Source organism: Acidimicrobiales bacterium, from assembly GCA_035536915.1.
In the GTDB taxonomy this organism is placed as follows: domain Bacteria; phylum Actinomycetota; class Acidimicrobiia; order Acidimicrobiales; family JAHWLA01; genus JAHWLA01.
The window spans coordinates 56,025-112,632 of the sequence record DATLNE010000009.1; the positions used below are offsets into that span (position 1 = coordinate 56,025).

At 70.3% G+C, this 56,608-nt stretch carries 49 protein-coding genes (1 of these 49 running past the window's edge); 25 read left to right on the top strand and 24 right to left on the bottom strand.

What is annotated here, in order from left to right; genetic code table 11:
• From VM938_02400 to VM938_02480, 17 genes are all read right to left on the bottom strand, one after another.
• Nucleotides 1-2,784, bottom strand: the 5' portion of a protein-coding gene (locus tag VM938_02400; protein HVF73875.1) for an ATP-binding cassette domain-containing protein. The gene continues 108 nt to the left of window position 1, outside the view; 2,784 of the gene's 2,892 nt are visible here — the first part of the coding sequence; it begins with the start codon at nucleotides 2,782-2,784; its stop codon lies beyond the left edge, outside the window.
• A complete protein-coding gene (locus VM938_02405; protein HVF73876.1) occupies nucleotides 2,781-4,988 on the bottom strand; it encodes an ATP-binding protein in 2,208 nt (735 codons plus the stop codon). Before VM938_02405 ends, VM938_02400 begins: the two co-directional genes overlap by 4 nt.
• Complete coding sequence (locus tag VM938_02410) at nucleotides 4,988-6,499, bottom strand: ABC transporter substrate-binding protein (GenBank protein ID HVF73877.1); 1,512 nt, start codon at nucleotides 6,497-6,499, stop codon at nucleotides 4,988-4,990. The genes VM938_02405 and VM938_02410 overlap by 1 nt, the downstream gene beginning before the upstream one ends.
• Nucleotides 6,500-6,611: 112 nt before the next feature.
• Nucleotides 6,612-6,911, bottom strand: coding sequence for a DUF1330 domain-containing protein (locus tag VM938_02415; protein HVF73878.1), 300 nt, complete (start codon nucleotides 6,909-6,911; stop codon nucleotides 6,612-6,614).
• Nucleotides 6,896-7,696, bottom strand: a complete 801-nt coding sequence (locus tag VM938_02420) for a TIGR03084 family metal-binding protein (GenBank protein HVF73879.1) — start codon at nucleotides 7,694-7,696, stop codon at nucleotides 6,896-6,898. The genes VM938_02415 and VM938_02420 overlap by 16 nt, the downstream gene beginning before the upstream one ends.
• Nucleotides 7,693-8,568: a phosphate acyltransferase gene (locus VM938_02425; GenBank protein HVF73880.1), complete on the bottom strand. Its 876-nt coding sequence runs from the start codon at nucleotides 8,566-8,568 to the stop codon at nucleotides 7,693-7,695. Before VM938_02425 ends, VM938_02420 begins: the two co-directional genes overlap by 4 nt.
• On the bottom strand, nucleotides 8,565-8,876 hold the full coding sequence (locus VM938_02430) for a hypothetical protein (protein HVF73881.1): 312 nt from the start codon (nucleotides 8,874-8,876) through the stop codon (nucleotides 8,565-8,567). Before VM938_02430 ends, VM938_02425 begins: the two co-directional genes overlap by 4 nt.
• The gene (locus VM938_02435) at nucleotides 8,873-10,237 is read right to left on the bottom strand and encodes an acyclic terpene utilization AtuA family protein (protein HVF73882.1); all 1,365 of its coding nucleotides are present in this window, start codon (nucleotides 10,235-10,237) and stop codon (nucleotides 8,873-8,875) included. The genes VM938_02430 and VM938_02435 overlap by 4 nt, the downstream gene beginning before the upstream one ends.
• Complete coding sequence (locus VM938_02440; protein HVF73883.1) at nucleotides 10,234-11,001, bottom strand: enoyl-CoA hydratase-related protein; 768 nt, start codon at nucleotides 10,999-11,001, stop codon at nucleotides 10,234-10,236. The genes VM938_02435 and VM938_02440 overlap by 4 nt, the downstream gene beginning before the upstream one ends.
• Nucleotides 10,991-12,928 carry a biotin carboxylase N-terminal domain-containing protein gene (locus VM938_02445; GenBank protein ID HVF73884.1) on the bottom strand — a complete coding sequence of 646 codons (1,938 nt, stop codon included), beginning with the start codon at nucleotides 12,926-12,928 and terminating at the stop codon, nucleotides 10,991-10,993. Before VM938_02445 ends, VM938_02440 begins: the two co-directional genes overlap by 11 nt.
• On the bottom strand, nucleotides 12,925-14,523 hold the full coding sequence (locus VM938_02450) for a carboxyl transferase domain-containing protein (protein HVF73885.1): 1,599 nt from the start codon (nucleotides 14,521-14,523) through the stop codon (nucleotides 12,925-12,927). Before VM938_02450 ends, VM938_02445 begins: the two co-directional genes overlap by 4 nt.
• The gene (locus VM938_02455) at nucleotides 14,520-16,319 is read right to left on the bottom strand and encodes an AMP-dependent synthetase/ligase (protein ID HVF73886.1); all 1,800 of its coding nucleotides are present in this window, start codon (nucleotides 16,317-16,319) and stop codon (nucleotides 14,520-14,522) included. Before VM938_02455 ends, VM938_02450 begins: the two co-directional genes overlap by 4 nt.
• Nucleotides 16,316-17,473, bottom strand: a complete 1,158-nt coding sequence (locus tag VM938_02460; protein HVF73887.1) for a thiolase family protein — start codon at nucleotides 17,471-17,473, stop codon at nucleotides 16,316-16,318. Before VM938_02460 ends, VM938_02455 begins: the two co-directional genes overlap by 4 nt.
• Nucleotides 17,474-17,629: 156 nt before the next feature.
• On the bottom strand, nucleotides 17,630-18,277 hold the full coding sequence (locus VM938_02465; GenBank protein ID HVF73888.1) for a TetR/AcrR family transcriptional regulator: 648 nt from the start codon (nucleotides 18,275-18,277) through the stop codon (nucleotides 17,630-17,632).
• A gap of 44 nt (nucleotides 18,278-18,321) precedes the next feature.
• Entirely contained in the window at nucleotides 18,322-19,164 is an 843-nt protein-coding gene (locus VM938_02470; GenBank protein ID HVF73889.1) for a 3-hydroxyacyl-CoA dehydrogenase family protein, read from the bottom strand.
• 11 nt (nucleotides 19,165-19,175) lie between these two features.
• Nucleotides 19,176-20,333: an acyl-CoA dehydrogenase family protein gene (locus tag VM938_02475; protein HVF73890.1), complete on the bottom strand. Its 1,158-nt coding sequence runs from the start codon at nucleotides 20,331-20,333 to the stop codon at nucleotides 19,176-19,178.
• Between the two features lie 9 nt (nucleotides 20,334-20,342).
• Nucleotides 20,343-21,113 (bottom strand): enoyl-CoA hydratase-related protein, encoded by a 771-nt coding sequence (locus VM938_02480; protein ID HVF73891.1) that lies wholly within the window; start codon nucleotides 21,111-21,113, stop codon nucleotides 20,343-20,345.
• 119 nt (nucleotides 21,114-21,232) lie between these two features.
• Between VM938_02480 and VM938_02485 the strand changes: the two genes are divergently transcribed.
• Entirely contained in the window at nucleotides 21,233-21,982 is a 750-nt protein-coding gene (locus VM938_02485) for an enoyl-CoA hydratase/isomerase family protein (protein ID HVF73892.1), read from the top strand.
• Between the two features lie 11 nt (nucleotides 21,983-21,993).
• On the top strand, nucleotides 21,994-22,452 hold the full coding sequence (locus VM938_02490; protein ID HVF73893.1) for a MaoC family dehydratase: 459 nt from the start codon (nucleotides 21,994-21,996) through the stop codon (nucleotides 22,450-22,452).
• A 54-nt stretch (nucleotides 22,453-22,506) separates the two neighbouring features.
• Here the strand turns inward: VM938_02490 and VM938_02495 are convergent, their stop codons facing one another.
• Nucleotides 22,507-23,472, bottom strand: coding sequence for an LLM class F420-dependent oxidoreductase (locus VM938_02495; GenBank protein HVF73894.1), 966 nt, complete (start codon nucleotides 23,470-23,472; stop codon nucleotides 22,507-22,509).
• A gap of 118 nt (nucleotides 23,473-23,590) precedes the next feature.
• Here VM938_02495 and VM938_02500 point away from each other — a divergent pair, with 118 nt between their 5' ends.
• From VM938_02500 to VM938_02535, 8 genes are all read left to right on the top strand, one after another.
• Nucleotides 23,591-25,147: an acyl-CoA synthetase gene (locus tag VM938_02500; GenBank protein HVF73895.1), complete on the top strand. Its 1,557-nt coding sequence runs from the start codon at nucleotides 23,591-23,593 to the stop codon at nucleotides 25,145-25,147.
• 5 nt (nucleotides 25,148-25,152) lie between these two features.
• On the top strand, nucleotides 25,153-25,263 hold the full coding sequence (locus tag VM938_02505; protein ID HVF73896.1) for a VOC family protein: 111 nt from the start codon (nucleotides 25,153-25,155) through the stop codon (nucleotides 25,261-25,263).
• A gap of 302 nt (nucleotides 25,264-25,565) precedes the next feature.
• The gene (locus VM938_02510) at nucleotides 25,566-25,760 is read left to right on the top strand and encodes a hypothetical protein (protein ID HVF73897.1); all 195 of its coding nucleotides are present in this window, start codon (nucleotides 25,566-25,568) and stop codon (nucleotides 25,758-25,760) included.
• Complete coding sequence (locus VM938_02515; protein HVF73898.1) at nucleotides 25,753-26,616, top strand: alpha/beta hydrolase; 864 nt, start codon at nucleotides 25,753-25,755, stop codon at nucleotides 26,614-26,616. The genes VM938_02510 and VM938_02515 overlap by 8 nt, the downstream gene beginning before the upstream one ends.
• A 23-nt stretch (nucleotides 26,617-26,639) precedes the next feature.
• Nucleotides 26,640-27,359, top strand: coding sequence for a MerR family transcriptional regulator (locus VM938_02520; protein ID HVF73899.1), 720 nt, complete (start codon nucleotides 26,640-26,642; stop codon nucleotides 27,357-27,359).
• The gene (locus tag VM938_02525; protein ID HVF73900.1) at nucleotides 27,356-28,042 is read left to right on the top strand and encodes a ubiquinone/menaquinone biosynthesis methyltransferase; all 687 of its coding nucleotides are present in this window, start codon (nucleotides 27,356-27,358) and stop codon (nucleotides 28,040-28,042) included. The genes VM938_02520 and VM938_02525 overlap by 4 nt, the downstream gene beginning before the upstream one ends.
• Complete coding sequence (locus VM938_02530; protein ID HVF73901.1) at nucleotides 28,039-29,259, top strand: isochorismate synthase; 1,221 nt, start codon at nucleotides 28,039-28,041, stop codon at nucleotides 29,257-29,259. Before VM938_02525 ends, VM938_02530 begins: the two co-directional genes overlap by 4 nt.
• A 20-nt stretch (nucleotides 29,260-29,279) precedes the next feature.
• Nucleotides 29,280-29,978, top strand: coding sequence for an alpha/beta fold hydrolase (locus tag VM938_02535; GenBank protein ID HVF73902.1), 699 nt, complete (start codon nucleotides 29,280-29,282; stop codon nucleotides 29,976-29,978).
• Here VM938_02535 and VM938_02540 read toward each other — a convergent pair.
• Nucleotides 29,931-30,797 (bottom strand): 1,4-dihydroxy-2-naphthoate polyprenyltransferase, encoded by an 867-nt coding sequence (locus VM938_02540; protein HVF73903.1) that lies wholly within the window; start codon nucleotides 30,795-30,797, stop codon nucleotides 29,931-29,933. The genes VM938_02535 and VM938_02540 overlap by 48 nt on opposite strands.
• Nucleotides 30,798-30,820: 23 nt before the next feature.
• Here VM938_02540 and VM938_02545 point away from each other — a divergent pair, with 23 nt between their 5' ends.
• Entirely contained in the window at nucleotides 30,821-31,849 is a 1,029-nt protein-coding gene (locus VM938_02545; GenBank protein HVF73904.1) for an AMP-binding protein, read from the top strand.
• 69 nt (nucleotides 31,850-31,918) lie between these two features.
• Here the strand turns inward: VM938_02545 and VM938_02550 are convergent, their stop codons facing one another.
• The gene (locus VM938_02550) at nucleotides 31,919-33,337 is read right to left on the bottom strand and encodes a L,D-transpeptidase family protein (GenBank protein ID HVF73905.1); all 1,419 of its coding nucleotides are present in this window, start codon (nucleotides 33,335-33,337) and stop codon (nucleotides 31,919-31,921) included.
• Between the two features lie 65 nt (nucleotides 33,338-33,402).
• On the opposite strand from VM938_02550, the gene VM938_02555 reads away from it, so the two are divergent.
• The 3 genes from VM938_02555 to VM938_02565 are packed head-to-tail and all read left to right on the top strand — an operon-like array spanning nucleotide 33,403 to nucleotide 37,085.
• Nucleotides 33,403-34,233, top strand: coding sequence for a vWA domain-containing protein (locus VM938_02555; protein HVF73906.1), 831 nt, complete (start codon nucleotides 33,403-33,405; stop codon nucleotides 34,231-34,233).
• Nucleotides 34,233-34,979 carry a protein phosphatase 2C domain-containing protein gene (locus tag VM938_02560; GenBank protein ID HVF73907.1) on the top strand — a complete coding sequence of 249 codons (747 nt, stop codon included), beginning with the start codon at nucleotides 34,233-34,235 and terminating at the stop codon, nucleotides 34,977-34,979. The genes VM938_02555 and VM938_02560 overlap by 1 nt, the downstream gene beginning before the upstream one ends.
• Entirely contained in the window at nucleotides 34,980-37,085 is a 2,106-nt protein-coding gene (locus VM938_02565; GenBank protein ID HVF73908.1) for a hypothetical protein, read from the top strand.
• Nucleotides 37,086-37,139: 54 nt separating this feature from the next.
• Here the strand turns inward: VM938_02565 and VM938_02570 are convergent, their stop codons facing one another.
• Nucleotides 37,140-37,883 carry an SDR family oxidoreductase gene (locus VM938_02570; GenBank protein HVF73909.1) on the bottom strand — a complete coding sequence of 248 codons (744 nt, stop codon included), beginning with the start codon at nucleotides 37,881-37,883 and terminating at the stop codon, nucleotides 37,140-37,142.
• Between the two features lie 24 nt (nucleotides 37,884-37,907).
• On the opposite strand from VM938_02570, the gene VM938_02575 reads away from it, so the two are divergent.
• The 3 genes from VM938_02575 (at nucleotide 37,908) to VM938_02585 (ending at nucleotide 41,980) form a co-directional block, all read left to right on the top strand.
• The gene (locus VM938_02575; protein HVF73910.1) at nucleotides 37,908-39,860 is read left to right on the top strand and encodes a thioredoxin domain-containing protein; all 1,953 of its coding nucleotides are present in this window, start codon (nucleotides 37,908-37,910) and stop codon (nucleotides 39,858-39,860) included.
• 61 nt (nucleotides 39,861-39,921) lie between these two features.
• A complete protein-coding gene (locus VM938_02580; protein HVF73911.1) occupies nucleotides 39,922-40,185 on the top strand; it encodes a type II toxin-antitoxin system Phd/YefM family antitoxin in 264 nt (87 codons plus the stop codon).
• A 613-nt stretch (nucleotides 40,186-40,798) separates the two neighbouring features.
• Nucleotides 40,799-41,980, top strand: a complete 1,182-nt coding sequence (locus tag VM938_02585; protein HVF73912.1) for a hypothetical protein — start codon at nucleotides 40,799-40,801, stop codon at nucleotides 41,978-41,980.
• 495 nt (nucleotides 41,981-42,475) lie between these two features.
• On the opposite strand, the gene VM938_02590 is transcribed toward VM938_02585, so the two are convergent.
• Nucleotides 42,476-43,459: a patatin-like phospholipase family protein gene (locus tag VM938_02590; GenBank protein ID HVF73913.1), complete on the bottom strand. Its 984-nt coding sequence runs from the start codon at nucleotides 43,457-43,459 to the stop codon at nucleotides 42,476-42,478.
• 39 nt (nucleotides 43,460-43,498) lie between these two features.
• Nucleotides 43,499-44,173 carry a hypothetical protein gene (locus VM938_02595; protein ID HVF73914.1) on the bottom strand — a complete coding sequence of 225 codons (675 nt, stop codon included), beginning with the start codon at nucleotides 44,171-44,173 and terminating at the stop codon, nucleotides 43,499-43,501.
• A 162-nt stretch (nucleotides 44,174-44,335) separates the two neighbouring features.
• Between VM938_02595 and VM938_02600 the strand changes: the two genes are divergently transcribed.
• Nucleotides 44,336-45,010, top strand: a complete 675-nt coding sequence (locus tag VM938_02600) for a hypothetical protein (GenBank protein ID HVF73915.1) — start codon at nucleotides 44,336-44,338, stop codon at nucleotides 45,008-45,010.
• Here the strand turns inward: VM938_02600 and dnaE are convergent, their stop codons facing one another.
• Complete coding sequence (dnaE, locus tag VM938_02605; GenBank protein ID HVF73916.1) at nucleotides 45,011-48,538, bottom strand: DNA polymerase III subunit alpha; 3,528 nt, start codon at nucleotides 48,536-48,538, stop codon at nucleotides 45,011-45,013.
• A 187-nt stretch (nucleotides 48,539-48,725) separates the two neighbouring features.
• On the opposite strand from dnaE, the gene VM938_02610 reads away from it, so the two are divergent.
• From VM938_02610 to VM938_02640, 7 genes are read left to right on the top strand one after another with little or no spacing between them, the layout of a single operon-like run.
• A complete protein-coding gene (locus VM938_02610) occupies nucleotides 48,726-50,516 on the top strand; it encodes a methyl-accepting chemotaxis protein (protein HVF73917.1) in 1,791 nt (596 codons plus the stop codon).
• Nucleotides 50,517-50,523: 7 nt separating this feature from the next.
• Nucleotides 50,524-50,928, top strand: a complete 405-nt coding sequence (locus VM938_02615) for a chemotaxis protein CheW (protein HVF73918.1) — start codon at nucleotides 50,524-50,526, stop codon at nucleotides 50,926-50,928.
• Nucleotides 50,925-52,982 (top strand): hybrid sensor histidine kinase/response regulator, encoded by a 2,058-nt coding sequence (locus tag VM938_02620; protein HVF73919.1) that lies wholly within the window; start codon nucleotides 50,925-50,927, stop codon nucleotides 52,980-52,982. Before VM938_02615 ends, VM938_02620 begins: the two co-directional genes overlap by 4 nt.
• Nucleotides 52,979-53,989 (top strand): chemotaxis protein CheB, encoded by a 1,011-nt coding sequence (locus tag VM938_02625; GenBank protein HVF73920.1) that lies wholly within the window; start codon nucleotides 52,979-52,981, stop codon nucleotides 53,987-53,989. Before VM938_02620 ends, VM938_02625 begins: the two co-directional genes overlap by 4 nt.
• A complete protein-coding gene (locus VM938_02630) occupies nucleotides 53,986-55,182 on the top strand; it encodes a protein-glutamate O-methyltransferase CheR (GenBank protein ID HVF73921.1) in 1,197 nt (398 codons plus the stop codon). Before VM938_02625 ends, VM938_02630 begins: the two co-directional genes overlap by 4 nt.
• Nucleotides 55,179-55,568, top strand: coding sequence for a chemotaxis protein CheW (locus VM938_02635; protein HVF73922.1), 390 nt, complete (start codon nucleotides 55,179-55,181; stop codon nucleotides 55,566-55,568). Before VM938_02630 ends, VM938_02635 begins: the two co-directional genes overlap by 4 nt.
• Nucleotides 55,565-56,467 carry a diguanylate cyclase gene (locus VM938_02640; protein HVF73923.1) on the top strand — a complete coding sequence of 301 codons (903 nt, stop codon included), beginning with the start codon at nucleotides 55,565-55,567 and terminating at the stop codon, nucleotides 56,465-56,467. The genes VM938_02635 and VM938_02640 overlap by 4 nt, the downstream gene beginning before the upstream one ends.
• Nucleotides 56,468-56,608: the final 141 nt, after the last annotated feature.

The window sequence follows — 56,608 nt, forward strand, 5'->3', positions numbered from 1 at the left end:
CGGAACAACGGCAGGCCGGCCGGTGTCGCTGCGCTTGATGGCCCGCTCGTCGGTGCCCAGGTAGGCGGCGATGACGGCGGGATCGGTGCGCACCACCTCCGGCACGCCCTCGGCGATGACCCTGCCTGCCGACATGCAGTACACGCGGTCCGACAGCGACATCACCAACGGCATGTCGTGTTCGATGATCACCAAGGTGGCGTCGAGCTCCTTGCGAATGCGTTCGATGAGGGGGCCGAAGGCCTCGGTCTCGCGCTGGGCCACGCCCGCCGTGGGCTCGTCGAGCAACAGCACGCGGGCGTCGACCGCCACCAGGCAGGCCAACTCGGCGATGCGGCGGGTGCCGGTCGACAGCGAGCCGATGACGGCATCGGCGTAACGGCCGAGCCCCATGAAGCCGATGAGCTCTTCGGCCTCGCGCCGCTTGCGGGCTTCGGCCGCGGTAGCAGGCGGCAGGGCCAGCGCCGAGGGCACCAGCTCGCTTCGCTCGCGGGCCTCCAGCGCCACCGACACGCACTCGCGCACGGTGAGCTCACCGAACAGGCGGGCGTCTTGGAACACCCTCCCGAGCCCCAGTCGCGAGCGCTCGTGGGCCGACAGGGCGGTGACGTCCTCCCCGAACATCTGCACTGTGCCCGCGGCGGTGGGTTGGAACCCGCTCATGACGTTCATCAGGGTCGACTTGCCCGCGCCGTTGGAGCCGATGAGCCCGAGCGTCTCCCCCGGGTAGGCCACCACCGTCACCCCGTCGAGGGCGGTCACGCCGCCGAAGCGCACGGCGATGCCGGTGGCCGCCACCGCGGGCACGTCGAGCCGGATCTCGGGGCGGTTGCGGGTGGTGGCCACCGGCACGACCCGGCGGTCGACGGGCACGGGTGCCACCGCGGGTTCGCCCATGCGGCGCTCGGCCACCGAGAACACCAGGTCGCGCAACTTGTACACGACCTGCAGGAGCCCGCCCGGCAGGTACATCAAGAGGATGAGCAGGCCCGCGCCGCTGGTGAGCAGGCGCACCTCCTGGGTGTCGCCCAACAGCGCGGGAAGGCCGAGCACGTAGACGGCGCCGAGGACCGCACCGGTGACGGAACCGAGCCCGCCGATGATGACCATGGCCACGACGATCAACGACTGCTCGGGGCCGAACAGGTCGGGGCCGAACTGCACGTGCGCCCCCGCCAACAAGGCGCCCGCCAAGGCGGCCAGGCCGCCGGAGATGGCGAACGCGGTGAGCTTGGTGCCCGACGGCGACACGGTGAGGGCGGCCGCGGCACGGTCGTTCTCCCGCACGGCGATGATGGCGCGCCCCACCCCACTGGTCCGCAGCCGGGAGATCACGAACACGCACGCAGCCAGCACCACCAAGCAGAACCAGTAGTAGGTCCGCTGCGACGACAGGTCGAAGAAGGCGATCTTGGCCCGGGGCAGGAAGACGTCCTGGTTGCCTCCGGTAAAGGCACCGTGCGGGAGGATGTAGCCCCGAGCCGCCACGGCGAAGGCCAAGGTCGTCACCGCCAACGAGAGACCCCGGATGCGCAGGGCGGGGCCGCCCACCGCCAAGGCGGCCAGCACGCCGATCACCGCCGAGTACACGATCGAGTAGCTGAACGGCATGCCTCGGTCGACCAAGGCGAACGAGGTGAACGCGCCCAGCCCGACGAAGGCGAACTGCCCGAGCGAGAGCTGGCCGGCCCACCCGGTGAGCACGGTGATCGACAGGCCGATGATGGCGAAGATCGCCACCCGTGAGAACAGGAACTGCCGCGACGGCGCAGTGACCACCAACGGCAACAAGGCGGCCACAGCGAAGGCGACGCCCGCCGAGATGTGCGGCAACCGTCGCACCCACCCGACCGACAGCAGGCGAGCCGGGATGGGCCGGCTGCGGGGCGTGAGCGAGAACGAGCCCTTCTCGTCGGTGACCAGGTCGCGGCCCCGGGTGAACACCAGGATGAGCACGACCACGAACAAGATGCCGTCGACGGTGCCGGGGCTGGGCACGTTCACGAACAGCAGCGCCTCGGCGATGCCCACGGCGATGCCGCCCGCCAAGGTCCACGGCAGCGACACCAGCCGCCCGCACAAGGCGGCGACCAAGGCCCGCAACAACAGGCTCGGCCCCAACGCCACCGAGGCAGTGCCGACGATCGTGCCCCGAATGGGGTTGATGAGCACGAAGGTGGCCGTCGACAACACGCCGGCCAGCACCCACACCACCGTCGACACCCGCTTCACGCTGACGCCCGCCAAGCGGGCCGCCTCGGCGTTCTCGGCCGAGGCCCGGATGGCCATGCCGTAGGGCGTGACGTTGAGGAACAGCGCCAACCCCGCGATCACCGCGGGCACGAAGGCCATCACCATGAAGTGCTCGCCCCGCAACAGCACGCTGCCGACGTCGGCCACCCGGTCGAGCCCGGTGGGATAGCGCCGCGTGTTGTCGATGTCGGGCAGCACGGCGCTGGCGAAGAACAGGATCTGGGAGACGCCGATGGTGGCGACCAGCAGGATCAGCCGCGGTGCGTGGAACAGCCGTCGGATGATGGCCAGTTCCACCACGCCGCCCACCACAGCACCCACGGCCAGCACCACGGCGAAGGCCAGGAACCAGTTCCACCCCAGGTCGAGCACGAGCTTGGCCAGCACGGCAGCGCCGAAGGCGCCCATCTCGCCGTGGGCGAAGTTGATGACGCGGGTGGCCCGGTAGACGAGCACCAACCCGGCGGCCAGCACCGAGTAGGCGAGGCCGGTGAGCGCGCCGATGATGACGAGCTCGATGGAGAACGTCATCCGCCCGCCTCCGCCCCGAGGAAGACGGCCCGCACCAGGTCGTCGCGCTCGAGCAGTTCCTTGGCAGGCCCCTGAAAGCGGACGCGGCCCTTCTCCATGAACACGGCCCGGTCGGCGATCTCCAAGGCGATGTTCACCGACTGCTCGACGATGACCATCGTCAGGCCGCGCGCCTTTAGCGTCTCGACCACTTCGAGGATGTCCTGCACGACCACGGGCGCCAGCCCCAGCGACAACTCGTCGATGAGCAGGATCTCGGGATCGAGCAGCAATCCCTTGGCCAACGCCACCATCTGCTGCTCCCCGCCCGACAGCTTCCCGGCGGGTTGGTCGAGGCGTTCCTGCAGCCGCGGGAACAGCGTCAGCACTTCGTCGAGCTTGGCGTCGAGCCGCTCACGGTCCCACACATAGGTGTGGGCGCCGACGGTCAGGTTCTCCCGCACGCTCAACGTGGGGAACACGGCCTTGCCGCCGGGCACCTGCACGATGCCGGCGCGCACCCGCGTCTCGGCGTCGGAGTAGGTGACGGTGCGGCCGTTGAGGCGGACGACGCCGCGGTCGGGAATGGCCAAGCCGCTGACGGCGCGCAGCAAGGTCGACTTGCCTGCGCCGTTGGTACCGAGCAGGGCCAGCACCTCGCCCTTCTTCACGTCGACCTCGACGTTGAACAGCACCTGGATAGGGCCGTAGCTGAAGTCGAGGTTGCGCACCTGCAGCACGGGAACTTCACCGCCCGCCTTCACCCGCTCGTGCTCGTCTTGTTCTTCCTTGAGCTCCTGCACCACCAACGAGATGTCGCCGCGCACGAAGCGGGCGCCGTAGGCCATGACCGAGCCGCCGACCAAGAGGGCGGGCGGGATCATGATGGTCAGCGCCGTGCGCTCGCCGAAGGCGTCCGACATCTGGCCCGCGATGACGGCGCCGAAGAAGGCACCGATGAAGAAGATGTAGACGCCCGCCAGCGCGTAGCCCATGGCTCGCAGCCGGTACGGGATGACCGAAGCGATGATGGCCAGCAGCCCGCTGATGGCAGCCGACACGCCGAGCTGGGCGACGGCCAGCATGGGGATCAGCGTTGGCACGTTCGGCATGTACATGGCGACCACGCCGAAGACGAACAACGACAGCAGGCCGCTGACCGCAAGGATCGCCTTGGGTGGGCTCTGTCGGAAGAAGCGGTCGACCACGAAGCCGCCGACCGGGGCCCCGATCACGCCGCCGATGGCAGCCAGCGAGAACACGTAGCCGCGCTCGAGGGCGTCGAGTTGGTAGTGCTCTTCGAGGTAGAGGCTGAAGTAGATGGAGAAGGCGAAGAGGGCAAAGCCCATGACGCCGAGGCCGACGAGCACGTAGTAGAAGGTCTTGATCTTGCGCAGCCGCTCCCACGCCGCGCTCATGGCGGGCGGCTCGTGGGTGAGCTCGGGCTTGTCGTCGCCGAAGATGGCCTGCTGCTCGTTGGCGCCTCGTTGGGGCTCGCGCACGAACAGCACGAGCATCGACAGCACCAGGGTCGGCAGGGCCAGGATGATGAAGGCCCACCGCCAACCCTCGTCGCCGCCTGCCAACGCAGCCACCGCGCCCGCCACCGCCGGGCCGGCCAACAGCCCGATGGGGTTGGCCAGGTTGAACAAGGCGAAGACGCGCGCCCGCCCGGCGATCGGGTAGGCGTCGGCCAACACCGAGTTGAAGGCGGGCTGGCCGCCCTTGCCGAACCCGGTGCCGACGCGGGTGACGCCCAGCTGCCACGCCTCGCGCACCAGGCCGGTGGCGAACATGAACACGCCCAGTACGGCCGACACGCCCGAGATCACGCGCACCCGGCGCATGCGGTCGGCCAGGAAGCCGATGGGGATGAAGGCCAGCACCACCAGCCCGCCGCCCAAGGTGGCCAGCACGCCGAGGGTGGTGTCGCTCACCCCCAGCGTCTCTTGGATGTTGGGGGCCAGCACCGCCATGGCCGCCCGGTCGAACTCGTCGAACAGGTTGAGCAGGAACAGCATCCCGATGGTCGCCACCCCGCCCGAGCGCAACACCTCGCGGGTGGGCATGGCGTCGTCGCCCACGCCAGGGAGGAGGTCGTCGGGCAGGAGGACGGCGTCGGCGTCGCGCTCGTCCTGCTCGTCCTGGCGCCGCGCCTCTTCTTCGAGGACGGCGGCAGTCAACGCCGCCGGGTCCGGCGAGGTGTCGTCGAGCGTGGTGGCCATCAGTACTGGGCGGGCCGGAAAGCGGTCAGGGGCACCACGCACTTGCAGTCGGCCTGCCAGCGGGTGGTGCGAATCTGGTCGGCACCGTCGAAGCGGTTGGGGCCGAAGGCCATCCCGCCGAAACCCGACACCCCGATGCGGCCCAGGCTGCGCATGCCCCGGCTGAAGCCCGCCGGGCTCAGGTCGGCGCCCGACGCCAGAGCACCTCGCGACACCAGGATCCAGAAGGCGCACTCCCGGGAGAAGTTGACCTCCTCCTCACGCGGCACCTGGCGACCGAGCGCCTTCGACGCTTCCTCCCTGCACTGCTTGTCGATGGCGGGCTCCGGGAAGTTGCCCCGGTGCTCGGCCAATCGGGTGATGGTGAAGGCCAGGTTGCCGTTGTACGACGCCGGCATGTTGGAGTAGTAGAAGTCGCTGTTGGCGCCGTTCCAGTCGGAGTTGAAGTAGGGCGGCGTGTAGCCCTGGCTGGTGGCGTCCTGCACGAACTGGGTGAAGACCAGTGCGTGCGACATGTTCACGATGACGTCGGACTTTGTGCGGTGCTGCTGCACCTCGACGGGCACCTGGCCCGCGGCGGTGCCGAAGTCGGCGTTGAAGACCGAGACGTGGCTGACGTTGTAGCCGCGGTTCTTCAGCTCGCCCTCCAGCCGCCGCACGATCGACGCGGGGCCGCTGCGCAGGTCGAACAGCAGGCCCACCCGCTTGCCCTTGAGCGAACCCAGCCGGTCGACTTCGTGCGCCAGGTTGGCCACGGTGCGGTCGGAGCCCATGAAGGTGGTGAACAGCAGGCCCTTGGAGCGGGGGTAGTACTCCTGCGGCACGCCCGAACTGCCCGCAGCGATGAGGGGCGTGTTGTGCTCTTCCGTGAAGCACAGCATGGGTGGGCCGATGAAGCCGCCACTGGCCACGGCGACCGCGACCTTGCGCTGCTCGGTGAGGAAGAGACACGCCTGGCGCATGCTCTCCTCGCTCAGCGGGTCGTAGGTGACGAAGTGGAGCTCGAAGGGTCGGCCGTTGATGCCGCCCGAGGCGTTGAGGGTGTCGACCCAGTGCTGCCACACCTTCTTCGACTCCTCCACGTCGCCGGTGGCAGGGAAGCCGAGGGCGGTGACGTTGCCGAGGTCGAGCAGCAGCACGCCGAGCTTGATGGCGGGGCCGCTCGCCCTGCCGCCCGGGCCGCTGCCCGCGCCGCCGGGACCGGTGCCGCCGGCACCCGCGCCGCCTGCACCCGATCCGCCCAAGCCGGGCAGGCTCCCGTCGACCCCGGCCGTGCCTGCGGCACCGGAGGCGTCGGCACCCCCGGTCGCCGCATCACCCCCGGTGCCGTCCGCCGTTGCCCCCACGCCGTTGTCGAGGAAGGGTTCGTTGCCGGTGCCGCCCGCCGAGATCACCTGGGCGCCGTCGGCGAAGATCAGCGGCACGCCGACGCCGGCGGTGAAGATCCCCATGACCACGCCGAGGATCAGGGAATACGTCTGAAGGCGGCTGCGTGGACTGAAGCGGGTCATGAGATCCCTCCCACGGCCACTGCAAGGCGCCCCCCGAGAATGACCCCAGCGCCGTTGAACCTAACGAGCGTTTGTTGTGTTACTGGCAAGTTACCGACGGGCTCGAAGCCGGTCAAGGCTTCATCTCGAACTCTTGGACCACGACCATCGAGCCGTCGGCGGTGTTGTCGAGGCGATGCGGCAGGGCCGCTTGGTATTCGGGCGACTCGTACCAGGCCACGGCTGCCTCGGTCGACGGGAAACGCAGCACGACCACGTTGCTGGGCTTGGGCCCTTCCAGGGCGAGGGCGCTTTGGTCGGCAACGACCACCTCCCCGCCGTGCTGGAACACCGACGGCCCGGCGGCGGCGCCGTAGGCGGCATAGCCCTCGGGGTTGGTGATGTCGTAGCGGGCGATCACGTATGCGGACATGGCTCCTCCTTGAACTGGCCGGGCACGCGACCCGGACCGGGCGGGCCTGCGAAGGCCTGGGCGATCGACATCCACTGGCGGGCGACGGGCCCGTCCACGTGCAGGCCGGTGTCGTCGAGGTGGCGTCGTTGGGTGACGACGAGGCAGAAGTCGAAGGCGTCGCCTCGCACGCGGTCGGCGGCCCAGGCGTCACCCCACGTCCAGGTCTCGTCGCCGCAGGCCAGCTCGACGTGCACCGCGACGTGGGGAACGTCGAGCCGGTGGGCACGGAAGCTGTTGCCGAAGGCGAGCACGCCGAGCTGGGCGACGTGGCGCAGCCGGGGCGTGGCGGGGCGGGCGATGCCGAGCCCGTCGGCGATGTCCTGGCCATGCGCCCACGTCTCCATGAGCCGGGCCGTGACGAACGACAACACGCTCATCGACGGGCCGTACCACGGCACCCGCGTGTCGACTTCGGCGGTGACGGCGGCCACCACGAAGGCCCGCCAGGCGTCGCGCCACCAGGCCAGCAGTTCCGCTTCGGTGCGGGCGCGGCCGGCGTCGGTGGCGGCGTCGATGAGGGCGGCGAGCTCGGCCGCCGTGGCGGGGCGCGTCGTGACGAACCGCTCGGGGTCGCTGAGCGCCAACGCCGCGGCCTCGTCGAAGAAGGCGAGGTGGCTGAGTTGGTCGCCCACGTCCCAACCCGGCGCCGGGGTGGGCGTGCGCACGTCGGCGTCGGCCACCAAGGCGTCGAGGGCCTCGGCCTCGGCCGCCAGGTCGGCGCACAGGTCGGACAGCGGGCTCATCGCTCCCCTGCCAGCACGGCGCCCACCACGGCGAGGTCGACGATGTCGTCGGCCGTGCACCCGCGCGACAGGTCGAGCCACCAGCCGGCGAAGCCGGTCATGACCGGCCCCACGGCGCGGGCGCCCGCCATGCGCTCGGCGATCTTGTAGCCGATGTTGCCCGCGCCGAGGTCGGGGAACACGAACACGTTGGCCCGGCCCGCCACCGGCGAACCCGGCGCCTTGGCCGCGGCGATCTCGGGCACGTAGGCGGCGTCGAACTGCAACTCCCCGTCGATCAGCAGGCCGGGCGCCTTGGCCCGGGCCAGGTCCACGGCGGCCCGCACCCGGGCGGCGGCCGCATGCTGCGAGCTGCCGTGGGTGGAGAACGACAGCATGGCCACCCGCGGCTCCTCGCCGGTGAGGCGGGCGTGCAGGGCGGCGGCGTCGACAGCGACCTCGGCCAGTACCTCGGGCGCCGGCTCGGGGATGACGGCGCAGTCGGCGAAGGTCAGCGTCCCGTCGCCCACCTGCATGAGGAAGGCGCTCGTCACCACGGTGGAGCCGTCGCGCAAGCCGATGGCGTCGAGCCCGGCCCGCACCACCCGGCCCGTGGTCGCCACGTTGCCCGCGATGCCCACGTCGACCACGCCCGCGGCCACCAACGAGGCGCCGTAGACCAGCGGGTCGGCCAGGTCGGCAGCCGTGGCCTCGGGTCGTCGTTGCCGCAGCGCGGCCAAGGCGGCGTCGTGGGCGTCGACCTCGTGCAGCAGCACCGGCTCGGCCAAACGTTCGTCGCGCAGCCGACGGGCCGCGCACTGCATGCGCTCGTCGTCGGGCTCCACCAGCAGCACCCGGCACCGGTTGCGCCGCGCCCGCTCGGCCAGTGTCACAGGCTGAGCTCCAACTGCAGCAGTCCGGCAGCGTGCGTCTTGCCCTGCGAGTCGGTGCGCAACGACTGCGAGGCGCCGCCGCCCAACGAATTGGAGATCACGAAGTTGAGGGCTCGCAGGTTCGGCACCTCGTAGCGCTCCACCGGCCCCTCGGCCAGCCGCTCGAAGTGGGCCGCCACCTTCTCGGCGGTGAGGTGTTCGCGCAGCACCTCGTAGGACTCCTCGTCGAAGGCGATGACGGCCACGTTGCTGTGGCGGCCCTTGTCGCCCGATCGGGCGAAGCCCAGTTGCGAGACGGGGACCTTCATGCCTCCACCACCTCGACCGTGGTCGACACCACGGCCTTGTCGATCAGCGCGGGCCAGTACTCGACCACCTCGGTCACCTGCGGGCGTCCGCCCGCGAAGCCGGTCAGCCCCGGCGGTCCGCTGATGAGCAACGGCGCCAGCTCCATGGAGAAGCGCTGCACCTGCTTGCGGTCCTCGCTGCTGACGCCGACTCGCAAGAGCACCTCGGGCGGGTCGACCGGCGCCGGGCGCATGCCGTCGTAGAGGACGTTGGCGCCCACTACTTCCACGAAACGAGCCTCGGCCGGGAAGCGCACGCCTTCGTCGTCCAAGCGATCGAACAACAGCTCGGCCGTGACCATGGCCTTGTCGACGGCATCGGGGCCGCCGACGGTCAACTGCCCGATGGCCCGGTAGCCGGCCGACATGCAGACAGCCACCTTGTAGGAGTCGGTGGCCGGTGCGCCCCGGGCGCCGCTCACCCGCACCCGGTCAGGGCCTACCTCTTGCACGGCGACGCTGGTGAAGTCGGCCACCACGTCAGGCGAGATGTAGTTGGTGGGGTCGCCCGCTTCGTAGAGCATCTGGGCGGCGACCGTCTCGAAGTCGACCAGGCCGCCGGTGCCGTCGTGCTTGGTGACGACGAAGCTCCCGTCGGGCGACGCCTCCACGATCGGGTAGCCGATGCGGGCCATGTCGGGCACGTGCTTCCACCGGTAGAAGTTGCCGCCGGTGCACTGGGCGCCGCATTCGATGATGTGGCCCGCGATGGTGGCCGCGGCCACCAGGTCGTGGTCGTCGAGGTCCCACCCGAACTCGTAGGCCAAGGGCGCCACCGTCAACGACGGGTCGCTGCACCGGCCGGTGACCACGATGTCGGCCCCCTGCGACAACGCCTCCACCACCGGGGCGGCACCGATGTAGACGTTGGCGCTGGTGACCCGGTCGAGGTGGGCGGCCAAGGGCTCACCGGTGTCGAGGTTGGCCAAGTGGTGGCCGTCGGCCACCAAGGCGGGGAGCCGGTCGAAGATGTCGTCGCCCTTGACCGTCGCCACCTTCACGCCCGACAGGCCCAGTTCGGCGATGACGCCCAGCACCGCGTCGTGGCAGGCGTCGGGGTTGACCCCCGCGGCGTTGGCGATGATGCGGATGCCGCGCTCGGCGCACGTCGGCAGGGTGCGGCGCAGCACCTCGATGAAGTCGCGGGCGTAGCCCGCCTTGGGGTCACGGTCGAGCTGCTTGCGCAGGATCGTCATGGTGACCTCGGCCAGGTAGTCGAGGGTGAGGTAGTGCAGCGGGCCGCCCTTCACCAGGCGGGCGGGCGCCTGCACGCTGTCGCCCCAGAAGCCCTGGCCGTTGCCGACCAACACGGGCGCCCTCATCGACCGCTCCACTGCGGCGCCCGGCGTTCCTTGAACGCCCGCGGCCCTTCCTGGGCGTCCTCGCTCAGGTACACCGGCTCCCACAGCGCCTCGGCGTGGTCGAAGGCCTGGCTGCGGGGGAGGTCGGCCGCCGCGTAGACCATGGCCTTGCCCGCCCGCACCGACAGCGGCGCGTTGGCGGCGATGCGCTCCGCCAGCAGTTGCACCTCGGTGTGCAACCGGGCGAACGGCACCACCCGGTTCACCAAGCCGACCCGTTCGGCCCGCAAGGCGTCGATGGGCTCGGCCGTCATCAACAATTCGAGGGCGACGCGCGGCGGGACCAGCCAGGGCAGCGGCGCAGCCCACGGCGCACCCCTCCCCCAGCGGGCCTCGGTGATGCCGAAGCGGGCGTCGTCGGACGCCACGCACAGGTCGCATGTCTGCGCCAGCAGGAAGCCGCCCCCGTAGGCGATGCCGTTCACGGCGGCGATCACCGGCTTGTCGACGTGCACCGTGCGGCCCAGCTGCGGCACGAAGTCGGGCGGCGGCACCTGCAAGGCGGTGTCCGACATCTCCTTGAGGTCGCCGCCTGCGCAGAACGCCTGGTCGCCCGCGCCGGTGAGCACGATGACCTGCGCGCCGTCGTCGGCCTTGAGCCGGTCGAAGGCCGCGAACAGCCCGGCGCGCACGGCGCTGTCGAGCGCGTTCCTCTTGTCGGGCCGGTTGATGGTCACCCACCCGACGCAGTTGCGCACGTCCACCAGGACGGCGTCATCCGACACGTGCAGCCTCCTCCTCTTCGAGCACGGCGAGCACGGTTCCGACGTCGACCCGGTCGCCGACGGCGACCGACAGCGTGGCCACGACCCCGGCTTCGGGGGCGCGGATGACGTGCTCCATCTTCATGGCCTCCAGCACGACGACGACGTCGCCTGCCTCGACCCGGTCGCCCACGGCCACGGGCACGCCGACGACCGTCCCCGGCATCGGCGCGGCCAGCGAACCGGGCGCCTCCACGTCGGCGGGGTCGACGAAACGGGGCGCCACGGCGAATCGCAGCGAGTCCACGAACACCTCGCCGTCGCCGTTGCCGTGGTCGACGTCGAAGGCGCGGCGCACCCCGTCGGTGACCATGACCACGTGCGTCGGCGTGGCCGACACCACCTCGACGTCGAGGCGCTCGCCGTCGACCCGGAACTCGGGGCGCCCGCTGATGCGGTACTCCACCACCAGGTCGTCGAGCGTCTCCGAGCGCAGCACCGACGGGTTGTTGCGCCAGCCCGACGGCACCGCCCGCAGCACCGGTGCTTCCGCCCGCCGCTGGGCCTGGCGGGCGAGCACGGCGGCCAGCGCGGGCAGCCGCCGGTCGGGCGCGGCCAGCAACGCGGTCGGCGGGTAGCGGGTGAGGAAGGCGGTGTCGACGGTGCCCGCTTCGAACTCGGGGTGGCCGAGGATGCCCACCAGCAGGTCGCGGTTGGTGATCACGCCGTTGATGCGGCTGTCGCGCAACGAGCGGCGCAGCACCCGCACCGCCTCTTCGCGGGTCGGCGCCCAGGCGATGACCTTGGCCAGCATGGCGTCGTAGTCGACGCTCACCTCGCTGCCCGGCTCCACGCCGGAGTCGAGGCGCACGGGGCCGGGCACGTCGAAGCGCACCACCGTGCCCGGCTTGGGGGCGTAGTCGTCAGCCGGGTCCTCGGCGCACAGCCGCGCTTCCACGGCATGGCCGTTCACCACCGGGGCGACCGACAACGGCGCGCCGTCGGCTACCAGCAGTTGCAGCCGCACCAGGTCGAGCCCGGTGATCAGCTCGGTGACCGGGTGCTCGACCTGGAGCCGGGTGTTGACCTCGAGGAAGTAGAACTGGCCGTCGGGGCCGACGATGAACTCGACGGTGCCCGCCCCTTCGTAGCCGAGGGCCCGGCCCGCATCGACGGCGGCCTGGTAGAGGCGGGCACGCACGTCGTCGTCGAGGTTGGGCGCAGGCGCCTCTTCCACGATCTTCTGGTGTCGGCGCTGGATCGAGCACTCCCGCTCGAACAGGTGCACGACGTTGCCGTGGCTGTCGCCGAAGATCTGCACCTCGATGTGGCGGGCCGACGGCAGGTAGCGCTCCACAAACACGGCGCCGTTGCCGAAGGCCGCTTCCGCCTCGCGTTCGGCCGCCGCCAATGCGCCGGCCAACTCGTCGGCTGACTCCACCACCCGCATGCCGCGGCCGCCGCCGCCGAACGAGGCCTTGACCAACATGGGGAAGCCGATGCGCTCTACCACCTCGGGGGGCGGCGCGCCGTCGTGCCACCCGGGCAGCACGGGAACGCCGGCGTCCTCCATCAAGGCCCGGGCGTCGGTCTTGGAGCCCATGAGCTCGATGACTCGCGGCGACGGGCCGATGAACCGCAACCCGGCCTCGGCGCAAGCCTGGGCGAAGGCGGCGTTCTCCGAGAGGAAGCCGTAGCCGGGGTGCACGGCGTCGCAGCCGGTGCGCGCCGCGGCGTCGAGCAACAGGTCGGTGCGCAGGTACGACTCGGCCGGGCGGCGCCCGCCCAAGGGCACGGCGTCGGTGGCCTCGCGTACGAACGGCGCGTCGGCGTCGACCTCGGAGTACACCGCAGTGGTGTCGATGCCCATGGCCGAGCAGGTGCGGATGACGCGGCGGGCGATCTCGCCGCGGTTGGCGATGAGGACTTTGCGAATGGCCACGGTCACATCCGGAAGACGCCAAAGCCGCGACGGCCTTCGACGACGTTGGAATGGCAGGCCGACAAGCTGATGCCCAGCGCGGCCCGCGTCTCACGGGGGTCGATGACGCCGTCGTCGTGCACGCGGCCCGACATGTAGAAGGCGTGCGACTCGGCGTCGATGCGCTCCTCCAAGGCCCGGCGGCGTTCCAGGTCGGCGTCCTCGTCGAAGGTGCGCCCCTCGCCCGCCGCCTGGTTGCGAGCCACGATCGACATGACGCCCGCCAACTGCTCGGGCCCCATGATCGCCGTGCGCGAGTTGGGCCACGACAGGAGGAAGCGGGGGTCGTAGGCCCGGCCCGACATGCCGTAGTTCCCGGCGCCGTAGGAGGCGGCCATGATCACCGTCAGGTGGGGCACGTCGCTGTTGGCGACGGCGTTGATCATCTTGGCGCCGTCCTTGATCATGCCCCGCTGCTCGTAGTGGCGGCCGACCATGAAGCCGGTCGTGTTCTGGAGGAAGACCAGCGGCGTGTCGATCTGGTTCGACAGCAGGATGAACTCCGTCGCCTTCTGCGCCTCTTCGTTGAACAGCACGCCGCGGGAGTTGGCCAGGATGCCCACGGGGAAGCCGTGGATCGAGGCCCACCCCGTAACCAGGGCGTCGCCGTACAGCGGCTTGTACTCGTCGAAGGCCGAGCCGTCGGCCACCCGGGCGATCACCTCGCGGGGGTCGAACGGCACCTTGAGGTCCGACGACACGATGCCCAACAGCTCGTCGGGGTCGTAGAGCGGTTCGGTGGCGGGCACCGACGGCCCCGGACCGAGCTTGCGCCAGTTGAGGTGGGCCACGATCTCCCGGCCGAGGCGCAGGCAGTCGGCTTCGTCGACGGCCAGGTAGTCGCTCAGCCCCGACACGAACGAATGCATCTCGGCGCCGCCGAGCTCTTCGTCGTTCGACTCCTCGCCGGTGGCCATCTTCACCAGCGGCGGACCGCCCAGGAACACCTTGGCCTGCTGCTTGACCATCACCGAGTAGTCGCACATGCCGGGCACGTAGGCGCCGCCCGCGGTGGAGTTGCCGAAGACCAAGGCGATGGTCGGGATGCCCGCAGCCGACAGCCGGGTGAGGTCGTGGAACTGGCGGCCCGCAGGCAGGAACAGCTCGGCCTGGGCCCGGAGGTCGCCTCCGCCCGACTCCACCAAGTTGATCACCGGCAGCCGGTTCTCCGCCGCGATCTGCAAGGCCCGCAGCAGCTTCTTCCACGTGAAGGGGTTGGACGAGCCGCCCCGCACCGTGGGGTCGTTGGCGATGAGCATGCACTCCACGCCGGAGACGACCCCGACGCCGGTGACCACGCTGGCGCCCACCGGGTACTCGGTGCCGTAGGCGGCGATGGTCGAGAGCTCGAGGAACGGGGCGTCCTCGTCGAGCAACAGCTCGATGCGCTCGCGCACGAGCATGCGACCCCGCTCGCGATGGCGGGCCACGTACCTCTCGCCGCCGCCGGCGCGGGCCAATGCCTGCTGCGCCTCCAGTTCGTCGAGCACGGCGAGCATGGCCTTGCGGTTGGCGACGAAGTCCTCGGCAGTCGGGTCGACCGCCGTGCGCAGCGTCTTCACTCGGCGTACAGGGAGTCGATGACGGGGCCGTACTGCTCGAGCACGCCGCGTCGCTTCAGCTTCATGGTGGGGGTGAGCACGACCGAATCGGGCATCCACTCGTCGGCCAGGATCGTGAACTTCTTGACCCGCTCCACGTTGGAGAGGCGCTCGTTCACCGAGGCCACGCCGTGCTCGATCTCGGCCCGCACCTCGGGGTGCTCGGCCAAGGCGGCGAGGCCACCATCCACGTCGCGTTGGGCGGCCCACGCCGCGGCCACGTCGGGGTCGAGGGTGACCAGCGCGGTGATGTAGTGGCGCTTGTCGCCGATGACGCACGCTTGGCCCACCAGGGGGATGGTCTTCAGCGCCGCTTCGATGTTGGCGGGCGAGATGTTCTTGCCGCCCGCGGTGATGATGAGCTCCTTCTTGCGGTCGACGATGCGGATGTAGCCGTCGTCGTCGACCACGCCGATGTCGCCGCTGTGCAGCCAGCCCTCCGCGTCGAGCACCTCGGCCGTCTTCTCCGGGTCCTTGAAGTAACCGGAGAACACATGGCCGCCGCGGCAGAGGATCTCGCCGTCGTCGAGGAGGCGCACCGTGCAGCCGGGGATGGGCTTGCCCACGCTGCCGGGGCGGGGCGCCCGCACCTCGGAGGTCATGAGCCCGGTGTCCTCCGACAGGCCGTAGACCTCGGCCAGAGGCACCCCGATGAAGTTGAAGAACTCGATGACCTCTTGGGGCGGCGGGGCCGCACCGGTGAAGGCCACCTGGCAGGCGTCGAAGCCGACCTTGGCTCGCACGGGGCCGAACACGGCGGCGTCGAGCTGGTCGAAGGCGGCCTGCACCTCGGCCGGTGCCTGCTCGCCGCGCACCTTGGCCTCGAACAACTGCCGGCCCAGGTCGAGCCCCTTGTCCAACACGTCGGCAGGCAGCGCGGTCATCAGGGCCGCGCGCATCTTCTCGAAGATGCGGGGCGGGCCGAAGAACGCCTCGGGGCGCACGTCGGGCAGGTACGCAGCCACGGCGGCGGGGTCGGGGCACGGCGTGACGACGGCGCCCTCGCGGGCGGGCAGGTAGTGGGTGAAGATGCGCTCGGCGACATGCGCCATGGGCAGGTACGACAACATCCGGCGCTGGGCGAGCTCCATGCCCATGACCTCTGTCAGCGACTCGAGCAGCCAGCAGATGTTGCGGTGGGTGAGCATGACGGCCTTGGGCGGCCCGGTGGTGCCCGAGGTGTAGATGAAGGTGGCGAGGTCGGTGGGCTCCACGGCATCGACGGCGGCGGCCAGCGACACCGGCCCCACGCCCTCGATGAGGTCCGCCCATGTGTCGATGCCTTCGCCCACCACGATCACGTCGCGCAGGTGCGGCAGCCGGTCGCGCACCTCGTCGACCGACTTGGCGAAGTCGGCGTCGACGAAGGCGATGACCGCCTCGGAGTGGCCCAGCAGGTACTCGATCTGCTCGGGCGACGAGGAGTTGTAGACGGAGAAGGCGGTGGCCCCGGCCAGGTAGGCGCCCATGTCGATGGGGTGGAACTCGATGCGGTTGCGCAACATGAGCGCCACGCGGTCGCCGCGCTGCACTCCCCGGTCGGCCAGCAGCGCCGCGGTGCGCGTGGCGCGCTCGGCGTAGTCGTCCCAGGTCCACTCGGCCCAGCCGTCGGCCGTCTTGGCCCGCAGGGCGGGCTGGTCGCCGAAGCGCTTCACCGTCTCGGCGAACAGGCGAGGGATCGTCTGTCCCTCGACGGCGGCCAGCACCGCTTCGTCGGTCCGCTCGTGGCGCAGTTCCGTCACATTCGCCTCCTTCACGCCAACCGCTCGATGACGGTGGCGTTGGCCATCCCCCCGCCTTCACACATGGTCTGCAGCCCGTAGCGGCCGCCCGTCTGCTCCAGCACGCCGAGCAACGTGGCCAGCAGGCGGGTGCCGGAGGCCCCGATGGGGTGGCCGAGGGCGATGGCGCCGCCGTGCACGTTCACCCGCTCCAGGTCGGCGTTCATCTCCTTGGCCCACGCCAGCACCACGGGGGCGAAGGCCTCGTTGACCTCGAAGGCGTCGATGTCGTCGACCCCCAGGCCCGCCCGCTGCAACGCCATGTCGGTGGCGGGGATGACGGCCGACAGCATGAGGATTGGATCGTCGGCTGTGACCGACATGCTCACGATGCGAGCTTTCGGCGTGAGCCCCAGCTCCTCGGCCACGCCGCGTTCGACGATGAGCGCGGCGGAGGCGCCGTCGGAGATCTGCGAGGAGTTGCCCGCGGTGATCGACCACTCGATCTGGCCGAAGCGCTCGGCCACCGCCTCGTCTTTGAACGCAGGCCGCAGGGCCGCCAGCGTCTCCACCGTGGTCTGGGGGCGTATGCCCTCGTCGGCGGTGATCCCGTCGACGGGAATCATCTCGCTGGTGAAGTCGGCCTGCGTGGCGCGCCGGTGCGACTCGGCGGCGTAGGCGTCCATCTCGGTGCGCGAGAGCTGCCACTTGGCGGCCATCAGCTCGGCCGACACGCCTTGGTGCACCATGCCGTCGGCGTAACGCTGCAGCAGGCGGGTGCCGAGGGGGTCCTGCCCTTGCTGCGACGAGAACATGGGCACCCGGCTCATCGACTCCACGCCGCAGGCGATGGCGGCGTCGTAGCTGCCGGCCAGCACCGCTTGGGCGGCGAAGTGCACGGCCTGCTGCGACGACCCGCACTGGCGGTCGAGGGTGGTGGCGGGCACGTGCTCGGGCAGGCCCGCTCCGAGCAGGGCGGTTCGGGCGATGTTGAACGACTGTTCGCCGACCTGCGAGCCGCAGCCCGCGATGACGTCGTCGAGGCGCTCGGGGTCGATGCCGCTGCGCTCCACCAGCCGGCTCAAGGTCTCGGCCAGCAGGTCGGCCGGGTGCCACGACGAGAGCGCCCCGCCGGGCTTGCCCTTGCCGATCGGCGTGCGCACCGCATCGACGATCACTGCTTCTCGCATCCGCCTTGTCCCTTTCACGAACTAACGATCGTTAGGGAGACGTTAAACGAACGCCCGTTAGGGAGTCAATGCCAAACCGGCCGAAGTTGCGGGGAAAACGCGCCGGAAAACGGGGCGATCCCTACACAACTTCGAGGGGTGAGGGCGGGGCGGCGCCTAGCGGGCGGCGACGCGGCGGGTGCGGCGCGGGGTGGCGCCGTTCCCGTTGGTGGGGCGGCGGCGGGGCTTGGCCCCGCTCGTCAGCCCTGCCAGCAGCAGGTCGAAGTAGGCGTCGACGACCTGTTCGATGTTCATGCGGCCCTTGGGCGAGTACCAGGTGTAGGTCCAGTTCCCCAACGACAGCACGGCCTTGGCCGTCATGCCCGGGTCGACCTCCCGGAACTCCCCGTTGTCGATCCCCTCGCGGATCAGCTTCTTCAGCCGCCGCTCGTACTCGGCCCGGCGCTCGAGCGCCTGGGTGCGGCGAACCTCGTCGAGGCCCTCCCAGTCGTGGAGGAACACGGTGGCCGACGCCAGGTTGTCGGCGATGGTCTGCAGGTGGGCGAGCAGGAACGCACGCAGCCGTTCGGCCACCGACAGGCTCTCGTCGGCCAGCGCTGTCTCGGCCCGCTCGAAGAAGGCGTCGGTGACCCGTTCGATGATGACGGCGAGCAGGTCTTCCTTCGAGCGGATGTGCGCGTAGAGGCTGCCCGGCTTCAACTGCACCGCGTCCGCGATGTCGCGCACGCTGGTGGCTTCGTAACCCTTCTTGCTGAAAAGCGCCGTCGCCGCCTCGACGATCTCGCCGTACCTGTCCGACGCCATCCGTTTTCTCTCCTTCGGCCCGCGCAGTGAAAGAGCGTAGGCGGCTAGGCGGGCGCGGGGTGGAACCCGCTGCCGCTCTTGCGGCCGAGTTGGCCCGCGTTGACAAGGCGACGCAACGTCTGCGGCGCCCGGAAGCGCTCGCCGTAGTTGGCCGTCATGGCTTCCGAACCCCGCAACAAGGTGTCGAGCCCGCTGAAGTCGGCCGTGGTGAGCGGTCCCATGGCGTGGTTGAACGCCAGCTTGCACGCCTTGTCGATGTCTTCGGCCGAGGCGATGCCCTCCTCGTAGATGCGGGCCGCTTCCAGCAGGAACAGCATGATCAGGCGGGAGGTGACGAAGCCCTGGGTGTCCTTCTGGCAGACGATCGTCTCCTTGCCGAAGCGGGCCGTCAGTTCCAGCGTGGTGGCCAGCGTCTCGTCGGAGGTGAGCTCGCCCCGCACCACCTCGATGAGGCGCATGACGGGCGGCGGGTTGAACCAGTGCGTGCCGATGACGCGGTCGGGCCGCTCGGTGGCCGCGGCGATCGAGGTAATCGAGAACTGCGAGGTGTTGGTGGCCAGGATGACGTCAGGACCGCACGCCCGGTCGAGCCGTGTGAACAAGCTGCGCTTGAGCTCGATGTCCTCGGTCACCGCTTCGATGACGTGCTCGGTCTCGGCGCCCGCCTGCTCCAGGTCGGTGCTCAGCGAGATGCGGGCGAGCACCGCTTCGACCTCGTCGTCCGACAGCTTGCGGCCGAGGCCGCGGGCGATGCGGCCGCGGGCGCCTTCCAGGGCCTCGTGGGAGACGTCGACAAGGGTGACCTCCAAGCCGGAGTCGGCCGCTACCTGGGCGATGCCGCGGCCCATGATCCCGGCGCCGACGACGGCCACGCGCTTGATGTCCACTGGTGTTCCTCCTAGTACGACTTGGGCAGGCCGAGCACGCGCTCGGCGAGGTAGTTGAGGACCATCTCGTTGTTGACCGGCGCGATGCGCAGCAGCCGGATCATCGGCCACAGGGTGATCACGTCGGTGTCGCGGTCGAAGGCGCTGCCCCCATGGGCCTGCATCACCGCGTCGACGGCTTCGTTGGCCGCCTCCGACGCCAGGAGCTTGGCCATGTTGGCCGCCCACCCGGCATCGCCGCCTGCGTCGTAGGTGTCGCAAGCGCTGTAGAGCATGAGGCGGGCCGCCTCCAGGTGCGCCTTGGCCCGGGCCAGCGGGTGCTGCACCGCCTGGTACGACCCGATGGGCGTGCCGAACGGCGCCCGGGTGGACGCGTACTCCACGCCCTTGGCCAGCACGTGGTCGCCCAGCCCCAGCGCCCACGCCGAGACCAGCAACCGCTCGGGGTTGAGGGCGTCGAACAACGCCCGCAGCCCTTCGTCGCGGGTGCCGACCAGGTTGGCCGCGGGCACCTCGACGTCGTTGAGGAACACGAAGAACTGGTGCTCGGGCGAATGGAGGTCGATGTCCATCTGCTGGAGCTCCAGGCCCGGCGAGTCCATGGGCAGGACGAACAACGACAGGCCGACCCGCTTGTCGTCGGTGTCGCGCAGGCGGGTGGTGCGGGCCACCACCATCATGTGGGTGGCCTGGTCGGCGCCGGAAATGAAGATCTTCTGGCCGTTGATCCGGTAGACGTCGCCGTCCTGTTCGGCGAAGGTCTCCATGCGGAAGCTGTTGGTGCCGGCGTCGGCCTCGGTGATGGCGAAGCACAGCTTCACCTCGCCGGTGCACGTGGGTGCGACGAACTGCTGAATCTGCTCCTCGGTGCCGTGGCGCAGGATGGCCATGCGGGCGAAGGCGGTGAGCAGCACCAACACGGGCGGCGTGCCCGCCTGCGACAGCGCCTCGATGACGGCCACCGGCCCGGTCATGCCGCCGCCGTTGCCGCCGTACTCCTCGGGCACGCCCATGCCCAGCAGGCCCAGCTCGCCCAGTGTCTCCCACACGTCGTCGACGCCTTCGCCGTCGCGAGCCCGGCGCACGAACTCCCGGCGGTCGAAGCGGTCGGTGACGCCCTTGACCACTTCTCGCACGGCTTGGCGCGTCTCGTTGTGCTCGATGCTCATGTCGCTCCTCTACCGGCCGGTGAACTGGGGACGCCGGCGCTCCACGAACGCCCGCGGCCCTTCCTGGGCGTCGGCGCTCTTGAACACGGGATCACCCATGGCCGCCTCGGTGCGGAAGGCGGCGTCGAGGCCCAGTGTCTCCACCGCGATGCGCTTGGCCATGCGAACGGCGAGCGGGCCGTTGGCGGTGATCTGCTCGGCCAGTTCCACCGCCCGCTCCAAGGCGGTGCCGTCGGGCACCACCTCGTTGACGAGCCCGACCTCGTAGGCCCGCTGGGCCGGGATCGGCCGGCCGGTGAGCAGCAGTTGCATGGCGACGGCCCACGGCACCTGCAGCGGCACGCGCACGTGCGACCCGCCGACGGGCACCAGCCCCCAACGCACCTCGGGCAAGCCGAAAGTGGCGCTCTCCCCCGCCACCCGCAGGTCGGTGCCGAGCATGACCTCGAAGCCGCCGGCCAGGCAGAAGCCCTCGACGGCGGCCACGATCGGCTTTTCGACGCGGCTGAAGAAGCGTTCCGAGGGATCGGGGAACAAGGCGGCGAGGCCCTGCTCTGTAACCACCGGGATGAGGGAGGCAAGGTCGGCGCCTGCGGAGAACGCCTTGCCGCCCGCTCCGGTCACGACCACCGCGCCGATCCGGTCGTCGCCCGCGATGTCGACCATGGCGGCGTCGAGCTGGTGCAGCAGGTCAAGGCTCAAGGCGTTCATGCGGTCGGGGTCGTTGAGGGCGACGACCTCGACGGGTCCTCGCCGCTCCCGCTGCACCAGTGCTCCCACGCGCTCGCCTCCTCGACCTAACGGACGTTCGTTTGAAAGTACCGAGCGAGTGCGGCGGCGGTCAAGAACTACCAAACATTTGTTAGACAAGCCGGGGCCGGTCGGTTTATGGTCCGGCCATGGGGATCCAGACGCAGAGGTTTTCGTTCTTCAAGGTCGACGAGCCCACCGACGGCGTGGCCGTGGTGCGCTTCAATCGGCCCGACAACGGCAACCGCTGGGCGTTGGCCGACGAGTGGGAGATCACTGCGGTGATCGAGGAGCTGGCGGCCGACGACGACATCAAGGTGGTGTTGCTGACCGGCTCAGGCGACACGTTCTGCGGGGGCGCGCACCACGGCGACGACCCCTTCGACGCCGCCGGCTACTACGACCGGTCGCGTGAGGTGTTCAGCACCTGGATGAACTTCGACAAGCCGATCGTGGTGGCCCTGAACGGCACGGCATCGGGCTCGGGCCTGTCGCTCATGATGCTGTGCGACATCGTGGTGGCCGAGCGGCACCTGACCTTCGGCGACCCGCACGTGAAGGTCGGCGTAGTCAGTGCCACCGGGCCGTTCGAGTGGCCGCCGTCGATCGGGCTCATGCGGGCCAAGAAGTGGTTGCTCACCGGCGACTCCTTCGACGCCACCGAGGCCGAGCGCATGGGCCTGGTGAGCGAGGTGGTCGACACCGGCGACTCCTTCGCCCGGGCCATGGAACTGGCACGGCAGGTGGCGTCGTACCCGGCAGGCGCGGTGCAGGGCACCAAGCGCACACTGCAGCAGTGGCTCCGCGGGGCCTTCAACCCGGTGTTCGAGCAGGGGTTGGCCCTGGAGTTCCTGCGCTTCCCCGTGGCGGCGATGGGCTACGGCAACAGCAACCACTAGTTTCGTTCGTCGTGACGACGACAGCGAAGGACCTCGACGAGCTCAAGACCCTGGTCGGGCAGCACCTCGGTTACTCCGACTGGATGGAGGTCTCCCAGGAGCGGGTCAACCAGTTCGCCGACGCCACCGGCGACCACCAGTGGATCCACGTCGACCCCGAGCGGGCGGCCAAGGAAAGCCCGTTCGGCGGCCCCATCGGCCACGGCTACCTGACGATCTCGCTGGCGCCGCCGCTGCTGGGCCAGGTGCTGCGGGTCGACGGGGTGAAGATGGGCGTGAACTACGGCATCAACAAGCTGCGGTTCCCGTCCCCGGTTCCCGTGGGGTCGAAGCTGCGGGCGGGCGCCACACTGGCGAGCGTCGAGGACATCCCCGGCGGCGCCCAGGTGGCGCTGGACGCGGTGTTCGAGGTCGAGGGCCAGGACAAGCCGGCCTGCGTGGCCCAAGTGGTCTACCGCTACTACAGCTAGCCACGCCCGGGGTGGCCGTGCGCGAAGCGACGTCACACATCGGCCTGCCCGAGTTCAGCCCCTGACTTCTGCGGCCACCTGTGCGAACAGGCGCAAGGTTTCCTCCGAGGGATAGTCGGAGCACCAGGGCATGAACGAGGTGCAGCCCAGGGCTGTGTACTGCCGGATCTTGTCGGCCACCTGCTCGGGGGTGCCGACCAGGTTGCCCGCCTTCCAACTCTCGACAGGCTCACGCCACAGCGACTTGGTGCCCGCAGCCTCGACCTCTGCCTCCGTCTCGCGGATGAAGATCTCGGGCGACCACGTCTTTTCGATCTCGTCTTCGTCACGGCCCACGTCCTTGCAGTGCTGCTTGAGGACCTCGCGCTTGTGGGCCCACTGCTCGGGGTTGCCGCCCCAGTTGGCCCGGTCGGCCAGGCGGGCGACGACCCGCAGGGTGAGCTGCTCGCCCCCGCCGCCCACGAGCACGGGCGGGTGAGGCTGCTGGAGCGGCTTGGGGTCGCAGTTGGCCCGCTGCAGTGTGTAGTAGCGGCCGTCGTAGGTGGTCTCGGCTTCGGTCCACATGCTGCGCACGATCTCGACGGCTTCGGCCAGCATGCCGATGCGTTCCTTGGGGGCGCCGAAGTCGTAGCCGTAGCCCTTGTACTCGTTCTCGTACCAGCCCGCCCCGATGCCCCAGTCGAGGCGTCCGCCGCTGATGACGTCGAGGGTGGAGGTGATCTTGGCCAGCAGGGCCGGGTTGCGGTACGAGTTGCACCCGACCATCTGGCCCAGGCGGATGCGGGTGGTGCGCTGGCTGAGGGCGGCCAGGGTGGTCCAGCACTCGAAGACCGCTTCGTGGGCGGGCTTGGGCACGTTGTGCACGTGGTCGTAGACCCACAGCGAGTCGAAGCCCAGCTCCTCGGCCAGGACGGCGAGGTCGACGATCCGGTCCCACTTGGCCGCGGCCCCGTCGATCGAAGCCAGCTCCATCTTCCAGCCCTGCAGAGCGAAGACACCGAATGTCAGCGGACGGTCCATGCGCCGACCCTAACGCCGTCACTTGCCAGTTGTGCCCGGCCCACCGCGCACAACTGGCAAATGGCTTGCTTGGCAACTACTGCGAGCTGGCGGGTTCGCCCTACGATGCCGACCGATCATGGGTGGGGACATCGAGTACAACCTGGCCGACTTGTTGGAGACGGCCGCCGACGCCATCGCCGACCGGGAGGCCGTCGTCTGCGAAGGCAGGCGGTTCACCTTCGGCGACTTCGACGAACGGGGCACCCGCCTGGCCCACGTGCTGGCCGACCTCGGGGTGAAACAGGGCGACCACGTCGGGCTCCACCTGTTCAACGGCAACGAGTACCTCGAAGCCATGCTGGCCTGCTTCAAGCTGCGCGCCGTTCCCATCAACGTGAACTACCGCTACGTGGCCGACGAGTTGCGCTACCTGTTCAGCGACGCCGACATCGTCGCGGTGGTGACCGAGCCCGAGCTGACCGACGTGCTCGACGAGGCGGGCGTCACCGTCCCCCGGCTCCAGCGGGGCGAGCAGTACGAGACAGCGGTGGCTGCCGCCTCGCCGGTGCGCGACTTCGGGCCCCGCTCGGCCGACGACCTCTACATCCTGTACACGGGCGGCACCACCGGCATGCCCAAGGGGGTGATGTGGCGCCACGAAGACCTCTTCTTCGGCGCCCTGGGCAGCGGCAACCCGGGGGGGCCGCCCCTGCGCTACCCCGGCGAGATCGCCGCTCGGGCCGAAGCGGGCTTCCACCGGTGCCTGGCCGCGCCGCCGTTCATGCACGGCGCCGCCCACTGGATGGCGTGGCAGGTGCTGCTGGTGGGCGGCACCATCGTCGTCAACCGCAACCCGGGCTTCGATGCGGTCAGCGTGTGGCAGTTGGCCGACGACGAGCGCATCTCGTTCCTCGTCATCGTGGGCGACGCCTTCGCCCGTCCACTGGTCGACGCCCTCGAACAGCACCCCAACCGGTGGAAGCTGCCCGCCCTCACCGTCATCCTGTCGGGCGGCGCCATCCTGTCGCCCTCGGTGAAGGCCGACCTCCTGCGCCTCCTCCCCCGCGTCATCGTCGTCGACGGCTTCGGCGCCTCCGAGACCGGCGGGCAGGGACAGATGGTGGCCGTCGCCGGCGTGCCCGCCATGCCCACCCGCTTCGTCATGGGCGACGGAAGCACCGCCGTGCTCGACGACGACTTCCGCCCGGTGCAGCCCGGCGAGGTCGGGTGGGTGGCCCGCACCGGCCCCATCCCCCTCGGCTACTACAAGGACGAGGCCAAGACGGCCCAGACCTTCCCCGTGGTCGACGGCGTGCGGTGGGCCGTGCCCGGCGACCGCGCCCGGCTGGAGGCGGACGGCACGGTGAGCGTGCTCGGCCGGGGGTCGGTCAGCATCAACACCGGCGGCGAGAAGGTCCACCCCGAAGAGGTGGAGTCGTGCCTCAAGGCCCACCCCGCCGTCTTCGACGCCATCGTGGTCGGCGTGGCCGACGAGCGCTGGGGGGAGCGGGTGGTGGCCATCGTGGCGCCCCGCCCGGGCGCGGAGCCGCCGGGGCTCGACGAGTTGGCCGAGCACTGCCGGGAGTCGCTGGCCGCCTACAAGGTGCCCCGCGGCCTGGTCGTGGTCGACGAGGTCGTGCGCTCCCCTTCGGGCAAGCCCGACTACCGCTGGGCCAAGGCCGTGGCGGGCTGAGCCTGTTGGGCCTCGGGGCCACCCGGGCCGACGTCGGCCAAACCGGCGAGGAGTCGTGGGTGGTGCTCGCCGACCCCGAGGGCAACGAGTTCTGCGTGCTGCGGGCGCTGCCGTAATTCGTTGGCGCGGGCGGCGCCGCTCCGCTTGTATCTCCTCTCGTGACCGGCCACGTACAACACCTTCTGCGGCCGCTCTCGATGTCGGCCGCGTAACCCGACCCGTCGAGAGGAGATCACCAATGCAGTCCCACCCCTTCGTCCACGACGCGCTCGTGCGTGAGCGCATCGGCCGCCTGCTTTCGGCGCCCCGGCCGCGCCGACCGGGTGCGGAAGTCGACGCAAAGCGTCCTCCCGCTCCTGCTGTCACTGCCGCCGCCGGCGCCGGCCCACCGCAGTAACGATGTGCCAGGGTGTCCCCGATGGATGGGGACACCCTGGTGCGCGACGGGCTCGAGTTGCTGTTCGTGATCGCTGTCGGCGGCATGCTCTGGTCGAGCATCAAGCGGCTGCGGCGGGGCGAGATCAGCGCCTACCTGTGCGTCGCCTGCGGACGGCCCACGTCTCGGGCCTACCCGCGTTGCAAGCACTGCGACGTCGAGCAGCCCCATGCGTGAGCGCTACCTCGTCACCAACGGCATCACGCTGTTCGCCGTCGAGGCCGGGCCGCAGCACGGGCCGCTGGTGTTGTTGGTACACGGGTGGCCCGAGTTCTGGTGGTCGTGGCGCCACCAACTCCCCGTGCTGGCCGACGCCGGCTACCACGCGGTGGCCGTCGACCTGCCCGGCTACGGCCGCAGCGACAAGCCAGATGTCGTCTACGACGAACGCTGGGTCAACACGTGCCTGGCCGGCGCCGTCACCGCGCTGGGCCACGACGACGCCGTGATCGTCGGCCACGACTGGGGCGGGCTGTTGGCCTGGCCCTTCGCCCGCCGATTCCCCGAACGCACCCGTGCCGTGGTCGGGGTCAACACCCCCGACTTCGCCCGCCCGCCGACAGCGCCGGTCGAGCTCATGCGCCAGTTCCTCCCCCGCCCCAACTACATCGTGCAGTTCCAAGAGCGTGGCCCGGCCGAGTGGTTCCTCGGCTCCGACGTGCGGGCGTGGCTGACCGGCGTCTTCCGCGGCCCGGCCACCCATCGCTTCGAAGCCTTCCCCGACGACGTGCTCGACCGATACGTCGAGGTGTTCGGCGCGATGGGCGCCGTGGGGCCGCCCATCGAGTACTACCGCAACATGGACCGCAACTGGGAGCTGGCCGCCGACCTCCCCGAACTGGTGCAGGCGCCCGCCCTCATGGTCACCGCCGAACACGACCCCGTGCTGCGCCCGGCCATGGCCGAAGGCATGGAGGCGCGGGTGCCCAACCTGCGCGACACCGTGCTCATCGAGGACTGCGGCCACTGGACGCAGCAGGAACAACCGGAGGCGTTCAACCGGGCCTTGCTCGCCTTCTTGGACAATCTCTGAGCATTCACTCGTACAATGCGAGTGTGGACTATCGGGTAGACGAGCTGGCCGCCGCCGCCGACGTCTCCGTCGACACGGTGCGCTTCTACCAGTCGAAGGGGCTGCTGCCCCCGCCGCGACGGGAGGGGCGGGTGGCGTGGTACGGCGGCGACCACCTTGACCGCCTCGACCGCATCCGGCGGCTGCAGGCCCGGGGCCTCACCCTGGCGGTCATCCGCCGGCTGCTCTCGGGCGAGCTCGACGCCGCCGACGAGGCCTTGGTCACCGCGGTGGCCGAGCCGCCGACGGCGGAGTCGTTCTCGCTCGAGGAACTGGCCGAGCGCAGCGGGATCCCCTTGCCGCTGCTGCAGGCGGTCGAGCGCGAGGGCCTGCTCGTCCCCCGTCGCGACGGCTATACCGCCGACGACGTGGCCGTGGCCCGGGCCGGGCTCACGCTGTTGGAGCAGGGGCTGCCGCTGCCCGAAGTCCTCGACCTGGCCCGTGCCCACCACGCCGCCATGCGGGCGGTGGCCGAGCAGGCCGTGGCGCTGTTCGACGAGCACGTACGCCGGCCGCTGCGCACCTCGGGCCTTCCCGACGAGGAGGCCGCCGCCCGGTTGGTCGACGCCTTCCAGACGCTGCTGCCGGCGACGGCGTCGTTGGTCGGCCACCACTTCACCCGCACCTTGCTGGCGGTGGCCCAGGAACACATCGAACGAGTGGGCGACGAGGCCGAGCTCGCGGCCGTGAGGAGCGCACGATGAACCTGCCCCAGGGCGAGGCCAAGGTCCGGGCCGTGCGCGACATGTTCGACGCCATCGCGCCTCGCTACGACTTGGTGAACCGCATCATGACCTTCCGCCTCGACGTGTGGTGGCGGCGCCTGTCGGTGCGATCGCTCGGCCTGCCCCCGGGCGCAGTGGTGCTCGACCTGGCTGCGGGCACGGGCGACCTGTGCCGCGAGCTCACCGCCGCCGGGTTGCAACCGGTCGGCGTCGACATGTCGTGGGGCATGCTCGCCCATGCCCGTACCACGGCACCGCTGGTGCAAGCCGACGCCCTTCGGCTCCCCGTGCCCGACGGTTCGGTGGCCGGCGTCACGTGCGGGTTCGCCCTGCGCAACTTCGTGGCGTTGGAGCCCTTCTTCGCCGAGTTGGCCCGTGTCGTGCGACCCGGCGGGCGCATCGCCTTGCTGGAGGTGGCGGAGCCTGCCAACCCGGTGTTGCGCAAAGGCCACGCCGTCTACTTCGGCAAGGTGGTGCCCCGCATCGGTGCTCTGTTGTCGGACGGGGCCGCCTACCAGTACCTGCCGAAGTCGGTGGCGTACCTGCCGCCACCCCCTGAGTTGCTGGCCCTGCTCGCGGCGGCGGGCTTCGACGCCGTGGAACGACGACTGCTCAGCGGCGGCATCAGCCAACTGCTGACTGCCACGAGGAGGCCCGCATGACCGTGGCCCGCACACTCCGTGGGCTGACAGTGCGAACGGTGGCCCTCGACAGGCCGGTCGACCTCGCCGCCTTCGCGGGCGACGACGGGCTGCTCTACGAACACGACGGCGCGGGCTTGGCCGGACGTGGCGTGGCCATGCGCATCAGCGGCCGCTTGGCCGAGCTGCCCGAGCGGGTGACCCGGGCGCTGCACTCCATCTCCTCGCACGACGACGTGGGCCTGCCCGGCTGCGGGCCCGTCGCCATGGGGGCACTGCCCTTCGACCCCGATGCCGAAGGCTCGATGGTGATCCCGGCCACGGTGGTCGGGCGCGCCGCCGACGGCACGTCGTGGATGACGACCGTCGCCGGATGGCCCGAAGAGACGGCCCCGATGCCGGTCGAACGGCGGCCTCCCGACCGCTTCACCCTCGACGCGGTGCGATCGCACGAGGACTGGTGCGAGGCCGTGGCCCGGGCGGTCGAGGTCATCCGCAGCGGGCGGCTCGACAAGGTGGTGCTGGCCCGCGAGGTGCGGGTGGAGGCCAACCGCCCGATCCTGCCCGTCGACGTGCTCGGCCGGCTGCGCACGCTGTACCCCTCGTGCCGGCTCTTCTCCGTCGAGGGTTTCGTGGGCGCCAGCCCTGAGATTCTCATCTCACGATGTGAGACGACGGTTCGCTCGCACCCGTTGGCCGGGACCATCCCCCGCAGCGGCAACCCGGCGGCCGACGACGCGCTGGCCGAAGCGTTGCTGGGGTCGCAGAAGGACCGGTGGGAGCACCGGCTGGTGGTGGAGGAGGTGGCCGCCGCGCTGACGCCGCACTGCGAAGTCCTCGAAGTGCCGGAAGGCCCGTCGATCGTGCCCTTGCGCAACGTGTCGCACCTGGGCACGGCCATCGTCGGACGGTTGCACCCCGACGGTCCCGACGCGTTGACCTTGGCCGCCCTGCTCCACCCCACGCCCGCGGTGGGCGGCACGCCCACCCGTGAGGCGTTGTCACTGATCGCCGAGCTCGAAGGGCTCGACCGTGGCCGGTACGCAGGGGCCGTGGGGTGGGTCGACGGCAACGGCGACGGGGAGTTCGCGGTAGGCATCCGTTCCGCCGAGCTCGACGGCAGCAGCGCTCGGCTGTTCGCAGGCGTGGGGGTGGTGGCCGACTCCGACCCGGCCGCCGAGCTGGCCGAGACGCAGCTGAAGCTGCAGGCGCTGCTGGCCGCCGTCGTACGCCCGTAGCGCCACTAGCGTCGGAGGCGATGCCGCAGTCCGTCGTCCTCGTGCACGGGTTCACCCAGACGGCCGCGTCGTGGGACGGCGTGCTCGACGGCACCGCCATCGACGTCGTGCCCCACGACGACCTGTGGGCCACCGCTCGACACATCGGCGAGCAGTACGGCCCTGCCGCCTACGTGGGCTACTCCATGGGCGGGCGCCTGTGCCTGCACCTGGCGCTGGCCACACCGGAAGCGGTGGAGCGGCTGGTCGTGTTGGGCGCCACCGCCGGCATCGAAGACGAGCGGGAGCGGGCGGCCCGGCGCCAAGCCGACGAACGGCTGGCCGACGACATCGACCGCGACGGCGTGGACGCCTTCCTCGAACGGTGGCTCTCGCACCCCATGTTCGGCGGGCTGCCCGAACCCGGCCCCCGGCGGCGCGACCCGGGCATCCTGGCCGCCTGCCTGCGCAGGCTCGGCACCGGGGTGCAAGAGCCGTTGTGGGACCGGCTGCCCGCGCTGTCGATGCCGGTGTTGGTGGTGGCGGGCGAACGAGACGACAAGTTCATCGCCATCGGCCGGCGCATGGCCGAGGCCATCGGCACCAACGCCCGCTTCGCCGTGGTTCCGGGCGCGGGCCACGCCGCCCACTTGGAAGAGCCGACTGCCTTCCGGGAGGTCGTGGAACCCTTCCTACAGGGCGATGCCGAAGGCGAAGAGGGCGCCGAAGGCCAGCTGTAGCCGGGCCGTGTCCTGAAGCACGGCCACCAGGCCGCGCCCCGACTCGCCCGCCAGCACGGTGCGAACCGGGCGCACGGCGAACCAGATGGCCAGCAGCACGACGGCGGCGGCCGGTTCCATCATGGCCACGGGCAGGGCCAGCACGAAGGGCGCCACTGCGCACGACACGTACAGCAGCCGGGTGGCGTCGTCGCCGATGCGCACGGCCAGCGTGTGCTTGCCTGCGGCGGTGTCGCCGGGGATGTCGCGCAGGTTGTTCACCACGAGCAGGGCGGTGGCCAACAGCCCCACGGGCACAGCAGCGAGCAGGGCCAGGAACGGCACCCGCTCGAGGTGCACGTAGGCCGATCCGATGACGGCCACGAGCCCGAAGAATACGAAGACGAACACCTCGCCCATGCCCGCGTAGCCGTAAGGGCGTGGCCCCCCGGTGTAGAGCCAGCCTGCGGCGATGGACGCCGCGCCCACGAGCAGCAGACGAGGGTCGACGGCCAGCGACAGCAGCAGCCCGACGGCCCCGGCCACGGCGAAGGCGGCGATGGCGGCCCGTTTCACCGCAGTGGGCGTAGCCAGCCCGGCCGCCACCAATCGCACCGGGCCGACGCGGGCGTCGTCGGTGCCGCGCACGCCGTCGCTGTAGTCGTTGGCGTAGTTGGTGCCGACCTGGATGGCCAGGGCCACGACCATGGCGGCGGCGGCCCGCCACCACACGACGATGCCTCCGGCATGCGCAATGGCGGTGCCGACGAGGACAGGGACGACGGCGGCGGGCAGGGTGCGGGGGCGGGCGCCGGCCACCCACGGAGAGTTGTTGCGCATGTCGGCCGGCTACCCTACCGGCGGTGCCCCGGCTGGTTCCCCTCGACGCCACCCTGGCGCCCGACTTCGTGTCCGCCCTGCGGCGGGTGTGGGACGCCGGCGACGCCGCCTTGCCCGTCGACCCCCGCCTCTCCCGGCCCGCCGTGGAGGCTGTGCTGGCGTCGATGCGAGTCGGCGAGGCGGTGGAGGACGGCGACGCCCTGGTGGTGCCCACCAGCGGGTCGACCGGCGAGCCCAAGGGGGTCGTGCTCACCCATGGCGCGGTGGCGGCATCGGCGACGGCGGCGTCGCAGCGGCTGGGCGTGGACGACAGCGACCGGTGGCTGGCGTGCCTGCCGTTGGCCCACATCGGCGGGCTGTCGGTGGTGACCCGGGCCATGGTGACGGGCACCGCGCTGACCTTCGACGTCGACGACCCCGCCGCCACGTTGGTGTCGTTGGTGCCCACGCAGGTCGAGCGCATGGACGTGACGCGCTTCCGGGCCGTGCTGGTGGGCGGCTCGGCCGACTGGCGTCGGGACCGGCCGCCCAACGTGCTGCGCACGTACGGCCTGACCGAGGCCGGCAGCGGCGTCGCCTACGACGGCGTGCCCCTCGACGGCGTGGAGGTGCGGGTCGACGACGACGGGCAGGTGTGGCTGCGGGGGCCGATGCTGCTGCGCTGCTACCGCGACGGCGCCGACCCCAAGGACGGCGAGGGTTGGTTCCCCACCGGCGACGCCGGGCGCTTCGAGGACGGGCGCGTGCACATCGAGGGCCGCATGGGCGACGTCATCGTGACCGGTGGCGAGAAGGTGTGGCCGGCTCCCGTGGAAGCAGTGCTGCGCACCCATCCCCAGGTGGCCGACGTGGCCGTGGTGGGCCGTCCCGACGACGAATGGGGCCGACGGGTGGTGGCCGTCGTCGTGCCTGCAGGCGAGCCGCCGAGCCTTGACAGCCTGCGCGGCTGGGTCAAGGAACGGCTGCCCGCCTGGTGCGCGCCGCGGGAGGTGGAGGTGGTCGACGCCCTCCCCCGCACCGCGATCGGCAAGGTCCGCCGCGCCGAGTTGTAACCCCCCGAAGTTGCGTAGCAATCGCGCCGTTTTACGGCGCGATCCGTACACAACTTCGGGTCGTGGGGGCTAGGAGTAGACGAAGACGGGCGTGCCCAGCGGCATGAGGTTCGCCGCCCAGATGAAGTCGATGGCGCCGTTGGAGACGCGGGCGCAGCCGTGGGAGGCCGGGTACGGCGGGATGCTGGGCGAGCCGTGGATGGCGTAGCCGCCGGTGAAGTACTTGGGCCGCCACAGGTTGCCCAGGTCGGATGTGCGCATCCCGTTGATGTGCCGGTAGATGGAGAACGAGCCTTCCGGCGTGCGGGCCACCGCGGTGCCGCCCTCGGTGCGGTAGCGGTCCCCGTTGCCGGTGGAGGTGTTGAAGATCCACAGCGGTTGGCCGTCGCGCACCACGGTGATGATCTGGCGCGACTTGTCGATCTCCACCGCGTAGCCGCTGCGGCTCCGCACGGGCGGGCGCACGGCTCGCTCCAGGGCGCTGCGTTCGGCACCGCCGATCGTGCCGGTGCGCGGCAACCCGGCGGCCTTCTGCAAGGCCCACGTGGCCTGTTGCATCAAGAAGCCCGACTGGCCGTCGACGGGCACCCAGTAGCCCAGCTCGTACATGCGTTGTTGCACCGCCTGCACCGAGTGGCCCAGCGAGCCGGGCGCCATGATGTCGGCGCCCGAGGCGATCCAGTAGCCGCCGCCGGTCGGCACCGCGGCGATGGCGACGGCCTTCTTGCCCGGCGGCACCCGGCCCGAGCCCGAGCCGTAGAAGCCTGCGTCGCCGAAGGTGAACACGCCGCCGTCGGCCCCCGCCATCCAGTAGCCGTTCCCCGTGGGGGTGGTGGCCATCGAGGTGATGGGCCGCACCAGCTTGATCGAGCCGGTGGAGCCCAGGAAGGGGGCGTTGAAGGCGAAGATGCCGCCGTCGGAGGCCACCATCCAATAGCCGCCGCTCGGGTGGGCGGCCATGCCGACGACCGGCTGGTTCAGCCTCGTGCCGCCCATGGAGCCGTAGAACGCGGCGTTGCCGAAGGTGAAGATGCCGCCGTCACGGGCCACCAGCCAGTAGCCGCCGCCGTCGGGGGTCGAGGCCATGCCGACAATGGGCTGGTTGAGGTGCTGTCCGCCCATGGAGCCGTAGAAAGCGGCGCTGCCGTAGGTGAAGATGCCGCCGTCGGAGGCCACCAACCAGTAGCCCGTGCCACTGGGATGGGCGGCCATGGCCACGATCGGCTTGTTCAGCGGCAGGTGGCCGGCGGAGCCGTGGAAGGGGGCGTTGAAGGTGAAGATGCCGCCGTCGGAGGCCACCAACCAGTAGCCGTTGCCGGCGGCCGGTGCCATGCCCACGATGGGCGAGGCCAAGCGGGTGCCCTCGGTGGAGCCGTGGAAGGGGGCGGAGCCGAAGGTGAAGACCGTGGGGTCGCCGCCGCCCTCGGCGTAGGCCGGTAAGAGAAGCGTCGAAGCGACGACGGCGACGATCAGGACGAGGGCGCGCATACGGGACACGGCGGTGCATGGTACCGACCGGTAAGGAACACCCGTTCATCGGCCGATAGAAGGGCATGCCCTATTCGGCTGAGATCAGTCGCGCCAACCCGACGTGCTTCTTGTTCCTCATCGACCAGTCGGAATCGATGCGGGACCCCATCGGTGGCGGCGACGTGCCCATGCAGAAGGCCGAGGCCGTGGCCGACGCCGTCAACCGCCTGCTCTCGGAGCTGTCGATCAAGTGCGCCAAAGAAGACGGCGTCCGCGACTACTTCCACGTCGGCGTCATCGGTTACGGCGCCAAGGTCGGCCCCATCTTCGACGGCGCCTTGGCCGGACGCGACCTGGTGCCGCTGAGTGAGGTAGCTGCCCAGCCCGCTCGGGTCGAGGAGCGCACCCGCCCGGCCAGCCGAGGGCGTTCGGCTTTGGCCGTCAAAGTGCCCACGTGGTTTTCGCCCGTGGCCTTCGGCGACACGCCGATGACCGGCGCGCTCACGCTGGCCCGCACCGTGCTGGCTCGGTGGCTGGCCGAGCACCCCGGCGCCTTCCCGCCCATCGTGGTCAACGTCACCGACGGCGAGTCCACCGACGGCGACCCGTCGCCCGCCGCCGCCGCCCTGCGCGGGCTGGGCTCGACCGACGGCAACGTCTTGTTGTTCAACCTCCACCTGTCGTCGGACCAGAGCGACCCGGTGGTGTTCCCCTCCGGCGACGACCACTTGCCCGACGACTACGCCCGGCTGCTCTTCCGCATGTCGAGCCCGTTGCCCGACGACATGCGCAACGCGGCTGTGCGGCGCGACGTGTCGATGTCGGACGGGGCGCGGGGCTTCGCCTTCAACGCCGACATCTCCAGCATCGTGCAGTTCCTCGATGTCGGCACCCAGGTGATGGACCTGCGCTAATGCGCGTATCCGTGTCCACGCTGTGGGTGCCACGCGCGGGCAGCACGGTGGCCCAGTACGAGGACGCCTTCTACCCGCCCGCCGACGGCCCCCGCCACGCCCGCCGGTTGCGCTTCGCGGTGGCCGACGGCGCCAGCGAGTCGATGTTGGCCGGACTGTGGGCCGGGCTGCTCGTGCGCACGTGGTGCAAGGCCCGGCGCCGTTCTCTCTCGCAGATCTTGGAGTTGGCCAAGGGCGCGTGGGACGTGGAGCTGGCCGCCTACCTCGAAGACCGCGACCGCACCGACCGCCCCATCCAGTGGTTCGAGGAACCGGGATTGGAGCGCGGCGCCTTCGCCACCTTGCTCGGGGTCGCCTTTTCCACCAAGTCGCCGTCGAGCGGCGAGTGGGAAGCCACTGGGCTGGGAGACAGCTGCCTGTTCCAGGTGCGCGGCGGCGACCTGTTGAGCGCCTTCCCGTTGAAGTCGTCGAGCGAGTTCGACAACACGCCCACACTGGTGCCGAGCCGCACCGACGCACCCGCTGCAGAAGTCGAACGCGGCGACTGGCGCACGGGCGACACCTTCTTCCTCGCTACCGACGCGGTGGCGGCGTGGTTCCTGCGCTCGCACGAGGGAGGCGGCGCGCCGTGGGACGAGCTCGCCGGACTGGGCGCCGTGCAGTTCCCCGACTGGGCCGCGGCCCGGCGGGCCGACCGGACCTTGCGCAACGACGACGCCACCGTCGTGCGCATCGTGGTGGCGTAGATGGACGGGCCCCGCGGCGCCGACTACCTCGAAGCCCTGCAGTTCCCCGAGGAGTCGTTCCGCGACCCCGAACTGGCGGCGGGCGCTGTCGAGCTGTCGGCGCTGGGACTGCCCCGCCCGGTGAGCGGCAACGTGGCGTCGGTGTTCAAGGTGACGGCGCCGTCGGGCCGTGCCTATGCCGTGCGGTGCTTCGTGCGGCGCTACGAGACGTTGTCGGCCCGGTACGCGGCAGTGGCGCAGCGGCTCGGCAAGGTCGACGGCACGTGGAAGGTCGGCGTCGACTTCCAACCCGAAGGGGTGTTGGTGGGCGACACGTGGCAGCCCATCGTGAAGATGGACTGGTCGGAAGCGACCCCGTTGCTGCCGTGGGTGGAGGCGCACCTCTGGGACACCGCTGCGCTCTCGTACGTAGCGGCCCGCTTCGCGGCCGTGGTCGGTGAGCTGCGGGCTGCGGGCATAGCCCACGGCGACCTGCAGCACGGCAACATCCTGGTGGCACCCGGCGGCGACATCCGGCTGGTCGACTACGACGGCATGTACGTGCCCGAGATGGCGCGCATGCGGTTGCACAGCAGTGAACTGGGCCATCGCAACTACGCCCACCCTGGGCGCACGCTCGACGACTTCGGCCCCTACCTCGACGCCTTCCCCTCGTGGGTCGTCTACGCCTCGCTCGCCGCGCTGTCGATCGACCCCCTCCTGTGGGGACGCCTCGACGGCGGCGACGAGTGCCTGCTGTTCCGGGCCGCCGACTTCGCCGACCCCGATCGTTCCGAGGCCTTCGCCTGCTTCGAGTCGAGCGGCGATGCGCGCTTGGGGGCGTTGGCGTCGGCGCTGCGTCGGCAAGTGGCGTTGCCGGTCGCCGAGGTGGAGCCGTTGTCGATGCGGGCCGCCCCGCCCGCGCTGCACTTGGGCGGCACTCAAGAACGCACCCTGCTCGAAGTGCTGCGCACGGCCACCGTTGCCGCGCCTCCTGCCCCTGCGCCTGTCGCAGTGGCGCCGGTCGCGTCCCTCGCCGTGGAAGCGGCGTTCGGCCCGGAGGTCGACCGGCACCGGCGGTCACTGACCGCTGCGTTGGCGCTGCTCGCCGCGGTCCCCTTCTTAGGCGTCGCGGGTGTCGTGCCTGCGGGCGCGGCCGTCGCTGCCGCGCTGGTCGGCGCTGCGGGCGCGGCGCGACTGCTGTTGCGGCAGTTCCACGCACTGCCCTCGGTGCAGGCGTCGAAGCCGCAACAGGCAGCGTTGACCGCTCGGCGCGCGACCGCCGAGGCCGCCCAACGGCGGGTCGACTCGCTGGCCGCCGCTCGCGCTGCGGTCGACGCCGAAGAGCAACAGGCGGCGGCAGCGTTCGCTCGCCTGGAGGACGACTTCCGCCGACGCGAGCAGGCCGAGCTGCAAGTCGTGGACGACGAGTTAAAGCGGGCGGTGGCCGATGTCGCCGCCCGGGAACAGGACGTGTCGCGTGCCGAGCGGGCGGAGGCCGACGACGCCCTGCAGGCGCTGCACGCCCAGGTGCTCGACGTCGAGTTGGCCAACCACCGGGTGGTGCAGGCCAAGCTCCCCGGCATCACCGACAAGGTGGTCTACGGGCTGGCCCTCGACGACATCCGCACGGCGGCCGACATCGCCGACGTGGTGGTGGACGACGAGGTGTTCGTGGTGCGGCCCGACGGGCGACGGGTGCGCTCGGCGTCGTTGGGTGAGGCCGAGGCGCGCACCCTGTTGGCATGGCGTCGGCGCACCGAGGCCCAGTACGCCGACCTGCTGCCAAGCCGGCTGCCGGTCGACCGGGCTGCGGCCATCCGGGCCGCCTACGCCGACAAGCGGGCTGCCTTGGAGGCCGAGGCCGCCGCCGCCCGCGCCGCCGCCACCCAGCGGGCCGACGAAGCGCGCACCGCGTTGGCGGCACAACGGGCGCGCCGGGGCGAGGAGTTGCAGCGGGCCCAGATGGCCGCCGCCGCCCGCCGGCTGGAGATCGACCGGGAGCTCGGCCGCGCCCGCAAGGACGCCGCCGAGGCGCAGTTCCGCCTGCAGGCGGCGGAGCACGACGCGGGTGACGCCCAACACCTCACCCCGAGCGCCTACGTGCGCCTGCTCGTCCGCCGCTGACGGGTTCTGGTCCGTAGATCCGGCGCCAGGGCGCCGGATCTACGGACCAGAACGTCAGGGCGTGACCAAGGCGCCGCCGTCGATGACCATGGTGTGGCCGGTCATCCAGGAGGCGGCGTCGGAGGCGAGGAACAAGGCGGCGTTGGCGATGTCCTCGGGCTCGCCCAGGCGCTTCAACGGGAGTCGGGCGGCGACGGCATCGCCAGCGGGCTCCCACAGGGCGCGGGCGAAGTCGGTCTTGACCAACCCGGGGGCGAGCCCGTTGACCCGCACCTTGGGACCGAGCTCGGCGGCCAACTGCTTGGTCAGGTGGACGACAGCCGCCTTGGTGGCGTTGTAGTAGCCGATGAACGGCTCCACCGACATGCCGCCGATGGACGCCAGGTTGACGATCGACCCGCCTCGTTCCTCCATGGTGGCCCGCCACGCCAGCTGCGACCACAGCACGATCCCCCACTGGTTGACCTGCGTCGTCTTCTCGGCCCGCCCGCGGTCGATGTCGACGAGCGGGCCCATGTAGGGGTTGGTGGCGGCGTTGTTCACCAGGATGTCGAGCCCGCCCAGGCGGTCGACGGTGGCGGCCACGCACGCCGCGGCCTGGTCCTCGTCGCCCGCGTTGGCGGCGAACCACTCGACCTCGCCGGCCATGGTCGAGGCCGCCTCTTTGAGGGCGTCCTCCTTGCGCGACGAGATCATCACCCGGGCACCTGCGGCGGCATAGGCGGCGGCAATCGCCTTGCCGATCCCCCGTGATCCCCCGGTGACCAGCGCGACCTTGCCGTCCAGTCTGAGTTCCATGGGCGACACCCTAGGCTCGGCACCATGAATCGGCTTGCGGCGGAAACCAGCCCGTATCTGCGCCAGCACGCGGACAACCCGGTCGACTGGTACCCGTGGAACGACGAGGCCTTCGAGCGCGCCCGGGCCGAGGACAAGCCGGTGCTGTTGTCGGTCGGGTACTCGGCCTGCCACTGGTGCCACGTGATGGCTCACGAGTCGTTCGAGGACGCCGCCACCGCGGCGGTGATGAACGAGCTGTTCGTCAACATCAAGGTCGACCGGGAAGAGCGGCCCGACGTCGACGCCGTCTACATGGAGGCGGTGCAGGCCGTCACCGGCCAAGGCGGGTGGCCCATGACCGTGTTCCTGACTCCGGACGGCCGGCCGTTCTTCGGTGGCACGTACTTCCCCCCTCGGTCGATGCACGGGCGTCCTGGCTTCGTGGAGCTCATGCAGGCGGTGGCCGAGGCGTGGCGCACAGAGCGCCCGCAGGTCGAGGCCCAGGCCGACCAGCTGGCCGAGGCCGTCCGGTCGCGCACCACGGTCGAGGGTTCCGGGGGCGGCTCGGTGGCGCCCGCGCTCTTGGAACGGGGATACGCCGCGTTGCGCTCGTCGTTCGACCCCGAATGGGGCGGCTTCGGGCGGGCGCCCAAGTTCCCCATGCCGGCGAACTTGGAGTTGTTGCTGCGGGCGTGGTCGCATAATCGAAGCGACGACACGCAACAGATGGTGGTGACGACGTTGGACGCCATGGCGTCGGGCGGCATCTACGACCATCTCGGGGGCGGGTTCTCCCGCTACTCGGTCGACGCCTTCTGGATGGTCCCCCACTTCGAAAAGATGCTCTACGACAACGCCTTGTTGGTGTCGGTGTACCTGCACGCGTGGCAGGCCTTCGGTGAGGCCCGCTACCAGCAGGTGGTGGAAGAGACCGTGGGCTACGTGCTGCGCGACCTGCGGTCGCCCGAAGGCGGCGTGTACTCGGCCGAGGACGCCGACTCCGAAGGCGAAGAGGGCAAGTTCTACGTCTGGCGCATCGAGGACCTGGAGCCTGAGCTGGTCGAGTGGTACGGCGCCACCACGTCGGGCAACTTCGAGGGCCACAACATCCTGCACCGGCCGGTGCGAGGCGACCTGCTGCGGCCCGCCGAGGTGGAGGCGGCCCGGCAACGGCAGTTCGAGTTGCGGGAGAAGCGGGTGCGGCCCGGGCTCGACGACAAAGTGGTGACCGAGTGGAACGGCATGTTCGTCGCCGGGCTGGCCTCGGCGGGGGCCGCCTTCGGCCGTGACGAGTGGGTGCGCACGGCCGAAGAGACAGCGGAGTTCCTGTGGTCGACGTTGCGCCGGGCGGACGGCCGGTGGCTGCGATCGTGGCAGCGTGACGGCGAGGCCCGGGTGCTGGCGTACGCCGTCGACTACGCGTGGTTGGTGGAGGCGTTCGTGCGGTTGGCCGAGGCCTCGGGCCGGGCGGTGTGGATCGAACGGGCCCGGGAGGTGGCCGACGGGTTGCTGTCGTTGTTCGCCGATCCTGACGGTGCGGGCTTCTTCACCACCGGCCACGACGCCGAACGGCTGATCGTGCGGCAGAAGGACCTCTTCGACGGGGCCACGCCTGCCGCCAACTCGGTGGCCTGCGTGGCGCTGTTGCGGCTCGCCGCCCTCACCGGCGACGAGCGGTACTCGGCCGCGGCCGGAGGCGTGCTGTCGCTGCTGGCCGAGCCCATGGAGCACCACCCGGCGGCGTTCTCGTGGCTGCTCGGCGCCGTCGACCTGGTGGTCACCGGGGTGACCGAGGTCGCCGTGGTGGGCGATCGCCCCGACCTGGTGCGGGCCGTGCAGGAGCGCTACCTGCCGACCGCCGTTCTGGCGTGGGGCGAGCCCTACGGGTCACCGCTGTGGGAGAGCCGGTCCGACGGCTTGGCCTACGTGTGCCGCAACTACGCCTGCCAGTCCCCCGCCCCCGACATCGACACCCTCCTCCGCCAACTCGCCTGAACGACTCCGAGACGAACTTGAGGGCCTTGACAAACTGTACAGAGTTCTGTACAGTTGTCTCATGCCCACGCGCGAGCCAACTGTTGCCGACACCGCGAGCCTCACCGAGACGCGTGACAACCTGAGCGAGATCCTCGATGAGGTGTGTGCTACCGGACGAGAGTTCGTCATCACGCGCCACGGAAGACCCGTTGCGGTAATTCTCGCCCACGATGAACATGAGTCGATGATCGAGACGCTCAACATCCTTTCCGATCGTGCCACTATGGATGCCCTAACGGAAGCGGAGAGCGACGCATCTGACGGGGGCATCGTTGAACTCTGACCGGCGATTCTGACATGGTTCGACTAACCCATCGTGCGCAAAAAGACCTCGCGGAGCTTCCTCCGAAGCTCCGCGAGAAAGCGGAGATTCTCCTGCGACGACTAGACAACGAGCCGACATTAGGGAAGAAGCTCCTTGGCGCGCTGCGGGAGTACCGTTCGGCGCGTCTCGGTCGCTCCCACCGCGTGATTTACAAGCTCGAAAATCAAGGACCGCTTGTAATGACGATCTCTCCTCGGCGGGATTCGTATCGATGACGGCGCCTCTCCCCCACTCTGGGCCAGAGCACGACATCTTTTTGCGCGCGCTGCGTGACTACAGCGAAAGCTGTACCCCGCCCCTTCTTACGCCGGGTTGCCCGTTCGCCGTAGACGTGTCTTCTGGCCAGCGCGGTTGCGGCGAAGAATGCTTGGAGTTGCTCGCTGCGCATGCCGCACCGCACCCTGTAGACGAGGTAGAACTAGGCAAAGGCCTCGCAGTGCGGCCCAGGACCCCACGACCGCGTCATGCGCCCTTATTTGAACCGGCCCCGTTTGATGCCCAGGAGCATTTCCTCGCGGACAGTAGCTTTCCACTGGCTCAATGGCGGGCCACGTCATTGGTCCGGGGACTAATGGACAAGTTGGCCGTACCACCACCCGCGGACGAAGAATCGAGCGCGCGGCGTCGCAATGAGATAGGCCACCTCGCCACGGAACTCGAAAGCCGCGGATTCGATACTGAGGCTCTTATCAAAACTGTCGGCGGCGGGATTGTCGCAGGATCGGTGGTCCTCTCGGTCGTCATTCCTTTACTGGTTGTCGCGTCCGGAGGTGAGCCTGACAACCTGCCTCGCCTGCCCTCGCACGTTGGAGATGCTTGGGGAGAATTGCTCTTTACAGACGGGCTCTCTCTTCATGAGCGTGAAGCTCGTGCGGCGACGTCGGGGGATGACTGGGTTCGAGAGACAGCGGCTACAGCCTTCTCCCATCTTATGGAAGTCAACCGCTCGCTCTCCACGGGCACTGCGGGTCGCATCGTGAACTGGACCCCTCCGACCACCGATGAACTGACCAACATTGGCCCGCCGCCTCCCGTGGACAAGGTGCAAGGCTGGATCGTCGACCGCTTTACAACGACGTACCTCGATCGCTGGCAGCTTGACTCGCTACATCTCGAATGGCAGTGGCTACATGGAGAGCGACGCGCGCCATGTGATCCGCGCGAAATGAGAGCCCGTCGCGTTGAACCGGCGACCTTAGATGCATCAATCGCTGCTCGTTCTACAAGCCAAGATGAAAAAATGCCTGCGCCTGCGGCTAACTCAGACCGATACGTTGAGCCCGCGCTACAAATGCTCAGAGAAGGCCGACGAAGTGCGGCCGCAGCCATCTTCGAAGCTGTCATTCAGGTTGCTCCGGACGATGCACGAGCTTACAACAATCACGGGTTCTGCCTGTTGATCGACGATCCAGAGAAAGCTTTGCGATCTCTTGAAGCGGCGACCGCCCGTGGTCTCGCAACAAACAGCATGAACGTCGGAAACCGAATGTTTGCGCTTGCTCGAGTTGGCCGACCGGCAACTGCTCTCGATGTCGCTGAGCGGTTCTTTTCTGCTCGTAGTTCGGACGGCAATCCTGACGGCGCATATATGTGGGACTTCGACAGTGACGAACCATCCACAACATTCGTGAGCAGTTCTCAACTGTACGTGTGCGACTTCGCTCGTCATCTCGCGCTGCGTAACGGCGATGAGATGCTCGCTGAACTTTGGTCAGACCGGGTGACGATGCTTCGAGCCGAAGCAGGCGGCTAAATCTTAGTGCTGACCGATCCGTTCAAGATGGCGGATAGTGGACCGGACGTGGGCCCACTTCGAGCATGTGCAATTTTTAGCGCTCGACCTTGCGGAGGTCTGTGAGCGAGGGGTCCGCCCACCCGTGCGGATTGTCGGGCGCTACGGCGAACGCTCCGCTGCTGCATGCGCCCGTGTCGGCAGGAACGCCCGACCTCGACGCCGAGGACCCGCGAAGCAGGCGGCGCCCCCGACCAGAAGGCGGCAGTGGCGGCCTATGGCAGAGCGGACGAAGGCGCTAAGCGTTTAGTCGAACACGACTTGTGCGGCCGGGGAGATTGACGAGCCCGACGAGTCCGCTCTCGAGCCATAGCGGCACCACTTCTATGCGGTTGGCCGGACACGCCCACCGCCCTGGCGACGTGGCGACCGGGCGACCCGGACTCGATGCGGGCGTCACCCCCGTTGGCCTCCTGGGTTCGAGCGACGGCACTCACCCATGCATTCGGCTAGTGGTCAGGCGGCGGGGAGGTCGGCCAGGACCGAGCGGAAGCGGTCGGTGGCCAGGGTGCGGGCGGTGGCGTCGTAGGCGGCGCGGGCGATGCGGTCGAGCCCGTCGGGGCGCATGAGGTTGAGCCCGTGCAGGCGTACCTCGTCGGCCGTGGGCCGCAGCAGGAGCACCTCGACGTTGCGCCGCTTGGCCAAGGCCACCTCGGCGGCCAGGGAGCGGGCGGGCCAGCGCCGAACCAGTTGCATGAGGGCGGCGGGGGCCAGCACGGTGTCGAAGGCCAGTGGCACCACGCCGATGATCAGCGAGCACCGGGCCCGCACGGCCAGGTCGAGGTTCGACGACGAGTGGGCGCCGCCGTCGACCAGCACCCGCTTGCCCACCTTCACCGGCCGGTAGAAGCCGGGGATGGCGGCCGACGCCATCACGGCCTTGCGCAGCGACGCCGTGGGCGCGCCTGTGCGCCCTAGCACCACCCGCCGACCGGTCGAGATGTCGACCGTCGTCAGCCACAACGCCGCTTCCGGCCACTCCTCGGGCAGTTCTTCCTCGAAGCGCCGGCGGCCCTCGGTCATCTCGAACAGCCCGCCCGGGAACAGCCGGGTGAGCACCTCGGGCACCGGCACCGCCATGGGCAGGCGGAAGGGCGACAGCGAGCGGCCCAGCACGTACGCGGAGCCGAGCGCCCGGCGGGAGAGGTCGAACGGGGTGCGCCACGTGGCCGTCATCAGCTCGGAGCCCACCGGCTTGCCGTCGACCTCGCCGCCGATCCCCGGCTTGGTGGGGTGCGTGCCCAGCGCCAACTGCCAGAAGTCTTCGGTCGACCATCCCGTGCGCAGGTAGGCGCCGACCACGGAACCGGCAGAGGTGCCCACCACCAGGTCGGCATCGGCCGGACGGAAGCCGGCTTCCGCCTCTAAGGCCCGTAGGACACCGGCGTGGTACGCCATGCCTACGATCCCGCCGCCGCCGAGGACCAACCCCGTTTTCATGACGTCAGTGTTACCCACTGACGTCGACATCGAGTGGACCTACTTGCCGAGCTTGCCCGCCGCCAGGTCCTCCGCCATCGCCCAACCGAAGGCGATGAGGTGGTCTCCCCGGGACAGGTCGAGCGAACTGAAAAAAGCCTTGATGTCGGGGTCGATGGCATCGGGCTTGAGCACTTCGTGGTCGAGCACCCCGCACGGCTCGCCTGCGCCTGTGACCACGAAGGTGCGGTCGTCGATCTTGCCTTCGAAGCCGAAGCGCTTGGCCAAGCGCCGGCCCCAGGCCCGCTCTTCGCCGGTGGCCTTGTGGCCGGGACGGGGCACGATGTCGTCCAGCCCCTTGAAAGCGGCGTAGCCCGCGGCATCGACGAACTTGGTGCCCACGAGCACGTCCTCGTCGGGGAAGGCCAGCAGGGCCCGCCGGTACTGGTCGGCCATGAGCGACTTGAGCACTGTCTCCCGGCGGGCGTTGCGCTTCACCGACGCCAGGCCCACCAGCAGGCACGGGGTGCCGCCGATGCGCTCCAAGGTGCAGAAGGAGAACCCGCACAACTTGCCGTTGTCGCGCGCCTGGGTGATCAGCACCCACTCTTCACGCTGCTTGGACAAGAGGCCGATCTGGTACCCAGCGGGGCCGTCGGCGCAGATGTCGGCCATCTCGCCCAATTCGGCGTCGCTGAGCGCCGTGCAGTCCTTGGTCTCGAGCTCGATCGCCATGCCTGCGCGTTCTCCCCATGGATGCGGTCGAAGGTCAAGGTTACCGGTCAGGCCACTGTCTGTGAAAAGCGACGCCTCGTCGCGTGCGGTTGATCGGCCACACACGGGTGCCACACTTGGGCGGATCGCGCCCGCGGGAGGCGCGCTACTGGAGGTCACCTCATGCCCCTGCACCACCGCTCTCGATTTGCCGCGCTCGCCTTCGGCGCAGGGCTTGCGCTGCTCCTACCGAGCACCGCACATGCCTCGACGCCGGTGATCACCGACCCGGCGGGCGACGCCGGCGTCACCGCCTACCCCTGTCAGCCGAACCTGGGCATCGCCGTCGACCCTTGCCTGACAACGGTGCCTGCGCTGTCGGAACCAGGCATCGACATCGTGGAGGCCGACGTCGTCCTGGACGGTACCGACCTGCTGTTCAGCATCAAGGTGGTCGACATCGACGCTGCGCCGCTCCAAACCTCGGGTCGCACCTTCAGCTTCGGGACTACCTACGCGGGGCTGAGCGTGCACGTTCGGGTGAGCCACGTCGGCCAATTCGACACGACGGCGACGGGTTCGTTCGACGTCGTCAATCTCGCCAGCACAGGCAGCGGTACCGCCGTCGACGCCACGCTCGACCCCACCACCAATGTCCTTCAGTGGACGGTGCCGCTCACCGACGCGAACGCGGCGCTGGCCGACGTCTGCGCCTCGTGTACGCCGATCGGCGCAGGATCGACATTGCAGGACTTCTCGGCCCGCGCCGGCTACGAACTCGACCCGACAGGCTCTATCGGCGTGCCGTGCGTCGGGCGGTGCGACGGGGCTGAAACCCGGGGCACCTCCACGCTGTAGTCAGCTCACCAGGGCGTTGGGGCCGAGGAGGACGCGGATCTCACCCAACAAGCCGTTGCGGGCGTCGACGTTGAACTCGTCGGGCAGGCGCAGGATCTTCTGCCCGACGTGCAGGTAGACGGGCGAGTCGCCCCCGTGCGTGACCAAGAGCTCCTTCAACTGCTCGACCAGCTTGTCGGTCAGCGAGTTGAGCGGGAGCTCGATGCGCACGGGGGGGCCGCCGTCGAGCACCAGCTCGGGCTTCTTGAGCTCGAGCACGGTCAGCTTGGGCGTGTCGTCGCGGGTGTCGAGCCGCGCCTTGACGCACACGATGGCGTCGTCGGCCAGCATCCACCCGTACTCCTGCATGACCCGGGGGAACACCCAGCACTCCACCGACGACTGCAGGTCCTCCAGGTGGAAGGTGGCCATGAGGTCGCCCTTCTTGGTGTAGCGCCGGGCCAGGGCGGTGACCACGCCGCCCACCCATCGCACGGCACCGTCGGTCGACCCCTCGCGCAACTCCGAGATGGTCGACTCGGTGTGCTTGCGCAACGCCGTCTCCGCCCCCATCAGCGGATGGTCGGAGACGTAGAGGCCGAGCATCTCCTTTTCGAAGGCCAGCTTCTGCGCCTTGTCGAACTCCCTGTCGGGGATGGGGATGCGGGCATCGTCGAAGGCGGGCGGGGCGTCGTCGCCCGCAGGCGCGTCGCCGAACAGCGACATGATCCCCAGCTCCGCCTCGCGCCGTCGGGCCAGCATGCGATCGACGATCTGCTCGAAGACCAGCAACAACCCGTGGCGCGGATGGCCCATGGAGTCGAAGGCGCCCGCCTTGATCAACGACTCGACCGAGCGCTTGTTGAGCACCATGGGGTCGACCCGCTCGCAGAAGTCGTAGAAGTCGGTGAACGGGCCGTTCTTCTCCCGTTCCATGACCATGCGCTCGACCAGGCCCTCGCCCACGTTGCGGATGGCCGACATGCCGAAGGGGATCGTCTCGCCCCGGGCGATGAAGTCGGAGGCCGACACGTTCACGTCGGGCACCAGCACCTGGATGCCGATGGTGCGGCACTCCGAGAGGTAGACGGCCGTCTTGTCCTTGTCGTCCTTGACCGAGGTCAACAAGGCGGCCAGGTACTCGACCTGGTGGTTGGCCTTGAGCCAGGCCGTTTGGTAGGCGACGAAGCCGTAGCCGTAGGAGTGCGACTTGTTGAACGCGTAGTCGGCGAACGGCTCGATCACGTCGAACAGGGCGGTGCCGATGTCGCGCCCGTAGCCGGTGGCGTCGCAGCCGGCCACGAACTTCTCGCGCTCCCTGGCCATGATCTCGCGGACCTTCTTGCCCGCCGCCTTGCGGAGGTTGTCGGCTTCCTCCAGCGAGTAACCCGCGAACTTCTGGGCCACCCGCATCATCGACTCCTGGTAGATCATCAGCCCCTGCGTGTCGCCCAGGAGCTCTTCCAGGTCGGCGTGCAAGTAGATGATCGGCTTGCGGCCGTTCTTCCGGTCGGCGTAGTCGTTGTGCATGTTGGCCGCCATGGGCCCGGGCCGGTACAACGCCACCAAGGCGGCCACGTCGTCGAACGAGGTCGGGGCCAGCGAGCGCATGAGCGCCCGCATAGGCCCGCCTTCCAACTGGAACACGCCGATCGACTCGCCCCGGCGCAGCATGGCCAACGTCTTCTCGTCGTCGAGCGGCACGTTGTCGATGTCGGGCCGTGTGCCGGTGGACTCCTCGATGAGGTCGAGGGCCTGTTCGATGACCGACAGGTTGCGCAGCCCCAGGAAGTCCATCTTCAGCAGGCCGAGTTCTTCGACGCCGTGCATCTCGTACTGGGTGACGATGGGCGCTTCTTCAACCGGCTTGCCCGACTCCGGCTTGCGCTGGATGGGCAGGTACTCGGTCAACGGCTCGTGGGTGATGACCACGGCCGCGGCGTGGATGCCGTCCTGGCGGCGCAGGCCCTCGAGCCCCTTGGCCACGTCGATGACCTTGGCCACGTCGGGGTCGGCGGCGTACATCTCGCGCAGCTCGGCGGCCATCTTGTAGCCGTCTTCGTACTTGGGGTGCTTCTCCAGGCAGGCGTACAGCGGGGTGTCGCGGCCCATGACCAACGGCGGCATGGCCTTGGCCACCTTGTCGCCCACCGCGTAGGGGTACCCCAGCACCCGGGCCGCGTCGCGCACCGCGGCTCGGGCCTTGATGGTGGAGAAGGTGACGATCTGGGCCACGTGGTCCCAGCCGTAGCGCTCGGCCGCGTACTTGATCATCTCGCCGCGGTAGCGGTCGTCGAAGTCCATGTCGATGTCGGGCATCTGCTTGCGGCCCGGGTTCAAGAAGCGCTCGAACAGCAGGTCGTAGCGGATGGGGTCGAGGTCGACGATCTGCAGGCAGTAGGCCACGCAACAACCCGCCGCCGACCCACGGCCGGGGCCGACCCGGATGCGCCGCTCCTTGGCGAAGCGAATGAGGTCCCACACCACCAGGAAGTAGGCGGAGAAGCCCATGTCCTTGATGACGCCGAGCTCGTAGTCGAGCCGGTCGGTGACGGCGACGGGCAACGAGTCGCCGTAGCGCTGCCGTGCACCTTCATACGTCAGGTGGCGCAGGTACTCGTCTTCGGAGGTGAAGCCCGACGGCAGGGGGAACTCGGGCAGCTTGGGCTTGCCGAACTCGATCTCCACCTGGGCCCGCTCGGCGATCCAGAGGGTGTTGTCGCACGCCTCGGGATAGTCCTTGAACAAGTGGCGCATCTCGGCGGCCGACTTGAGGTAGTGCTCCTCGCCTTCGAACTTAAAGCGCTTCTCGTCGCTCAACGAAGCGCCGGTCTGCACGCACAGCAGGGCGTCGTGGGCCACGTGGTCGTCGCGCCGCGTGTAGTGGGCGTCGTTGGTGGCCAGCAGGGGCGCCCCGATGCGATGGGCGATCTCGATGAGCTGGGGGTTGGTCTTGTGCTGCTTGGCCAGGCCGTGGTCCTGCAGCTCGACGAACAGCGAGTCCTTGCCGAAGATGTCCTGCAGGCGAGCGGCTTTGGCCACCGCCCCCTCGAAGTCGCCCTTCAGCAGAGCCTGCAGCACCACGCCGCCCAGGCAGCCGGTGGTGGCGATGACGCCTTCGCCGTGCCGGGCCAGCAGCTCCCAGTCGAGCCGGGGCTTGTAGTAGTAGCCCTCCAGGTAGGCGGCCGACGACAGCTTCATCAGGTTCTTGTAGCCCTGGGTGGTCTCGGCCAGGAGGGTGAGGTGGTAGTAGAGCTTCTCGCCCTCGTCGCCGTCGCCGCCGGTGTCGTCGATGCGCCCCCGTCGAACCGGCCGCTCCTCCCGGTGCTCGAGCGCCATGTAGGCCTCGGTGCCGATGACCGGGGTGATGCCCTGTTCCCGGCACTCCTTGTAGAAGTCGAGGACGCCGTACATGTTGCCGTGGTCGGTGATGCCGATGGCGGGCTGGCCGTCGGCCGCCGCCGCGCCGATGACTTCCTTCACCCGGGCGGCGCCGTCGAGCATCGAGAACTCGGTGTGGAGGTGGAGGTGGGTGAAGGAATCCGGCACGGCGCTCCGTTCATCCACAGAGCTTCCACAGGACCCTGTGGACAAATAACAACCCTGTGATTCCGAGGGTACCGCGAATCGGGGCCCGTCGCGCCCTACTGTGCGGCCCATGCGAGCTGGCGGGCAAGGTGTGCGAGGTTGGTGGCGAACTGTCCGGAGGCGCTTCGCCACCCGGCTTCTGATCGGCATGCTGGCGGTGTCGTTGCCGGTGGCCGTCGTCCTGTCGTGGGTGCTCACCGCCCGCTCGGCCGACAACATCACCCGCCTCACCGAGGAGGCGGGCACGGCGGTCGCCGTGGCCCACGCCGACGAGCTCACGGGCTGGATGAACGAGCGACGGGGCGACATGCGGGTGGTCGCCACCTTGCTGCGAGGCCGCGTCGGCGACCGGACCGCAGGCGAGCTCCTCACCACGGTGGCCGACACGTACGGCAGCTACGACGCCATCTACCTCACGGACCTGTCGGGTCGGGTGGTGGCCTCCACCGGCGGGGCGACGGCGCCGATCGACCTCCTGGCCCAGTCGTGGTTCACCTCGGCGGCCTCCGGCCAGCCTGCGGTGGCGTCGCCCGTCCCCGTGCAGGACACCATCGTGTGGCCGGTGGCCCACCCGGTGACGGGCGCCGACGGCCGTCCCGCCGGCGTGGTGATCGGCGACCTCAAGGCGTCGATGCTTGCCGAGCTGATCGACAAGGAGGACGCGTCGGTCGACAGCGAGCTCCTGGCCGTCGACCGGGAACGTCGGCTGGTCTACTCCTCGACGATGGGCGCGATCACCGCCGATGCCGACCTCCTGACCAAGGGCGCCTTCAGCACCCGGGTCTCCACGGTGGGAGCCAACCGCGGGCTCGCCGGGGAAACCGGCAGCGCCGACTACCGCAACTACCGCGGGACCCGCGTGCTGGCAGGCTTCGCCCCGGTGGAGCCGCTGGGCTGGGCCGTGATCAGCACCGAGGCCCGCTCCACGGCACTGGCCCCGGTCGCCACCGGCCGTCGACTGGCGCTGGGCATGGTCGTGGTGGCCACCCTCGCCGCCCTGGCCTTCGCCGTGTGGTTCGCCCGGCGCACCACCCGGCCCATCCTCGACCTGTCCGACACCGCCGACAACGTCCGCGACGGCCGCCTCGACAGCCGGGTGGAGCCCGGCGGTTCCGAGGAGGTGAACCGGCTGGGCCAGTCGTTCAACTCCATGGTGGAGAGCCTCGAACGGCTGGTGTCGGAGGTGCGCTCGGCTTCGTTGGAGGTGAACTCCGCGGCCTCCGAGCTCTCGGCCTCGTCGGAAGAGCTGGCCGCCACCACCACCGAGCAGGCCGCGGCGGTGACGGAGACCTCGGCCACCACCGAGGAACTGGCGCGAGCCTCGGCGTCGATAGCCGACACCGTCGACGAGGTGGCCTCGCAAGCGGCCGAGACCCGCGACTCGTTGGAGCAGGCCCAGACCGACATGGAGGCATCCTCCGAACGAACGCTCGCCCTGGCCGAGCGGGTCAACGAGATCACCCTCATCCTCGGGCTCATCAACGACATCGCCGACCAGACCAACCTGCTCGCCCTCAACGCCGCCATCGAAGCGGCCCGGGCGGGCGAGGAAGGCCGGGGCTTCGCCGTCGTGGCCGAAGAGGTGCGCCGGCTGGCCGAACGGTCCAAGGCCTCGGCGGGCGACATCACCACCATCATCGAAGGCGTGCAGTCCGAGACCAACGCCACGGTCATGGCCATGGAAAAGGGCGCCAAGCAGATGCAGCGGGGGCTGGGCCTCCTCGAACACGTGGCCGACGCCACCGCCCAGGTGCGCCTCACCACCCAGCAGCAACGGTCGGCCACCGCGCAAGTGGTCGAGACCATGGAGCAGTTGACCGACGCCAGCGGACAGGTGTCGGCCACGGCTTCACAGATCGCGGCGGCGGCCTCGACGTTGGCGTCCCTGGCCTCCGGGTTGGAGTCGACGGCGGCGCGAGCGGCAGCCGCGCAGGGTTAGGGCGCCGGTGCAGGCGCTGCTCCTCCCCGTCGGGCCGGAGTGGTACGCCGTCGACACCGCCTGGGCGCGCGAGGTGGTGGCCGTGCCGTTGGTCGTCCCCCTGCCGACGGCACCGTCGACGGTGCTGGGCGTGTTCAACCTGCGAGGCGAGATCGTGCCCCTCTTCGACGCAGGCGCGTTGCTCGGCGTGGGCGGCTCGGGCGACCACCCCTACGCCGTCGTGGTCGACACCGCCTTGGGCCTGGCCGCCTTGGCCGCCCACGCCGTGCCCGAGGTGGTCGACCTGGGCGAGCAGACGGGCACGGCCGACCTGCCCGGTGCGCTCACCACCCACACGGTGGGCCGCCGCCTGGCGGTGCTGCTCGACATCAGCGCCGTGCTCGCCCCGGTTCGCATCGGAGGACGCCCGTGAGCAAGCTCGGCGACTTCGAGGAGGAGTTCCGCCAGCTCTTCGCCGAAGAGGCCGAGACCCGCCTCCTGCGACTGTCGACCGAGCTGCTGCAGTTGGAGGAGGCGGGCAACGACCCCGAGTTGGTGGCGTCGATCTTCCGCGACGCCCACACCCTCAAAGGGGCCGCGGGCATGGTGGGCCTCGACCCCGTGGCCCGGGTGGCCCATGTCATGGAGGACCTGCTCGAGGAACTGCGCCAAGGCGAGCGCATGGCCTCGCCCCGCCTGGTCGACGGGCTACTGGCCGCCGTCGACGCCGTGCGCCGCTTCATCCCCGAGCTGATGGCGGGCGAAGACCGCACCGACGAGGCCGCGGTGGTCGAGGCCAACGTGCGGGCGTTGCGCGAGGAACCGGTGGAAGAACCGCCCGTGCCGTCGACGGCCCCTGCCACGGCGCCTCCGCCTCCGAGTGCGGCTCCGCCCATTGCCACGCCCGCGCCCCGCAGCGACCAGTCGGGCGAGACCATCCGGGTGCCCGTGCCTCGCCTCGACCAACTGGTGCGCCTGGTCGGGGAAGCCGCCGCCGCCCACCTGCGCATGGGCCGCATGCTCACCGACCTGGTGGGCACCGACCCGGCCAACGTGGCCGAGTTCCGCGAGCTGTCGCACGTGCTCAACGAGCTGCAGGAAAAGACCATGCGAGCGCGCATGGTGCCGGTGGCGACCATTACCGACAACCTCCACCGGGCCGTGCGCGACGTCGCTCGATCGTGCGGCAAGGACGTGCACTGGGAAGTGCGAGGCGACGACACCGAGCTCGACCGCAGCGTGCTCGAGCAGTTGGCCGACCCCTTGCTGCACCTGGTGCGCAACGCCGTCGACCATGGCATCGAGACCGCCGCCGAACGAGAGGCGGCGGGCAAGCCTGCCCAGGCCACCGTGCGCCTCCACGCCATGCAGTTGGGCTCCGAGGTCATCCTCGCCGTGTCCGACGACGGCGGCGGCATCGACGTGGGGCGGGTGCGCGACGAGGCGTCGCGACGAGGGGCCGACACCACCGCCCTGTCCGACGAGGAGACGCTGTACCTGATCTTCCGCTCCGGGCTGTCGACGGCCGAGTTCATCTCCGACGTGTCGGGGCGCGGCGTGGGCCTCGACGTGGTGCGTACCGCGGTCGACGCCACCCGGGGGCGCATCGACGTCCGCTCGACGCCGGGCGAGGGCACCGAGTTCCGCATCGTGGTGCCCATCACCCTGGCCGTCCTGCCCTGCCTGCTGGTGGAGGCGGGGGGCCGGTGTTACGCCCTGCCGCTCCATTCGGTGCTGGTGGCCCAGGACGCCGAGCACGCCCCGCTGCGCCACGCCGAGGGGCGCCTGAGCGTGCAGGTGGGCAGCCAGGCCGTGCCGGTGTCCGACCTGGGCGCCGTGCTCGGTGCCGACGAACCCGCCGAGGGCCCGGTGGTGGTGGTGTCGGGCGTGACCCGACGCCACGCCTTCCGGGTCGACCGCCTCGTCGGCCAGCGCGACGTGGTGGTCAAGGGGCTCGGCCGCCTGCTCCCCCGCCTCGACGTGCTGGCCGGGGCGAGCGTGGAACCCGACGGCTCGATCCTGGTGGTGCTCGACGCCCCCGGGCTCATCGACCGGGCCCGATCGCGCCGGGAGCGGCCGTCGACGTCGGGGCCTGCACTGTCGACGCCGCGTCGGGGAACGATCCTCGTCGTGGACGACGCCATGACGGTGCGAGAGCTGCAACGGTCGATCCTCGAGCGGGCGGGCTACGCCGTGCGCACCGCCGACGACGGGGTCAGCGCCTTGGCCCGGCTGGCCGAGGAGCCGGCCGACTTGGTGATGACCGACGTGGAGATGCCCCGCATGGACGGCTTCGCCTTGACCGAGGCCATCCGGGCCCAGCCCTCGACGGCCACCATCCCCGTGCTCATCCTCACCTCGCGGGCGGGCGACGAGGACCGCCAGCGGGGGCTGGAGGCGGGCGCCGACGGCTACATCGTCAAGAGCGCCTTCGACGAGTCGGGCCTGCTGGCCGCAGTGGAGCGGTTGCTCGGGCGGGCCTCGTGATCCGGGTCGTCGTGGTCGAGGACTCGGCGTCGCAACGGGCGCACTTGGTGCGGGCGCTCGAAGCCGAGGGCGACATCGCCGTGGTGGCCTTGGCCACTGATGCCACAGCCGCCTTGGGAGTGGTGCAGGAGCACCGGCCCGAGGTGGTGACCGTCGACCTGCAACTGCCAGGCGGGGGCGGGCGCCACGCCATCGAGCAGATCATGGCCTTCGCCCCCACGCCGATCCTGGTGCTGTCGGCCACCGTCACCGGGCCACACTCGGAAGCGGCGGTCAACGCCTTGGTGTCGGGCGCCCTCGACGCCGTCCCCAAGCCCGCCCGGTGGACGGCGGCAGCCGAGGCCGAGTTGCGCAAGCGGGTGCGGTCGCTGCGGGGCGCCACCGTGTTGCGCCATCCCCGCGGCCGCCGCAGCGCCGATGCAGGCGAGCCCCGTCGCACCCGCACGGTCCCGGTGGTGGCCGTGGCCGCGTCGACCGGGGGGCCGCCCGCGCTGGCCAAGCTTTTAGCGGGCTTGGGCGGGCTGCGCGCCGCCGTGCTCGTCGTGCAGCACCTGCACCCCGATTTCATCGACGGCTTCGTCACGTGGATGGCCAGGGTGTCGCCCCTGCCCGTGCAGCCCGCCACCGACAGGGCGCCGTTGCAGGCGGGTGCCGTCTACATCGCGCCGGGCAACGCCCACCTCAAGGTCAAGGACGGCCGCCTAATGCTCGACCCCGAGCCCCGCACGTTGCACCGGCCCTCGGCCAACGAGTTGTTCAAGTCGGTGGCCACCAGCTCCGGGCGCCGAGCGGTCGGGGTGCTGCTCACCGGGATGGGCGACGACGGCGCCACCGGCCTGCTGGCCATGCGCACGGCAGGCGCCCACACCATCGCCCAGGACGAGCGAAGCTCCGCGGTCTACGGCATGCCCCGGGTGGCCAAGGCCGTCGGCGCCGCCGTCGAAGTGCTCCCTCTCGACGCCGTCGCCGAGGCGGTGAAGCGGTCGATGAAGCGGGTGACGGGGTGAGCGACCGCAACCTGGCCGCCGCCGCCCACATCCTCGGCCGCCGCGTCGGCCTGCGGCTCGACTCGTCCACCCAGAGCCGCCTGCGTCGCTCGGTGGACGACGCCGCGGCCGCCCGCGGGCAGGACGTGACGGAGTTCGTGGCGTCGCTCGACCGCGACCCGACGGCCTTGCAGGACCTGCTCGACCGCATCACCGTGCAGGAGACGTCGTTCTTCCGCGACCCCGGGCAGTTCGAGGCGCTGGCCACGTATGTGCTGCCTTCGCTGCGGGGCGCGGTGACGGTCTGGAGCGCGGCGAGTGCCAACGGCCAGGAGGCCTACAGCCTGGCCATGGTGCTGGCCGAGTCGGCCCTCAGGGACTGGCGGGTGATCGCCACCGACGTGTCGAGCCGGGCGCTGGAGCGCACCCGGGCGGCCCGCTATCGGGCCAAGGAGATGTCGGGGGTCTCGCCCGACCGCCGCGAGCGGTACTTCGATCGTGACGGCGACGGCTGGCGGGTCAAGGCGGCGTTGCGCGACCGGGTGAGCGTGAACCGGCTCAACGTGGTGGCCGACCCGCTGCCGGGCGGGCCGCAGACATGCCCGGTGGTGTTCTGCCGCAACATGCTCATCTACCTGCGCCCCGAAGACGTGGTCGCCTACCTCGAACGGCTGGCCCGGTGGATGACGCCCGACGGGTATCTGTTCCTCGGCTACAGCGAGTCGCTGTGGCAGGTGACCGACGCCTTCAAGCTGGTGCGCCTCGGTGGGTCGTTCGCCTACCGGCCCGGGGGCGCGGTGGCGCCGTCGGCGCCCGCCGCCCCTGCCCCCAAACGGGCGGCAACCCCCACGCCCGCGCCTACGCCGACGCCACGCCCGCGTCCGCCGCGGGCCGCTCGCCCGGAGCCCACGCCCCTGCCCGACGTGGTGGCGTTGTTGGCCGAAGGCGAAGCGGCTTCGGCGGCAGGCGACCCTGAAGCCGCAGTGGTGGCGTTCCGCAAAGCGGCCTTTCTGGAGCCCGACTCCCCTGTCGCCCACTTCCACCTGGCGGTGGCCCTGGAAGAGGCCGGGCACGCCGCCGCCGCCCGCCGCGCCTACGCCGCGACCCAGGCCGCCATCGAGCGAGCCGACGTTGCCGTGGTCGAGGCGGCGCTCGAGGGCTACCGCTTGGACGAGCTTGTCACCCTTCTGGATGACAAGCTTCACCCGTCATGAGACAACTCGTTCGGTTCCGCACCAGTGCGGGGAGTTATGCGGTGCCGGTCGAGCACGCCCGGGAAGTCCGCTCGGGCGACGGCCTGCGGCCGCTCCCCTCGCCCCGCGCCGGCGTGGCGGGAGTCGTCTCGCGGGGCGACGATGCCGTGCCCGTCCTCGACAGCCTGGGCGGGGGAGGCGGCCACATCCTCATGCTGGAAGCGGGCAATAACGTGTTCGGGCTGTTGGTCGAGCAGGTGACGGGGGTGGAGTCGTTCGGCGACGACGCCGTGGCGCCGCCGCCGCCTGGCCAGGACGATGCAGTCATCGCGGGAGTCGTACAGGAGGGGGATGTCATGGTGCTGGTCGTCGACGTACCGGTGCTCGCCCAAAGCCTGCGGTCGTGAAACGCGGCCTCGTCTTGGTAGCCGAGGACTCGGCGGTGGTGCGCGCCGTGGTCCGCCGACAGTTGGAGGCGCACGGGTTCCGGGTGCTGGAGGCGGTCGACGGCGAGGAAGCGCTGTGCGTTGCCCGTAAGGAGCATCCCGACGTGGTGCTGCTCGACATCGAGATGCCCAAGCTCGATGGCTGGGGCGTGCTGGCCCAACTCAAGGACGACCGGGAACTGTGCAACACCCCGGTGGTGTTCGTGACCGGTCGCACCGCCACCGACGAGGTCGTCGAGGGGTTGCGCATGGGCGCTCACGACTACCTGCGCAAGCCGTTCGACGACGCCGAGCTGCTGGCTCGGGTGACCGCCGCAGCCCGGGTCAAGGCGCTGCACGACGAATTGGCCGACCGGGCGCTCGAGTACGACCGGGTGTCGCGGCTCGACTCGCTCACTGCGCTGCACAACCGGCGCCACCTCGACGAGCACCTGCGCATGCACGCGGCCAGCTCGAAGCGGCACAAGCAGCACCTGGCGGTGCTGATGGTCGACATCGACCACTTCAAGTCGGTGAACGACCGACTGGGCCACGCCGCGGGCGACGAGGTGTTGTGCGAGGTGTCGAGGCGGCTCGGCCGTTCGCTGCGGGCCGACGACATGGCCGGGCGGTGGGGCGGCGAGGAGTTCGTGCTGCTGCTGCCGCACACCGACATCGACGGGGCGCTTCGGGCCGCGGAGCGGGTGCGGGTGGCGGTGGCCGGCGCGCCGGTGCAGCTGGCCGACCAGTCGCTGGCGGTGACGATCAGCGTGGGGTGCGCCAGCGGCGTGGGCGAGCCGGCCGACGAACTGCTGCGCCGGGCCGACCTGGCCCTCTACGACGCCAAGGAAGCGGGCCGCAACCGCAGCGCCTCCCGCTGAGCTAGTGCCGCGTCAGGCAACGTTTGCGCGCTTCACGAGCTCACGTAGCGCCTCGTCCCTGGCGTTGCGGTTCCGCCAGGCGATGTAGCGACGGATCATGCGGGCCTGGGCCTCGTGGCTGTCGTGGTCGGTTCCGTCGAG

Excerpts from the sequence above, each read along its gene's own strand:
- VM938_02575 (HVF73910.1), top strand. The coding sequence starts at position 37,908 with ATGAATCGGCTTGCGGCGGAAACCAGCCCGTATCTGCGCCAGCACGCG.
- VM938_02435 (HVF73882.1), bottom strand. The coding sequence starts at position 10,237 with ATGAGGGCGCCCGTGTTGGTCGGCAACGGCCAGGGCTTCTGGGGCGAC.
- VM938_02580 (HVF73911.1), top strand. The coding sequence starts at position 39,922 with ATGCCCACGCGCGAGCCAACTGTTGCCGACACCGCGAGCCTCACCGAG.
- VM938_02475 (HVF73890.1), bottom strand. The coding sequence starts at position 20,333 with ATGAGCATCGAGCACAACGAGACGCGCCAAGCCGTGCGAGAAGTGGTC.
- VM938_02495 (HVF73894.1), bottom strand. The coding sequence starts at position 23,472 with ATGGACCGTCCGCTGACATTCGGTGTCTTCGCTCTGCAGGGCTGGAAG.
- VM938_02510 (HVF73897.1), top strand. The coding sequence starts at position 25,566 with ATGGATGGGGACACCCTGGTGCGCGACGGGCTCGAGTTGCTGTTCGTG.
- VM938_02420 (HVF73879.1), bottom strand. The coding sequence starts at position 7,696 with ATGAGCCCGCTGTCCGACCTGTGCGCCGACCTGGCGGCCGAGGCCGAG.
- VM938_02555 (HVF73906.1), top strand. The coding sequence starts at position 33,403 with ATGCCCTATTCGGCTGAGATCAGTCGCGCCAACCCGACGTGCTTCTTG.
- VM938_02530 (HVF73901.1), top strand. The coding sequence starts at position 28,039 with ATGACCGTGGCCCGCACACTCCGTGGGCTGACAGTGCGAACGGTGGCC.
- VM938_02550 (HVF73905.1), bottom strand. The coding sequence starts at position 33,337 with ATGCGCGCCCTCGTCCTGATCGTCGCCGTCGTCGCTTCGACGCTTCTC.
- VM938_02600 (HVF73915.1), top strand. The coding sequence starts at position 44,336 with ATGCCCCTGCACCACCGCTCTCGATTTGCCGCGCTCGCCTTCGGCGCA.
- VM938_02595 (HVF73914.1), bottom strand. The coding sequence starts at position 44,173 with ATGGCGATCGAGCTCGAGACCAAGGACTGCACGGCGCTCAGCGACGCC.
- VM938_02465 (HVF73888.1), bottom strand. The coding sequence starts at position 18,277 with ATGGCGTCGGACAGGTACGGCGAGATCGTCGAGGCGGCGACGGCGCTT.
- VM938_02500 (HVF73895.1), top strand. The coding sequence starts at position 23,591 with ATGGGTGGGGACATCGAGTACAACCTGGCCGACTTGTTGGAGACGGCC.
- VM938_02590 (HVF73913.1), bottom strand. The coding sequence starts at position 43,459 with ATGAAAACGGGGTTGGTCCTCGGCGGCGGCGGGATCGTAGGCATGGCG.
- VM938_02410 (HVF73877.1), bottom strand. The coding sequence starts at position 6,499 with ATGACCCGCTTCAGTCCACGCAGCCGCCTTCAGACGTATTCCCTGATC.
- VM938_02610 (HVF73917.1), top strand. The coding sequence starts at position 48,726 with ATGCTGGCGGTGTCGTTGCCGGTGGCCGTCGTCCTGTCGTGGGTGCTC.
- VM938_02635 (HVF73922.1), top strand. The coding sequence starts at position 55,179 with ATGAGACAACTCGTTCGGTTCCGCACCAGTGCGGGGAGTTATGCGGTG.
- VM938_02460 (HVF73887.1), bottom strand. The coding sequence starts at position 17,473 with ATGCGAGAAGCAGTGATCGTCGATGCGGTGCGCACGCCGATCGGCAAG.
- VM938_02525 (HVF73900.1), top strand. The coding sequence starts at position 27,356 with ATGAACCTGCCCCAGGGCGAGGCCAAGGTCCGGGCCGTGCGCGACATG.
- VM938_02515 (HVF73898.1), top strand. The coding sequence starts at position 25,753 with ATGCGTGAGCGCTACCTCGTCACCAACGGCATCACGCTGTTCGCCGTC.
- VM938_02405 (HVF73876.1), bottom strand. The coding sequence starts at position 4,988 with ATGGCCACCACGCTCGACGACACCTCGCCGGACCCGGCGGCGTTGACT.
- VM938_02430 (HVF73881.1), bottom strand. The coding sequence starts at position 8,876 with ATGAAGGTCCCCGTCTCGCAACTGGGCTTCGCCCGATCGGGCGACAAG.
- VM938_02560 (HVF73907.1), top strand. The coding sequence starts at position 34,233 with ATGCGCGTATCCGTGTCCACGCTGTGGGTGCCACGCGCGGGCAGCACG.
- VM938_02485 (HVF73892.1), top strand. The coding sequence starts at position 21,233 with ATGGGGATCCAGACGCAGAGGTTTTCGTTCTTCAAGGTCGACGAGCCC.
- VM938_02585 (HVF73912.1), top strand. The coding sequence starts at position 40,799 with ATGGACAAGTTGGCCGTACCACCACCCGCGGACGAAGAATCGAGCGCG.
- VM938_02415 (HVF73878.1), bottom strand. The coding sequence starts at position 6,911 with ATGTCCGCATACGTGATCGCCCGCTACGACATCACCAACCCCGAGGGC.
- VM938_02570 (HVF73909.1), bottom strand. The coding sequence starts at position 37,883 with ATGGAACTCAGACTGGACGGCAAGGTCGCGCTGGTCACCGGGGGATCA.
- VM938_02540 (HVF73903.1), bottom strand. The coding sequence starts at position 30,797 with ATGCGCAACAACTCTCCGTGGGTGGCCGGCGCCCGCCCCCGCACCCTG.
- VM938_02565 (HVF73908.1), top strand. The coding sequence starts at position 34,980 with ATGGACGGGCCCCGCGGCGCCGACTACCTCGAAGCCCTGCAGTTCCCC.
- VM938_02535 (HVF73902.1), top strand. The coding sequence starts at position 29,280 with ATGCCGCAGTCCGTCGTCCTCGTGCACGGGTTCACCCAGACGGCCGCG.